The following is a 57,671-nucleotide window of genomic DNA, read 5'->3' as shown; positions in this document are numbered from 1 at the left end:
GGTCGCCGCTCAGAGCATGGTCGTCTGCGCAGCCGAGATATGGGGCGTGGACGGCACTGACCTCGCAGTGGGAATCTTCGCTGCCCTGGCCGCAGCTCTCGGCATAGCCGCAGTGATCGCCACAGCCATTGCCAGCGGCCGGCGCGAAGAGTTCTGGCTCATGTCAGGAAGCGCTCGAGAACGTTCCGAGTGACTTGGGAGACAGTGTTGTCGTTGTTGTTGTAGGACAGGCAGCCGCACCAGGCGATTGAGCCGGTTGAGAAGACTGCGCCGTCGTTGGGGTAGTCCAGCAGGACCATGTCCGCCCGGACGGCGTCGTTGACCGAGCCGCCCTGCGCCGAATCTGACACCATGATCTCTTCGCTGCAGTGCTGGTAGGAGTCGGGGAAGCCGGTGGCGGACGCCAGCAGTGCCGTTCGCCAGGGTGTGCCCAGGGCGTGGTCGGCGCGGTCGATCTCGAAGCCCGCGGCGCCGTGGCTGCAGATCAGGCCTGGGTGGTCGCCGATGAGTTCGTCTTCGCCGATGCCTTCGAATACCCACTTCACTTGTGGGGTGTAGGAATCGGGGCAACGGGTGTAAGGGCGGCCTGGGCCTAGGCCCTGGGCGGTGAAGCCGACGCCCACCAGGCGCTGGGGTGGGCGGTCTCGGTAACGCCACAGCCCGCCTTGTTCTCCGGTGAAGCTCAGGTTTCCTTCGCCGGGTGCGGATTCCCAGATGCGGGTCGACGGGGGACGGCGACGGATCTCGATTGTCCGGCCGTGCTCGGGATCGAGTTCGGTCACCCAGTAGAAACCGTTGCCGGACAGGTTCATCAGTCGCCCGCCACCGTTGAGATAGTCGCGTACGGCGTCCAGCATTGAACGCGACCAGTACTCGTGGTGCGTTCCCGTGAGGACCACCTTGTATGGCGAGAGGAGCTCTGTGCCTTCTCGGTAGAGGTCCTCGTCGGTGACGACGTCGACGTCGTAGCCGAAGTCGTGGAGCCATTTCACCAGGCACAGATCGGCCGCGAGCTGGTGCAGGGCTCCGCTTCCGCTGTCCAGAGCGGGTTCGACGTAGCCGGGTCGCATGGTCAGTACCGGAAGTGCCCGTGATGAGTAGCAGACACCGGAACCGTCGGAATGGTGGTCGTAGAGGCTGTTGAGCCGATTGTCCACAATGAACTTGTCGGCGGGTGTAGTGGGGTAGCCGCGTGCCATGGCTGCGCCGTCTGGTCCGGCGGCTGCTTCGAGCATGCCTTTCAGCCCGCCTGCGGTGAGCATGTGCTGGTTGGCGTAGGCGAGGTAGCTGAAGGTGGGCAACACAAGCAGGATCCTGGCCGACGGTGCTCCGGTATGTGGCCGGACGACAAAGGGGATGTCGTCGGATTCCACGTGCAGTGTGTACACGCCGCTGGGCATGTCGTCTGGTACGCGCCATTCGACGGACGGTTCCCAGCCTGCGTCGTCGAGATCGTCGTCATGGAAGTGGATGGCACCGTACTGTTCTGGCGCGTGCCGCCAGTCGCTTTCGATGCCGTCCCAGTTGTGCCCGGTCATGGCCCTGGTCGGACGCTGCACTGTCACGCCGTGCAGACCCCACACTGAGCGGTCGACGACACGCGTGGAGCTGATCCCCTCGGCGAAGTCCCATGCGGCGAGGAGTCCGGGAACACCGGTCGGGTCGCCGCCTGCCTGGAGATACGCGATCTCCTCGTCGTCGAGATGACGCTCGAACAACCGGGGCGACTCGAGCTTCCCGTTGTACAACGCACATGCCGCAGGCCCGTCGGCATCGCGGAGACGGGCGGCGAGGGTGATCATGTTCGCGGGCAGGTTCGTCCCGTCAACGGCGCTCAACCGGCCGGTGACTCCCTCGGCGAGGTCCGGTGCGTTGCTGCTCACGGGCTCAAGGACAATCGTCGCCATTCCCGAAGCAGCATCATACGACGCGACCACGAAGTACCAAGTGTGCAACGCAACGGGCCGAGCGAGCCGGATTCCACGAGTCAGACCGTTCGGTTCCCTGACGATCAACGAGAGACACCCCTTGCGGAGCAGCAATTCGAACGACGATCCGTCGTCGGCGCCCAGCGCCACCACGGTCTGCTCGTCCTTGTCCGGTGTGGTCGGCCGCATCCACAGCTGAACCGTGAAGCTGCAGACCTGTGCCACTCTGGCCGGCTGGACCTTCACGTACGAGCCGGTGTGCAGCCGCTGCTCGACTCCGCGGAATTCCGCGTCCACCGAGCTGGGCACGGGCAGCCTGGAGTCGTTGTGCAGCAGACGGACCAGAGACGCCCGGAAGGCAGGCGACCGGGAGCTGACCATGAACTTGATCGTCTGGCCCGGTGCCACGCTGAAACGGTCGGGGTAACCCACGATGTCCATGGGAAGTCCTCTGTTTCTCAGTGTCGTTCGCCAGTAGTGGTCCCAGTAGTGCTCGCTGTGAGCCGCACGGTGTGCCTGCGAAGAGCCGCCACAACCGCCGCGACGAACGCGACAATGGGGATGAGCAGGGGAAGAAGCGCTGACGCGGGACCCGTGATGCCGGTGAGGACGCCGAAATTCACGACGGCGAGCACGATTCCGGCCGCAAGGCCCAGCGCGCCGAGCAGTGGCGCCACCAAAGTCCGCCAGAGCGAGGATCCGGCACGGTGGCGGAAGAACGCGATGACAGCCAAGGATGCCGCGGCCTGCAGCACGAGGATGCCCAACGTGCCCAACCCCATGAGCCACGCGAAGAGCTGCTTGAACGGGTCGACGCCAGCGATCACGAAGGCACTCAAGGCAACCAGGGTGAGCACACTCTGCACCACACTCGCGCGGTGAGGGCTTTGGAAGCGGTGGTGGGTACGGCCGAGCTGTGCCGGCAGCAGACCTCCGCGGCCGAGGGAGAACATGTACCGGGTCAACGTGTTGTGAACTGCCAGCATCACCGCGAAAACGCTGGTGACAACCAGGATCTGCATCAGATCAGTGGAGAACTGACCGACGACGGCGGTGTTGATGCCGGTGACAAAGGTGACCGGGTCCGCGGCCGCACGGGCCATGACCACATCCGGGCCGTAGGCTTGGCCGATCGCCCATGTCGTGACCGTGTAGAAGATTCCGATCAGGACGACGGCGACGTAGGTCGCACGCGCAACCGTGCGGCGCGGGTCGCGGGCCTCTTCGCCGTAGATGGTCGTGGCCTCGAATCCGACGAAACACGTGAAGGCGAACAGCAATGCGATGCCCGGGGCACCGGAGAACGTGTTCGCGGGGTCGAAAGCTGTCGTGTCGATGCCACGGCCGACGATCACAAGGTCGAAGACGACCAGGATCAGCACCTCGGCGATCATGAGAACGCCGAGTACCTTCGCGGAGAGGGTGATCTCCAGATAGCCCAGTGCCCCGGTCAGTGCCAGTGCGATCACCGCCGGCACCTGCCAGTCGGCATCCCAGCCCCAGCGGCTCAGCAGGTCTCGTGCGAACACGCCGAACTGGCCCAACAGTCCCAGCAGCAGGCAGTTGTAGGCGAGCAGTGCGATTCCCGCGGAGGCATGACCGGCGCGGGAGCCGAGTCCCAGCGAGATGTAGGCGGTGAAGCCGCCCGCGCTTGTGACGTGACGGCTCATGGTGGCGTAGCCGACTGCGAAGAGCAGGAGAACCACGCTGGCCACCAGGTACATGCCAGGTGCGCCAACGCCGTTCGAGGCGAAGACGACCGGGCCTGCGCCCAATGTGGCGCCGAGCGGTGCCGCAGCGGCCACGACGAAGAAGACGATGCCGGACGTACCAATCGCCGATTTCCTGAGCTGTCCCGAGGTGCTCATCGAAATCCCGCCTCACGCCGCGACGGGCACGCGCAGTTCGCCGCGTACCGCCCGGGAGTAGATACGGCTTGTCGTGGCGGTGGGTGCCACATCGAGGTCGTCCTGCAACCGCCGGACACACAGCTTGTGCCAGTTGCGGACCTGGCCCAGCTCACCTCGCCGGCCGTGCGCGAGCATGAGCGTCTGGTAGGTCTCCTCGTGGTACGGGTCGATCTCGATGATCCGGCGGCACAACGTGATCACCGCGGGATGGTCTCCCCGGCGCAGCGCGTCCGCGCGCAACCAGCTCAACGCGTACAGGACAAGCGCCCGATCGCATTCACGTTGTGCGGTAACCCAATCCGCTGTCTCGGATGCCAGCAGGTCACCGCGGTACAGCTCGACCGCTTGCCGGTAGCACCGTGCTGCGCGGGCGAAATCGCCCGCGTCCTCGGCGATCCGGCCGGCGTCCAGGCACACGTCGAATTCGTCCACGTCGAGCCAGAGGTCGTCGGCCCGCAGGACGTAACCGTTGGTGTGGCCGGCGATTTCGGCACCGGGACCGGCCCGTTTCAGGACCTGCCGCAGGGTGTGGACAGCCACCTTCAACGAGCTGTCCGTCGTGGACGGTTCGCGGCCGGGCCACAACACCTCGTAGAGTTTCTCGCGGCCGACGGTGTGTCCGCGGTTGAGCAGCAGGTATTGGAAAAGGCCTGCGATCTTGCCGCGCGGCTGATCAACCGGCTCGTCGCCGATGTGCACCGAGAAATCTCCGAAGAACCGCACTCGCATCGTCATGACGCCATCCAGTCCGTGGGCCGGGATCAGTGATTTGTCCCGACGCTAGAAGGGATTCGGCGCTCATATCAAGACAACTGCCCGGCTCGGTGGAAGTGATCGGCGCCGAAGGTGGTATGCGAATGTCACGAAAGTAGTAGTGACCGGCGAGAGGTCGTAGCCAACAGGTGCTTATCGATGCTGCATGAGCGCGGGCCCGAAGGGTAGTAGTTCACTATGAAATTCCTTACACACCCTGATCATCGGACGGCTCCCCTGTGGATTCGAATGCCCCGGTTCGGATATCTGGCCTGGGTGGAGGCGCGTCCGGTCGTGCAACTCATCTTCCAGCTCCGATTCGCCACCGGCGTGGTGTTCGGCACCGGATCGGCCATCGGGCACAACTTCCGTCCGGGAATAGCCGTGGCCGCACTGGGGTGGCTGGCGGCCACCTGGGCGATCTATCTGATCAACGGTGTCACCGACATAGCCGAAGATCGCGAGAACGGCTCGCAGCGGCCCATCGCACAGGGGCGCCTGCCGTTGTCCGCGGCGACGACGATCTGCTGGATTCTCGTGGCGCTGGCTGTCGCGTGTTGTCTCTTCGTGTCCGTCCACATGGCGGTGCTGGTCGCGATCATGCTCGCGGTCGGCTGGGCGTATTCGATGGGGCCGTGTCCGTTCAAGATGTCAATGCCTGGTTTTCTGGCTTCGGTGACCACTCTTGGGCTAGTGACCTATCTGGCAGGCTGGTGCGCGGCGGGTGGCGAATGGAGCAATCCGTTGCTCATCTTCGGCATCGTCATGTCGCTGTGGATGGGTCTGGTCGGATCGACCAAGGATCTTCCGGACACCGAGGGTGATCGTCTGGCCGGCCGCAGGACGCCGCCGATCGTGTTCGGCCAGCAGCGCGCCCGTGCCCTGATCGCGATCCTGGCCAGCGTGGTGGGCTGGACGTTCCTGATCGCGTCGGCGACCGCGCGCTGGGCGGGTGGTCTGCTACCCGCGGCTGTGGTCGTCTGTACCGGTTCGATCGCCGTGTCGGTGGTGTTGCTCTCCGCGATCAGCCGCGGCGATCGGCGCGTCCGGCGCAGGCCCTATAGGGTTTTCATGACCACGCAGTACGCGACACACACAACCCTTCTTTCTGCGAATGTCGTGCCTTAGCATTTCTGGTGCCGCCCGCAGTTGTTTTGGTGTGGCCGAAAACGTCGGGTGGTTGCGAGTTGGCAGGCGGACAAGACAAGATCACCATCGAGTTCACCTCGTCCGTACGGCAAAGGGCGATGGATACGCTGTCCCGGCGTTTGCGGGAACTGCGCAGTCCGCTCATCGAGAGCGGGCAGGCCGCCGACCAGCTTCGTTATCAGCTCGGCTCGGTACTCGACGACGTGGAGAGCATCGGCGATGCCACTGCGGCCGGTGATCTGCGCGCGGCACGGCTGAGCGAGGAGATCGGTGTCGCCCGCGCGATGCGTGGTGTCCATCCACTCGAGTCGGTCCAGGCGGCGATTGAGATGTTCCAGGTGCTGCTTCCCGTGGTGACCCGGGAGTTACGCGATCGTGGTGGCGGTGCGGCGGCGATAACCGCGGCCACCGAAGTGTTAAACCTGGCAATCATGCGCCGAGTCGGCTTCGGTGCGGTGTCGTATGCCAGTTATCTGCTGAAGAAAGTGAACAACTCCCACCGGGACGAACGGACTCGCATCGGGCGGGAACTGCACGACCGCGCCGCGCACTCGATCGGTGTGGCACTGCAGAATCTCGAACTGCACGATGTCTACCAGTCCCAGGATCCCGACCGGGCCCGCGAGAAGATCGAGGCCGCCCGCGGCATGATGCTGGACGCGCTGGACGCTGTTCGCGAGACCGCACAGGAACTTCGCGACTCGACCACCGAGCACGGCGGGCTCTACCAGGCCGTGGCCAACTACGCCGAATCGCACATACCGGCGGGCATCGAAGTGGACGTGGCGGTCGCAGGCGATCTCGCCGCGCTGCCACTCGAAGTGTCCGAAGAGCTGTACATCGTCATCCGGGAAGCCGTCCGCAACGCGGTGCTGCACGCGAGTCCCCACACGATCCGGATCGATGTCGAAGTGCGGGAAGGCAAGACCTTGGCCAAGGTGGAGGATGACGGCAGCGGTTTCGACGTGGCGCTGACGCCCGCGGGAATCGGCCTGCTGTCGATGAGCGAACGGATCGAGCTGCTGGGCGGAGCACTCATGATCACCAGTACTCCTGGCGACGGAACGACTGTCTCGATGACCGTCCCGGTGACGGCCGAGCCATGACGGATCCGGCCTGGCAGATTACAGTCGCGATCGCCGACGACCACACGCTGTTCCGGCTGGGCCTGCGGGAACTGCTGACCACGGACCCGGACGTGCGGATCGCCGGCGAGGCGTCCACGGGTGATCAGGCCATCACCGTGGTCCGCCAACGGGATCCCGACGTCCTGCTGCTCGACGTGCAGATGCCGGGGCCGGGCGCGAAAGCGGTGATCAGCCGGTTGCGGCAGCTGTGCCCGCGGACCGCGGTCGTCGTGCTGACCATGCACGAATCCCCTGCGGTCGTCAGCGAGCTGCTGGAGGCGGGCGCGGCCGCCTACATGGTCAAGAGCATCGGCCGGGAGGAGCTGTTGGCCACCGTTCGCTCGGTGAGCCGTGGACAGCACAATGTCCTGCTTTCCGTCCCGCGCGCCACAATGAAGTCGCTCGAGCACGCGCAGGAGCCGCAAACCCTGCTGTCCAAGCGTGAACTCGAGGTGCTCGAGCTGGTCGCCACGGCACTGAGCAACGCCCAGGTCGCCGCCAGGCTGTTCATCAGCGAGGGCACCGTGAAACGGCACCTCACCAACACCTATGCGAAGCTGCACGCCACATCCCGGGTCGACGCGATCAACCGGGCGATCCAGCTCGGCCTGATCAGGGGCGTCGACCAGGACGGCTAACCAGGGCCTAACCGGGCGCGCATACCTTGCGGGGGACCGAAAAACAATCGGACCCGAGCAGGACTACGCATGAAACCCGCGGCCACTCCGGCGTTCTACCGAGTCGTGGTCAACCACGAAGGTTGCTACTGCATCTGGCCCAACGACATCGCCCTGCCCACGGGGTGGCGGCCGATCGGCTTCTCCAGCACCGCCGAGGTCGCCCTCAACCAGGTCGGCGAGTTGTGGCACCAGAGGATCAGTCAACCGGGTGCGGACAACGGCGACCGGTAGGTGGTCTCATGCCAAGCCATGCCACCGACTTCCGGTTCTGCACCGAGCGGCTGGGCTGCCCGGTACGGCACGACGACCAGACCGGCGAGGCGTTCGCCTCGGCCGGTGCCGGCCTGGACGCGATCGTCATGCCCGCCGGATTCGGCGGCCTGGTCCAGAAGTCCCTTCGGATGTCCATGTTGGACGGACCGGTGATCGCCAGTCCGGACCGGCGTGGGCTGGTCTTTCTCACCCAGCCCGCCAACACGTCGTGCCCACGCGTACCACCGGACCTGAGGCCGTTCGGCGTGTGGCTGGTACCCGCGGGTCACCAGGTGCTGCTGCCACAGCATCTGAACGGTCATCCGGACTGGTCCTGGTGGGTGCCACCGTCGCCGCGCCGATCGCTGATCATCTGGTCCACCGTGATCGGCACTGCCCGGCGGGTCGCCGCCATGTACATGGCCGAGCAGGCATTGGAGACACATCGTGACTGACGTGAAAGTGCTTGTGCGTGCGGTCGACCCGTTGGTCAGCACGGCTGTCAGCAGTCATCTCGACTCGCGGCCGGACGTCGAGGTCGCGGTCGGATCGGATTCGCCGGTGGACGTCGTCGTGCTCATCACCGAGCGGATGACCGCCGAAGTGATCTCGACCTTGCGCCGTGGCAAGGCATTCCTGGACGCGGCAGTGGTACTGATCATCGACGAGATCAGTCGTACCGATCTGCTTACTGCTGTGGAATGCGGTGTCGTCGCTGTGCTTCCGCGCGAGGCGGCCACATGCGAACGCATCGAGGACGCGGTGACCACCGCTGCCACGGGCGGCGGCATGCTACCTACCAATATTTTGGGCCATCTGCTCAAGCACATCGAACACATCCAACGCGATGTCCTGCTGCCACACGGCCTGCACACATCCGGCCTGATCCCGCGCGAGATCGACGTGCTGCGGCTGCTGTCGGAAGGCCTGACCACCGCGGAGATCGCCACCAGGCTGTGCTTCTCCGAGCGGGCCGTGAAAAGGATCATCTCCGATCTGACCAGTCGGCTCGGGCTACGCAACCGGCCACACGCGGTTGCGTACGCGTTGCGTAAAGGCGTCATCTGACCAACAGAAAGGCAAACACATGGATACGACTACCTCCCCGGGACGTCCACTGCGCCGGGCGCTCACTGTCCTGCAGGTACTGGCCGACGCGACGGAGCCGCTCACCCTTTCCGAACTCGGCCAGGTGACCGGTGAACCCAAGTCGACGCTGCACCGGATCACGCGTGTGCTGACCGACCTCGGTCTGGTGGCCCGCATGGAGTCCAAGTCCTACGTTCTGGGGGACTACTTCTTCCAGCTGGCGGCCGGCCGCGGCCAGGCCAGGGTGCAGGACCTCAGCGCGCAGATCACCCCGTTCCTGCTGGAGTTGTTCCACCGCACCCGCAAGATGGTCGGCGTCGGGATGCTGTCGGGCCCGAACGTCCACCATGCCGGGGTCCTGCACGACCACCGCCACAGCCGGCTCGCGGCCGCCTGGCAGCGCCCGGTACCGGCGCACTGCTCGGCGGCCGGCAAGCTCCTGATGGCCAAGACCCCGCGCGGTGCGGCGAGCCTGAACACCCAGGTCGCCTACACACCCTGGACCATCACCAGGCCCGAGCGGATGCGCCGGGAGTTCAGCCAGATCCGGAAATTCGGCCTGTCCTACGCCAGAAGCGAGTACATCACCGGCATGGTGGACGTCGCGGCGCCCGTGTATCTGGGAAACCCACAGCCGGTCGCGGCCATCGTGGTGGCCGGTGCGGTCGACCACACCGATCTGCGGAGTCTCGGGCCGCTTCTGCTGGCTGTCGCCGGTTCCATCGAGGAGAACCTCGCCCAGGCGTGCTGACACCGTCAGCCGCGCAGCATTTCGGCGACGAGGAACGCGAGTTCCAGCGACTGCTGGGTGTTCAGGCGCGGGTCGCACGCGGTCTCGTAGCGGCCCGACAGGTCGGTGTCGCAGATGTCCTGGGCGCCGCCGAGGCACTCGGTGACGTCCTCACCGGTCAGTTCGACGTGGATGCCGCCGGGATGGGTGCCCAGCTTGCGGTGTACTTCGAAGAAGCCCTGGACCTCGTCGATGATCCGGTCGAAGTGCCGGGTCTTGTAGCCGGTCGGGGACTTCTGCGTGTTGCCGTGCATCGGGTCGCACTGCCAGATCACCTTGTGGCCGGACGCCTCGACTTTCTCGATGACATCCGGCAGGACGTCACGCACTTTGTGATTGCCCATCCGGGTGATCAGGGTCAGCCGGCCCGGTTTGTTGCCCGGGTCGAGCCGTTCGGCGTATTCCACGGCCAGTTCAGGCGTCACATCGGGACCGATCTTCAATCCGATGGGGTTGGCCAGCAGTTCGGCGAACGCCAGGTGCGCGCCGTCGATCTGCCGGGTCCGTTCGCCGATCCAGAGGAAGTGCGCGGACAGGTCGTAGAGTTTCGGTTCGTCGCCTGAGGTGTCCATCCTTAACAACGCGCTTTCGTAATCCAGCAACAGTGCCTCATGGCTGGCGAAAACATCGGTCTGGTCGATGGCCGTGTCGGTTACGCCGCACGCCTCCATGAATCGCAGACTGCGTTCGATTTCGGCAGCCAACTCCTCATAGCGTTCGCCCGCGGGCGACATACGCACGAAGTCCTTGTTCCAGTCGTGCACCATCGACAGGCCCGTCATCCCGGCGCCGGTCAACGCCCGCAGCACATTCATGGCCGCGCCCGCGTTGGCGTGTGCCTGCATCATCCGTGACGGGTCTGGCACGCGCGCTTCGGGCGAGGCTTCCTGCGAGTTGACGATGTCACCGCGATAGACGGGCAAACCTTGTGCGTCGGTGGTGTTGGAGCGAGGTTTGGCGTACTGGCCGGCGATCCGGCCGACCTTGACCACCGGCAGACTTGCGCCGTACGTGAGCACCACGGCCATCTGCAGCAACGTCCGGATGTTGCCGCGGATGTGCGGCTCGGTGTTGCCCGCGAACGTCTCCGCACAGTCCCCGCCTTGCAGCAGAACGGCTTCTCCGTTGGCGACCTGGGCAAGGTGTTCGCCCAGTCGGTCCACCTCAGCGGGTACGCTGATCGGAGGCGCTTTCCGCAGCAACGCGCAAACAGCACGCACGTTGTCCTGATCCGGCCACTCGGGCTGCTGCGCGGCCGGCCTGGCCAACGCTTCCGCTACGGCCTCGTTTACGTTTGACGGCAACAGAGGCGGCTCGTCGGCAGTGTGTGCGTGTGCCTTTCCATTGCCCGGGTCGCCGCCTGGCCTCAGTGGTCGTCGCTCCAGTATGGACAGGTGGCCCTGTCCGAAGTTGTGGAATTCCATCGGAATCACCTGCGTCATTGACGTTGGTCACGTGAGCCGCGAGGACGACCTCGCGGCTCACGTGCGGGGGAGCGTTGTCAGAGGTCACGGCTTGCGGCCGATGACCACTCCGTTCGCGGCCGGTGCGGTGAAGGGACGGACCTGCACGTCGACGAATCCGGCTTCGGTCAGCCAGGACGAATACTCGTCGCCGGTGTAGTTGCGCCCGAACGTCTCCACGAGCATGGCCAGGCTCATCAGGGCCGCGTCCACCGGTCCGTCCTTGGTGTCGGCGACCAGCAGTTCGCTGATCAGCAGGCACCCGCCCGGTGCGAGGGCGTCGAAACACGACCTCAGCAGGCGCTTGCAGTCGGGCACATCCCAGTCGTGCAGGATCATCGACAGCAGGATGGCGTCCTGGCCGCCGGGCAGTTCGTCGGTGAAGAAGTCGCCTGGTGCCAGGGAGATCCGGTCGTCGAGCCCGGCGTCCAGCACCTTCTCGTGGGTCAGCTTGCACACGAATGGAAGGTCGAAGATCGTCGTCTGCAACTGTGGATACGCACGGCACAGTTCGATGGCGTACGCGGCGCCGCCACCGCCGACGTCCATCAGCTTGCCGGTGGCCGACAGATCGACGGCCTCGGCGAGAGCACGGGCGGTGGGACGGGAGATCGCGCTCATCCCTTCCCAGAAGCTCTCCAGCATCACCTCGTCGTCCTCATCGAACAACGAGCTCTGCCGCTCGCTGTCCCACGCGGTCGGGCGGTTGGAACCCAGTGCCTCGTCCAGCCGCAGCCAGCCTGGATAGTCGTGCCTGGACACGATCTCCACCCAGCCGCCGACGTAGTCCGGGCGGCCACGGACCAGGTACTGCTCGGTCATGGGCGTGTTGCGGTACCCCTCGCCGTGGCGTTCCAGCAGGCCCAGTGCCGCGCATCCGGTGACCAGTTGTTCCACCGGCCGCTCGTGCAGGCCGAGCAGGAGTGCGAGTTCCCGCGGCGTCATGCCGGGAGCCTTGGCGTACCGCCCGAACACGTCACGTTCGTGCGCGGTCACCAGTGTCTGTGACATCCACAGTCCGGAGACCATGTCCATGATCGGCAGGACCGATGCGGATTTCTTGGCAGTAGTCATGGTCTACCCCTGAACGGTTCGGGAAGCGACGGATTTGCTCCACTGCTGTGCGGTGTTGTTGGCGGCCTTGCCGGCTGCCTGCGACGGCACGATCGGTGTGTCCGCCTTGCGGCCGAACAGCACGTCCATCGGCTCCTCGATATCGCCCGCGTAGCCCATGGCGAAACAGCCCTGCTGGTAACCGATCACCTTGAGCAGGTCCTCCGGGAAGGTGCGGGCCAATTCCGGCGGGGCCACCAGATACTGGTTCTCCTCCTGGCGGACCCAGCCCGCGCAATAGCTCAGAATCAGACCCCGCCGGACCTCGTCGGTCAGGTTGGTGCCGCCGCCGTGCACCACCTTGCCGGTGAAGATCAGTACCGATCCCTTTGTCATCTCGATGGCGATGGTGTCGTCGTCGCTGGCCTCTTCGGCGTCCAGCGCGTCACTTCCCGGAATGAACCGGGTTCCGCCGTTCTCCTCGGTGAAATCGGTCAGTGCCCAGAAGAACTGGCACATGACGTGGTGGTCGGTGGCGAACGGGAAGAAATCCCAGATCAGCTCGTCCTTGTGCAGCTTCTGGGCCACCGAGCCCGGATAGGCGCTGATCAGCTGGGTCTGCGAAAGCTGGAATTCGGTCGACGACTTGAGCAGCTCACCCGCGGCGCCGAGGCACAACGGGTGCACGACCAGGTCGCGTATCTCGGCCGACCGTGCGACACCGCTGCCGGTCCGTTTGGTGGTCTGGCCCGCGAACGCGTCGGGCCCGAAAGGCGTGGCGTCGATGTACGGCATCATCTCGCTCAACAGCTTGTCCACGGTTTCGGGCGTCAGCACGTTCTCGACGATGACATATCCGTTCGAGCGAAGGCTGCTTGTTATCTCGTCAAGAGGCGCGTCCTTGCTGAATCGGTCGTTGGTAATAGTTGTCATGCCTCATGGTTACCGGGTGGCATAGGTGTGTCCGAAGGCGAGAACGGGCTGTTGTCCCATGGGGCCTCTCGTCCGGGCACTTTCCGACCGCCGATCTGCCTGTGGGTTCCGGAAACCGGAAACCGCCGTTGAGTCGGCCGGTCTGTTCTCTTAGCTTCGTCAATGGAAATGCGAATCCGAATCCGACACCTATCAGGTTCGTGATCTTCCCGGCCGTCATCCCTGATCTTGGAGGTATACAACCGTGACCACAGTCAATACAGCAGTGGCGACGCCTGTCGCTTTCGACGGGCGGAACCTGGGCATCGGCGATGTGCGGCGGGTCGCGGAGGAGCGCGTGCAGTGCACCGTGGCGCCCGAGGTGCTGGCCAAGGCGGCCGAGAGCCGCAAGCAGTTCGAGGACATCGTCCGCACCGGCGTGCCCATCTACGGCGTGACCACCGGTTACGGCGAGATGATCTACATGCAGGTGGCCACCTCGAAGGAGGTGGAGCTGCAGACCAACCTGATCCGCAGCCACAGCGCGGGCGTCGGCCCGGTGTTCGCCGAACACGAGGCCCGCGCCATCCTGGCCGCCCGGCTCAACGCCCTGGCCAGGGGGTACTCCGCGGTGCGCCCGGAGGTGCTGGAGCGCCTGGCGTTGTACCTCAACCTGGGGATCACCCCGGCGATCCCGGAGATCGGCTCGCTCGGCGCCAGCGGTGACCTCGCGACCCTCGCGCACATCGCCGCGACGGTGATCGGCGAGGGCTACGTGTTGCGGGACGGCCAGCGGGTCAAGACCGACATTGTGTTGCGTGAGCTGGGAATTGAGCCGTTGGATGTGCGCTTCAAGGAAGGCCTCGCGCTGATCAACGGCACCTCCGGGATGACCGGGCTGGGGTCGCTTGTGGTCGGTCGCGCGTTCGACCAGCTGCGCCAGGCGGAGATCGTCGCCGGGCTGGTGCTGGAGGCCCTGCGGTGCTCCACGAGCCCGTTCCTGGCCGAGGGCCACGATCTGGCCCGCCCGCACCCCGGTCAGATCGACGCCGCGGCCAACCTGCGCACGCTGCTCAGCGACAGCAAGCTGGCTGTCTCGCACGCCGATCTCACCGATGAGGTGCGCGACAAGCGTTCGCACAACGGCAACGGAGTCTCCCGTACCGAGGTCTACCTGCAGAAGGCATACTCGCTGCGGGCGATTCCCCAGGTGCTCGGCGCGGTCCGGGCCACATTGGACCACGCCGCGGGCACGTTGACCACCGAGCTCAACTCGGCCACCGACAACCCGTTGTTCTTCCAGGGCAAGGAAGTCTTCCACGGCGGGAACTACCACGGTCAGCCGATCGCGTTCGTGATGGACTTCGTCACGATCGCGCTCACCCAGCTCGGCGTGCTCTCCGAGCGCAGGAGCAACCGCTTGCTCAACCGTCATCTCAGCTATGGGCTGCCCGAGTTCCTCGTGGCCAACGAGCCCGGCCTCAACAGTGGCTTCGCCGGCGCGCAGTACCCGGCGACCGCGCTGATCGCGGAGAATCGGACCATCGGCCCGGCCAGCACGCAGAGTGTTCCGTCCAATGGGGACAACCAGGACATCGTCAGCATGGGCCTGATCTCCGCCCGCAACGCGCGCCGGGTGCTGGACAACAACGCCAGGATCCTTGCGCTGGAATTCCTTGCCGCGGCACAGGCGGTTGACGTGTCCGGCCGTCGTGACGGACTGAGCACTGCGGGCCGGGCGACGTACGACAAGGTTCGGTCACTGGTCCCGAAGCTCGAGTACGACCGGTACATGTCCGACGACCTGGAAGTCATGGCCGCGGCGATCGCGCGTGGCGAGTTCCTCGATGCCGTCGAGTCCGCCGGCGTCCATCTGCGCTGAAGGAGACTGTGATGAGGACAGCGGACGCCCTGGCCGTTCTGGACGCTCCGCCCGGGGCCGAAGTGGACCCGGACGACCTGGTCCGGGCCGCCATGCACTGGCACTTCTGCCCGCGGACGGGTTCGCCGTTCTGGCTGGACCGCTTGGACCGGCTGGGTTTCGACCCGCGCACGGACGTGCGCACCATAGCGGACCTGCGGCTGTTCCCACAGACAGTGGACGATCTGCGGGAAACCGCGATCGAGGACCTTGTGCCTCGCGGGTACGACGGAACCGCTGAGGTGGTCGGTGTGTGCGAGAGCGGTGGCACCACGGGCAGTCCGAAGCGCGTGCTGTATCTCGCGGACTGGCTGGATCGCGAGATGACGACAGCCATGCGGGCCATGGACGAACGGGGTTATCCGCGTGGGGTCAACTGGCTTTCGATGGGTCCCAGTGGTCCTCATGACTACTTCGAGCTGACCGGGCAGCACGCCCGTCGCCGGTCGGGCGTGCGGTTCGCGATCGACTTCGACCCACGCTGGGTGCGTCTGTGCCTGCGGCAGGGGTGTGCCGACGAGGTCGACCGGTACCTCGAGCACGTCCTGGCCCAGGTCGAGGACATCCTGCGCACTCAGCGGGTCGGGGCGATCCAGGCCCCGCCGCCGTTGCTGGAACAGCTGGCCCGCAACGACAAGCTCGTGAAACTGGTGCGCGATCAGGTCCAGGTGATCACGTGGTGCGGGACCAGCATGGACCCCAACACCCGGGACCTGCTCAAGGACGAGATCTTCCCGGGAATCGGGCTGTGGGGCCTGTACGGCAGCACAATGGCGCTCGGTGCGGTGTTCGAGCGGCCCGAACTGGATGACGGTGACTGCGTGTTCGATCCGCCGTCGGCGTTCGTCACCTTCGAGGTGGTCGACCCCGGCACACGGGATCCGGTCGCGGTGGGTGAGACCGGCCAGGTCGTCATGCACCACCTCAGCAAGTCGGCGTTGCTGCCCAACAATCTCGAACGCGACATGGCGCGCCGGGTGGCCGCACCACCGGGCCAGGTGGGCCACTCGGTCGCCGGCGTCCAGCCGGTCGAGGCGTTCTCCGGAGTATCGGTGATCACGGGAGCGTACTGATGACTGCCATATGTACTCGGACCCGGCCGATCGACGCCCTCGGCCCGGAAAAGCCATACCGTGCAACGAAACGGCAAGCAGTTCTGGACGTCACAGGGCAGGCTGTCGCCGAGTTGACCCTCGCACCGGCGCTGTACGTGGCGCGAGTGTTGGACCGGCTGCGATCACGGCCTGCCGTGTCGGCGTCGTGGACGACGACTGAGCGCTACGAGAAGCTCCTTGCGGCTGCGAAGAACTTCGAAAGCGCGTCGCTGGGCGGGTTCGACCCGGACGAACACCATCGGCTGGTGGCCCGTACGACCGGCTTGCCGTTGTCCGTGGTCCGAGCCGCGACCGAGACCATCGCGGACGCGGCCAGGAACGCCGTTGGTACCGCTGAACGCGCCCGTCCGCGAGGTGTTCTGCTGCCAGGTCAGCATGTTGCGCCCGGGTCGGCGGCCGCGGTGTGGCGTCGCCGGGGGCACCTGCTCAGTGTGCTCGCGTCCGGCAATCATCCTGCCGTCCATTCGCTGTGGGTCGAGGCAGTGGCGCTCGGGTACCGGGTCGCGATCCGGCCGTCACGTCGTGACCCGTTCACGGCCTATCGGCTCGTACTGGCATTGCGGGAAGCCGGATTCGCTGACGAAGACGTGCTTTTCCTGCCGTGTGATCACGGCACCGCGGACGAGCTTGTCCATAGTGCGGACCTCGCCATGGTCTTCGGCGGGGACGACGTCGTGGGCCGCTACACAGGCGGGTGGTCTCGCACACCGGTTCTGCCGCAGGGTCCTGGGCGGGTGAAGGTGCTCATCACCGGGCCCTGGGAGCAGTTTCTCGACGTTCTGGTCGAATCGGTGAGCGGGTTGGGCGGTGTTTCCTGTCTCAACACCACCGCGGTATTGGTGGAACAGGACGCGGCGGGCTTCAGCAAGGCACTGGCGGAACGGCTCGCCGCGTTGCGGCCGTTGCCACCGGAATCTGAGGAGGCCGGGTTGCCGTGCCGTCCGCTCGCCGAAGCCCACGCGGTTGAGGAATTCGTCAGGCAGCAGGCAGCAGGTGCCGTAGCCGTGCTTGGCAAGGAGGGCATCGCGCATGACCTCGGGGACGGCAGTGCCGCGTTGCGGCCGGCTGTGCACCTGGTCGACGATGCCACGGCTGAGCAGATCGGCCTTGAGATGCCGTTCCCTTGCGTCTGGGTTGCTCCTTGGTCGAAGGAACATGGCGTGGCGCCTCTGCGTAACTCGCTGGTGGTGGGTGTCGCCTCGGAGGATGAGGCGTTGGTCAACGCCCTGCTGGACGAGTCGTCGATCCGCAACGTCTACGGCCTGGACCGGCCGACGTGGTGGCTGCCGCCCGGTATCCCGCATGACGGCTTTCTGGCCGAGTTCCTCATGCGCAGTACCGGTTTGGCGAGGAGGGCGTAATGCGTGCCGTTGTCATACACGACAAGGGGGACGTCCGCGTCGAGGACGTTGCCGAGCCTCGTGTCGTTCAGCCCACGGACGCGCTGGTGCGGGTGGTGGCGGCAGCCGTGTGCGGATCGGACATCGCTGTCCTGCGCGGTTTGTCGCCACTGCCTCGGCCGGTCCAAAGTGGTCACGAGTTCGTCGGGATCGTCGAGGACGTCGGTTCGGACGTGACCACGGTGCGGCCAGGACAGTTCGTGATCGCGCCGTTCAACACCTCCGACGGCGACTGTGCCAATTGTCGCCGTGGCCTTCCGATCGCGTGCGAGAACGGCCGGCTGTTCGGCGAGTTCGGGCCGGACGGCTCGGCTCTGGAAGGCGGTCAGGCCGAGTTCGTACGAGTCCCGTTGGCGGACACGACCTTGGTCGTGGCACCGGCTCCGTCCGAGGCCCTTCTTCCAGCGGTGCTGACCCTCACTGACGTCATGGCAACCGGACATGAGGCAACCATGCACGCGGACGTGCGGCCGGGTGTTGCTGTCGTGATTGTCGGTGATGGCGCTGTCGGGCAGTGCGCCATCCTGGCTTGCCGTCGACTCGGCGCGGAACGGATTGTTGTCATGTCACGGGATCCGCGGCGGCAACTCCTCGCGCGCCGGCACGGAGCGACAGATGTCGTAACGGCCCGAGGTGATGAAGGCGTGGCCGAGATCGTGGATCTGCTCGACGGAGGCAGCGGCCACGTGATCGAAGCAGTCGGCTCGCTCGACTCCATGCGACAGGCGATCGGTTGTGCCCGGCCAGGCGGCCGGATCGGCTACATGGGACTGCCGTGGGGCGTCGAGCTTCCTCTGTGGGAACTGTTCGGCAAGAACCTCTCGCTCAGCGGCGGCGGCGCGAATGTACGCGCTGTAGTGCCAGAGTTGCTGCCCGAGGTTCTCGATGGACGACTCGACCCAAGTGGCGTGCTCGACGCTTCTTTCTCTCTCGAGAGTGCGCCCCAGGCGTTTCAGGCCATGGACACGCGGCAATGCGTCAAGGCAGTACTGCGGCCGTGAAGTGCCCGGCCCGTCGAGAGTGACGGGCCGGGCCTGCTGTCAGCCAGGTACCAGGGCACCGAGGAAGGCGGTGTTCGTACTGGTGGCGGAGACCGGAGTTCCTGCTGGGTCGACGCACTGCACCCGGATTCCGGTGTTGTTCCAGAACGCGACCGAGCACGAGACCGGCCCGGCGCCGAACGCGGTCACCTGGACGTCACCGTTGTCCAGGGGCGGCATGGGCGCGGTGAGCGTGGCGGGTACGCCGGGGATTACTCCCCAGGCGAGGCCGGTTGGCCTGCCGTTGGCGAACCGCCATGTGGTGCTTACTCCCGGGCCGCGCAAGTCGAACCACGCATACAACGACTCGAGGTCGTACCAGGCGCCGACGATGTTGCCTTTGGCCACGTAGGTGACGGTGAAGGTGGTGTTGGCGGGGACTCCGGCAGGGGAGTAACACTGGACGCCGATCTTGTGGTCCGGGCCCGCAAGCCAGGAGCCGGCGACCTTGCACCAGTTGGCGTCCTGGCCCTGAGCGGTCACTTGCTCGGTGCCGTTGCTCACGTTGATTCCCGGCAAGGTCACTTCGTAGGAACCCGGGGGACCGACAGACGTCACGGTGTTGACCCCGCCGGTCGAATTGTGCTGTCCGGCAGGCGAAATGTACGCGAATGGGTAGTAGGTGCTCGTCAGGCTCGTGTAGGACGCGGTGAACTGGCTGTCCTTCAGCGCTCCGGCGAGGTCGTAACAGCGCACGATCAGTATTTGGCCCTCCGGCCAGGTTTGGGTGCTGATCAGTTTGCACCTGGTCTTGGCGTCCCACCCGTACGCGGTCACGTGTGCGACGCCACCGCCGGCGTTGAGTTCTTTGAGCAGGACGGCGTACGTTCCGGTGCCCATGTGGGTCACGAGGTTGTTCGGGCCGGCCACCGAGTTGAACTGGTAGGCCGGGCTTGGCGTGTACCAGGTGTCCAGCGGGCTGGCCGCCAAGTCCGCCCATACCCAGCCGTATCCACGTACTGCTGCGGGGCGTGCCGGTGTTGTCACAGGGATGCAGATCCGCTTCATGACTCCTTCCGGGATGTAGCACCTCTCTGCCTCCGCGGACGCCGGACCGGCGGGTAACAGCGCCGCCAGCAGGACGGCGACCAGTGCCGCCCACCATCGTGCGGGATGTCTTGCCTGTTCGGGCAATTCTTGGTGTGTCACGAATGTCCTCCCCGTGCCTGCTTCGGTGCCGTGCTCGGCCTGCGGTCTAGCCTGCGAAGGGGTGTCAGGGTTGAATCAGGGTTCGCTCAAAGCCCTGGCGGAGGCCGACGTGTCCAGTGCTGCCGAACTCCTTGAGCAGGACGGCGACCGGATGCTCGCCGCAGCCGGTGCGTCGCATGTGCTCGAACTTCTCGGCACCGTGGCACCCGCGGACATGACCAAGCGGCTGCATTTGTTGCGTGGCGAAGCACTTGCGCTCTGCGGGCACATCGAAAGCGCGCGAGCCGTCTACGACATGTATGACGATGGCGGTGTACTCGACCCCTCATTGGCCCGGTTGGTCGGCCATCTGGAGTACAAGCAGGGCCGCCCGGCAGCGGCGCTGGCGGCGTACGAACGCGGCAGGTTCGACCGCGGCACGACCGCGCCGGAGGCGTTGCTGCTGGCTTGGATGTCCACCGCGCACTGGGCGCTTGGCAATCAGGACGAATGCCGGCAACTGGCGTCCTCGGCGTGGCGGGTGGCCGGGATCTGCCAGGACAGCCGGGCGCTGGCCGCGGCTCATGTCGCCTTGGGCTTTGCGGCTGAGATGCGTGGCGAGGCGGCGGCCGAGCAGAGTCATTACGAGCGGGCGCTGGAGATCGCCGAGACAGCGGGCGATTTGGTCGAATGTGCCCGGATCAGGACGAATCTGTCGTCACGACTGCTCGGCGAGGGCAGGTTCGCCGACGCGCTGGCGGTGGGTGAGATCGCGGTCCGGCAAGCCGAGACCGTGGACTACCGGACAGTGCTGGGCCTCGCGTTGTGCAACAGCGGAGACGCGCTGAAACGCCTTGGCCGCCTGGATGAGGCGTTCTCTCGGTTTGAGCAAGCGCTTGCTGTGGAACATCGCAACTCCTCGCAGCGCCTGGCCTACCCACTGTCCCGGCTCGGCGACGTGTATCGCCTGCGAGGCAGGACAAATCTGGCACTCGCGGCCTACGAGGAGGCCGTCCGGATGGCCGTCGAACGCCAGGGCCTGGTACCTGCCTTGACCGGTCTGGCTGTGTTGCTGACGCCGTCTGATCCCGTTGCGGCCAAACAGTTCGCGCTCCGCGCCCGGGCGCTCGCGGTCGGCCCGGCGGTGATCAGGACTGTGCTCGCACTCGGCTGGGCCGAGCACACCGCGGGCCAGGACGCCACGAACCTGGCTGCCGAGGCGGCCGAACTGGCCCGGCTGCACCGGGACAAAGCTCGTCTCGCCGAAGCGCTCGAACTGGTGGCTGCGACCAGCCCTCGCCCGGCCGCAGCTCGCCGGGCGCTCATGGAGGCTCGAGATATCTGGCGCGACACCGGAGCACGGCTGGACGAATTGCGTGTGTCGGCCGTGCTCGGCACCTTGCCAGACGCCCACGACACCGAACGCGCCTTGGCCCGTGTCGCCCGCGCATGCCTTGCCAGCCAAGGGATTCGGCTGCCCGGTTCGGGCGAGGCCGTGACGGTTCGGACACTCGGCCGATTCGAAGTGCGTGTCGCGGGCGAGCCGGTCGCAGCCTGGCAGTCCCGCAAGGCCCGTGACCTGTTGCGGATCCTGATCGTCCGGCGTGGCCGTGGAATAGCCCGTGAGGAACTCGGCCGGCTGCTCTGGGGCGAGGACTCCGGCAAGGTCGCCCACCGGCTCTCGGTCGCCCTGTCGACCCTGCGCACCACCTTGGATCCCCAGCTCATCGTCGCCGACCAGGCCACAGTCGCCCTGGACAGAACGAAACTCACCCTCGACATCGAAGACTTCTTCCTCGACGCCGAAGAAGGCCTCCGCCGCACCGACCGCACAATGCTGACCGCCGCCGAGTCCGCCTACACAGGCGACTTGTTCGAAGACGAACCTTACGACGACTGGGCAGTCTCACTGCGCGAGCAAGCGCGTGCGACCTATCTCCGTGTGGCCCGGACACTGGTTCGGCTCGCACCGGACGTGGACGAGGCCGTGCACTACCTACATCGTCTGCTCGCCAAGGATCCCTACGACGAACAGGCCCACGCCGACCTCGTCGACACCCTGACCAAAGCCGGACGCCACGGCGAAGCGGCCCGCGCTCGTACCCGCTTCACCCAGGCCATGCACCAACTCATGACCGGTTGAGCAGGTGCAGCAGACTGTTGACGGTGTCCCGGTACTTCTGGGGATCAAGGTCAGGCTCCCAGGAGCGCTGAAGCAGGAAGCCCTGGATGACGGCGAGCAGGACCCGCGCGAACATGTCCGGGTCGACGCCTGCCGGCAATGGGGCGTCGGCGAGGACACTGGCGACGTCTTTGAGTGGGGCCAGTCCTTCGGTCACTATCTGCCGCAGCCGTTCGTCATGTTGAGCACGGGCCCAGATGTGCACGGCCACGCGACGACGTTGCGCCTCCGCGGGGTCGGCCACCCAGTCGAAGTACGCGTTCATGAACTGCCGCAGTCCGTCGGGGAAGCCGACCGTCATCGCGTCGGCCAGCAAGGCCTTTTCGTGCTCGTGCCGTTCGGTGGCGACCGCCTCGATGATCGCTTCCTTGCTGTCGAAGTAGCGGTAGATGGCACCGGCGCTCATCCCGGACTCGGCGATGATGTCCTGCATGGACGCCCCGTCCGGGCCAGCCTTCTCGAAAGAGGCCATTGCCGCGTCCAGGATCCGTTGGCGCTGCGCGGCCCGGCGTTGCTCAGAGATGCGTGGCATCGGTGCTCCGGATGACGTCGGCGATCGCGATTCGGTAGAGCTGTGAACCTTGCTCGCGGCGGTGCTGCGCGGCGAACCAGGTTTGCCCGGCGTCGAAGGCCGAGACATCCGCACGCAGTCTGAAACCGCGCTCGGCCAGGAACTCGCCCACCTGTGTGGGCAACAACCCGAAGGTCCACGGCTCGCCCGCCCGGGCGACGGCCCGTACCCACCGTCGTGCCTCCGGGAACGGGCTCGGCTCATGCAGCGCACGAGCGTCGACGTAGGTGAGCACAAGTGACCCGCCGAGTTTTCTCAGCACAGCAAGGGTGGCATCGACCGCGTCGGCAGTGAGGTAGTTCGTGACGCCCTCCCACACGAACACCGCCGCAGCCGCCGGATCGAACCCGTTGCCGGCCAAGGCCATCGCCAGGTCGTCCACCTCGAAATCGACCGGCACATAGCTGACGTGGCCGGACCGCAGCCCGAGCCGGTCGACCGCGTCGCGTTTCGCCGACTGGGTGGCGGGATGATCGACTTCGAACACCCGGCATCCGGCCAGCGCCGGAAGGCGGTGAGCGCGTGTGTCGAAGCCCGCGCCCAGCAGAACGCACTGCGTTGCGCCGCTCATCGCCGCCACGACCGCATCATCGATCACCTTGGTGCGTGCCACGGCAGACGACCGTGGCCCCGGCCCAGCCACCAGGTCGTACAGACCCGTCACCAGCCCTCGTAGTACAGGCACCCGGCTGGCCTCCGCCAACACCCGCAACCACAGCCTCAGAAACCCTGCGGCATAAGGATCACAGAACAGCCGCCGCCCAGGCGGGCGGTAGGACTCGAATGCCCGCAGCAGGGCCACGGTCTCAGCGGTGAAACTCGAACGGGACTCCATAGCGAATGAATGTTCGCTTAAACCGTCGCCGCGCGCAACCCCGCGATCGAGGAAACGTCATCCACGCAGGTCAGGCTGTGTTCGGTCCAGTCTTGGTCGGTTGGCGCCGGTACAGGAGCTGTCTGGTGCGCAGGGCGATTTCGAGGTTGAGGCGTTCAGCTGGGTCGTTGAGGCGGTCGCCGAGCAGTTCGGTGAGCTGGTGGATGCGGTAGCGGACGGTTTGGGGGTGGATGCCGAGGCGGTTGGCTATTTCGTTGATTCCGCCGCCGCTGCCGAGCCAGACATGCAATGTGGACATCAGTCTGTCGCGTTGCTTTTCGGTCAGGTCGGCGAAGGGGCTGAGGGCGCGGCGGACGAGGCGGCCGGCCAGGAATTCGTCCGACAACAGGAGCAGGGTCGAGAGGTGGTCCCGGCACCAGGTGATCGGTTGCTGGGGCAGGGCACGGCGCTGGACGAGGGTCAGGGCTGTGCGGGCGCAACGCAGGGAGTGGCGTGCGTTCTCCAGGGGCGCTGCCGGGCCGATGGCGGCGCGGCGTCCGCGTAGTTCGCTGGCAAGGCGGCTGAGGTGCAGTTCGGGCTCGGCCACCACCAGGCATGGCTCGGCGCTTTCCAGGTCGACGAGTACCTGGGGGCCGAGCGCGGTCGCGGGGAGCTGGTGCTGGTCCTCGCGGTATTCCAGGGCGATCACGGCGAGCTGGTCGGGCAGTGTCCAGCCGGTCATGGCGGCCAGTTCGGCGATGCTTTCCCTGGACGCCTGGGGTTTGGCGAGAATCATCTTGAGCAGTTGCTGGCGTCTGCGCTCCCGTGCGCCGCCTGCGCGTGCCTGTGCTTCGGTATAGCCCTCGACGGCGACGGCGGACAGCTCGTCGACATAGGCGAAGATGGCGTCGGCCGCGGCGAAGAGAGTGTCGGGTTCTATGCCGAGGGCTCGGCCTTCGGTGGACAGGTGCCGCCAGGCGACGCGGCCGCCGATGCGGACGGCGGTCTGTAACGCGTCCATCGTGCGGCCCTGCAGGAACTCCACTTTGCCGGTGTAACGGAAGAACTTCAGCCAGTCGCTACGACATGACGGGCTGGTGCCGATGGTGTCGTAGCACTCCTCGATGGCCGTCTGGACACCGCCGACGAGCATCTCGCCGAACTTGCCTTCCAGCGGCTGGCGGTAGGCCGGGACCGCGCGCTGGATCTCCACGATCATGTCGCGGACCATCTGGCCCAGGTGCGGCCGCATCCGCTCGGCGAGCTCTCTCGGCACGGCCGTGAGCGCCTGCTGGCTGGGCGTGCCCACGGCACGGTCGAGCTCAGTCGTCATGTCGGCACTCCTGTGGCAGGAAGTGGATACGTTCTCCCGACCATAAATTCGCCCCCCAATTGTGTCAACGAGAGGCAATTATCCAGTCGTGACAGTCTGTTCGGTGACAACTTGTCAAAACGTGCTAAAGACCCCCCGTTTGGCCTGGTGGAAGGCCTGTTTCGGGGCTACGAATACGGCCGTTGGAATTGTTTGTCCGTGACAGTTTGCATGAATTGTTACTCGCGAGTAAGTTTCATTTTATCGCCCCCTTTTCTGGAGACTTCAGATGCGAAACCGAGAACGTGTGGCGGCCGTGATCCTTGCCATGATCGCGTCAGTCACCATCGCCCCCGCCATGGCTGCCGATCCTGGCCCTGCCGACGACAGTTTCTATGTCCCGCCAACGCCTTTGCCGCCTGGCGCGCCCGGAGACATCATCCGCTGGCGCCTCTCACAGGCAGGCCCGGTCAAGTCCACAGTGAACGCCTGGCAAGTGATGTACCGGTCGACCAACGCGTTGGGGCAGCCCAACGCGGTGACCGGAACAGTGCTGATCGCCAAGCGTGTCAACCCGTCGACCGCCCCCATCGTCGGACTCGCCCCAGGCACCCACGGCCCTGCCTTCAGGTGCGCCCCCTCGCGGATGATCGATGTCGGCGCGTTCTACGAGCAACCCGCCCTCAACGACATGCTGAACGCCGGATACGCGGTCGCGATCACCGACTACGAGGGCTACATGCCCAATCCCAGAACGACTTACGTGGTCGGACAGTCCATGGGACACGCGATGATCGACGCCATCCGTGCGGCCCAACGGCTGCCCGAGGCCGGGCTGTCCGCCAGTGCCAAAGTCGCCTTCCGCGGGTACTCGCAGGGCGGCGGCGCCGCGATGTGGGCAGGTGAGCAGCAACCCGGCTATGCGCCGGAACTCAACCTCGTCGGCGTGGTCGGCGGCGGTGTGCCTGCGGACCTGACGCAGGTCGCGTTGCCGTTGGACGGCAAGCCGGGGTTCGGCCTGCTCATGTACTCGCTGATCGGGCTCGACGCGGCGTACCCCGATCTGAGGCTCGATTCCTACCTCAACGACGCGGGCCGCGCACTGGTCACGCAGATGCAGAATGACGCCTGTACGCTGGAGCTTCTGGTGCGGTACAAGGGGAAACGGTTGATCGACTACACCACCGGCAGCCCGGTGCTCACGCCGTCATGGCTGGCCCGGGTCGCCGAGAACAAGCTCGGCACAAACCCGATCAATGTCCCGGTCCTGCAGTACCACGCCACCAACGATGAACTCGTCGACTACTCGCAGGCGCAGGCCCTGCGCAACGCCTACTGTGCCAAAGGCGTGAAGCTGACCTGGAAAACGCAGGCCACCGACCACATAACCCTGGTGTACTACGGAAACGAGGACGCCAAGGCCTTCATCGCCGACCGCTTCGCCGGCCGGCCTCCCATCACAACCTGCTGACCTGCTGAACATGGAAGTGGGGCCCGGGCACGACGTGCCCGGGCCCCACGGCCTTTGGGTTACCGCTTCTTGGGTTTCATGAGGTGCCTGGCGGCGTTCTTGGGGGTGAGGGTGATCTGGATGGTGTTGCCGGGGCCTGCGGTCAGGGCACTGATGATGTCGTTGAGGAAACCGCAGCCCTTGAGCGCCGCCAGCGTGTACTCACCGGTCAGCTTCCCGCCTGCCAGCGGGTCGAAGTTCGGGCCGGACGTCAGGTTGATGTCCGACGGGGTGGCCGTCTTGCAGTCGGCCGACTGGCTGATGGGGAAGCCGAACACGCTGATCTGCGGCAGTTTCACGGTCACCTTGGAGCTCGCGGTGAGCACGCCGCCGGTCAGGCTGCCGGTGGTCTTGCCCGCCTGCTCGAACTCGATCTTGGCGGTGGCCGGGAGGAAACCGAGGATCTTGAACTCGCCGGTGGTCGGGTTCAGGGTCAGATCCGCGGTGTAGTTGCCGGTCGCCAGGTCGAGCTCGGCGTCGATGGCACCGGCGAGGTTCGCGGTTCCGTTGGCTGCCTTGATGAACGACGAACCGGCCGCGGTGTAGCCGTACTTGATGGTGTTGCCACTGCCGGGCGCGGTGCGGGCGGTGACCGGAGCGCTGGCCGCGGACACGTTGCCGGCTGCGTCCTTGGCCTTGATCGTGAAGGTGTAGCTGGTGTTCGCGGTGAGGTTGCTGATTGTGGCTGACGTGCCGGTGACGCTGGTGGCGAGGGTGGTGCCGTTGTAGACGTCGTAGCCGGTGACGGCCACGTTGTCACGCGCGGCATCCCACGCCAGTGACACGCTGCTGGCAGTCGTACCGCTGGCACGGGGGTTGGCTGGCGCGCTGGGTGCTTCGGTGTCAGCGGCCGGCTGGGTCTTCGCGGTTACCGCAGCACTGGCTGGAGAAACGTTGCCGGCTGCGTCTTTGGCTTTCACCGTGAAGGTGTAGCTGGTGTTCGCGGTGAGGTTGCTGATTGTGGCTGACGTGCCGGTGACGCTGGTGGCGAGGGTGGTGCCGTTGTAGACGTCGTAGCCGGTGACGGCCACGTTGTCACGCGCGGCATCCCACGCCAGTGACACGCTGCTGGCAGTCGTACCGCTGGCACGGGGGTTGGCTGGCGCGCTGGGTGCTTCGGTGTCAGCGGCCGGCTGGGTCTTCGCGGTTACCGCAGCACTGGCTGGAGAAACGTTGCCGGCTGCGTCTTTGGCTTTCACCGTGAAGGTGTAGCTGGTGTTCGCGGTGAGGTTGCTGATCGTGGCCGACGTGCCGGTGACGCTGGTGGCGAGGGTGGTGCCGTTGTAGACGTCGTAACCAGTGACGCCCTTGTTGTCGCTGGCAGCGTCCCACGCGAGCGAGACACTGTTGGTGGTCGTGCCGGTGGCACGCGGGTTGCCTGGCGCGGTTGGTGCTTCGGTGTCGCCGGCCTCCGTGATCGTGATGCTGGCCAGTTCGTTGTTCTGGCCCGGATCCTGGGTGCACTGCGAGTCGAACTCACCCAGGCCGGTCAGTGTCCCGTCCGCCTTGCGGGGGATCAGGTGCAACTGCAGGCCGTTGACGGTGATCTTGGCGGTGCCCGCCTTGCTGAACGTCAGCGACGGTGCCTTGCCGTCGGCCGGGGCCTGGAACTCGCCCTGTGCCGGGATGTCGGTCTTGGCGATCGTGACCGGCACCTTCACCGGCAGGGTTCCCTCGGGCGCCGCCACGGTCGTGTCCGACACCGCGGAACCCTCGAGTGTCTTGGCCTGGACCAGGTTCAGGCCTTGGGTGGCGGTGGCGCTGACCGTGGAGACCGTCTTGATGACCAGTTCCGGGGTCGGCGCGCCGACCGGGATGGTCTTCGGGAGGTCCGTGTCGATCTTCACCTTCACCGGCTGGACGCCGATCAGGGGGAAGGGGCACTGGTAGTTCAGGGTCAGTGAGGCGGGGTCGGCCGTTGCGCTGCTTGTCCCCAGCACCACTGTGCCGGACACCACGGCTGCCGCGGCGGTGAGCGCCACACCCAGCCGGGTGAACCCTCTTCGATTGTTCACAATCTTCCTCCGTGTATCAACGATGATACGAAAACCGCGGGGTAAAAAGCCGCGGCCCGGCAGAGGGCTGGTTCAATCGCCGATTTGCCGGATGGAAGTAGCCTCGCCGTCGCGAGGCTACTGGCGAGTAAAGTAACTGCCATGAGTGAGCGTCGCAAGGGCTTCGCCCGTTCGCCTGCCGATTTGTCAGCCGGTGATATTCACGAGCGTGTGATTTTGGCTCTGATGGATAGACTGCCTGGTCACAGCCTTCTGCTTGGCTGTGGACAATCGCGTCGCCCGGCGTGCTCACGTTGTGACAAAAATCCGGCTTGGGATTGGCGACGTGATTATTCGCCGGTATCGTCCCGGCGGGCAGGGGTTCATTGTTCGGAAGGTGTCGATGCTGCTGGGAAATGTATTACCGGTCCGGGGGTGTACCTGAACGGCGTTACTGGTCGTCGAGGGGGACGCGTTCGGCTCGCAGGGCTACTTCCAGGTCGAAGCGGGCGTCGATGTCGTTGAGGCTGTCACCGAACAGGCGGGTCAGCTGACGCATCCGGTATCGCACGGTTTGCGGGTGCACGCTGAGTATTTCTGCCATCTCCACGGCCGTGCGCTGGGTCTGCAGCCAGATCAGCAGGGTTTCGCTGAGTGTCGCGCGCTGTGTGGGACTGAGGCCGTTCAACGGCGCCAGCACCCGGGTGGAGATCTGCTGGACCAGGAACCGGTCGTGCAGCAGCCACAGTGTCGGCAGGTGGTCGTCGAACCACGTCACCGTGGCGTCCGGCAGTGTGCCCCGGCGGACCAGGTGGGTGACACGCCTGGCCCACCGCAGGGAGATTCTGGCGTCGTCGAGGTCGGTGACCGGGCCGGCCGCGGCCCGCCAGCCGGGCAGGAACACCGGCAGCCGCTCCACCAGTTCCCGGTGTTCCTCGCCGACCAGCAGGCATGGGGCCGCGCCCTCCAGATCGACCAGGATGCGGCTGTCCAGCGACGGTTCCTCTGGGTCCGGCCACGCGTCACGGATGTCGAGCGAGACCGCGAGCACACGTTGCGGCAACGGCCAGCGAGCCGCTTCCGACAATTGCGAGAGTGCTTCTCTTGTGGCCCCCGCCAGCAGCAGTTCCAGCAACTGCCTTCGCCGGCGTTCCAAAGCTCCGGCCTCGCGGATTCGCGCGGATGCCTGCCCTTCGACGGCCAGTGCGGACAACTCGTCGATATACATGAAGATCGCTTCGGCGAGCAGGCACAGAGCGTCGGTCGGGATTCCGATTCTGGTGCCCTCGTCGACAACTCTTCGCCATGCGACCCGGGCGCCGACCCGGTACGCGGTCTGCAGGATGTCCAGAATCGGGCGGCCGGAGACGTCGTCGCGCAACGCGAGCTGACGAAACCGTTCGGCGGCATAGTCCTGCGGTGCCGTCGGGTCGGCCAGACGGTCGACGAACTGCGTGAGTGCCTGCTGGATGTAGCCGGCGATCCTTATGCCGCAGGCGTCGTCCAGTTGGTGGCCGAAAGCCGGGACGGCCCGCTGCAGCTCCTGCCAGATCTCGTCGGTCAGGTCCATGACCTGGGGCCGGAACAGCACGGCGAGCTCGGCCGGCAGCCGGGACCACAGATCGCCCGCGGCCCGGCCGCCGGGTGCGGGAGACCGGGCGGCAAAGGCGATCGGCAGATCGGGGTCGGGTGGTCCAGTCACCGTCGGCCTTTCTCCGGAACGGCTTTCCTTGAACCTAAAATTGATGTGCGTGGTTGTCAATTAGATGTATCTGCGTAATCTGGATGTCATTTTTGTTGCCTGGTGATGGTTTTGGGGGCCGACATTGTCCGGCCAGGCACGATGTCGCTAACTTCGCTATCACGTTCGCTTTCTCGCTCGAGGATAAAACATGAATCGTCTTGCAGTTGTCGGGACAGCTGTCGTCGTCGCCCTGACCGCCGGGTGTGGTTCGAGCCGTGACGAACCCAATGAGGCTGCGATCTCCTGGGCCGAGCAGATCTGTCAGACCATGGAATCCGGTGGCGCCAAGCTGTCCCGGTTGCCGCAGATCGATCCGGCGAACCCACGGCAGGCCACAGCGAGCCTGCAGGCGTATCTCGGTTCCCTGGCCGATTCGATCGAATCGGTGTCCATCAGGCTTGAGCAGGCCGGGCCGCCGCCCGTGACGGACGGTCAGGCCGCGGTCGACCGGGCCAGGACAACCCTGGGCACGATCCGCACCGCCCTGGGCTCCGCCCGCGACAAGCTCCAGCAAATGGCGGCCGGAGACCCGGAGTCGTTCCGCAAGGGGATGCAGGACGTGAGCACAGGGCTCGCTCCGCTGGGCGGCGCGGCCAACCCCATAGCGGACTTGCGGGCGAACAAGGAGCTGGACGCTGCCTTCGCCCACGCACCTGCCTGTCAGCGGGTGCCTGGCCGCAGGGAAGGGTAGGGCCAGGCCTACTTCAGGGCCGACCCGGCGGGCAATCGGCTTCACGTGTTGCACAGTGGACATATGAAGTCCTGGGTGGTGAGCGCTTGCGTGGGATTCGTGCGAGCGTGTGTCGTGGTGGTTGTGAGCATGCTGGTCCCGGCGGTGTGGGCTGCTGCCGTGGTGCTCGGGACCTGGTGGGCGGGCGACCCGTGGTCGTGGATACCGATTGTGTTCTGGGTGTGTTTCGGCACTTTCGCCCTGTCCCGCCCGGTTTGCCGGATGTTCCGTGCGCTGGTTGCAAAGTGGACAGACACCGTCATTCCGGACGGATACCGGCAAGAGGGCCCGGTGACACGGATGTCCACCGGGTACTGGTGGAACGGCATCTCGTACTCGCGCAGCAGTCGCGACGCCCGCCGGGAGTTGCAGTGGCGGACGCGATGGACTGATCCCGCCAACTGGCGTGACATACGGTTTGTGGCGATCGCACCGTTCACAGTGGGGCTGGTCGCGGCCATTCCGCCGGCCGGAATCGTGGCCGCCGTCCTTGGGTTCAGCCAACCGCTGGTCGCGGTGTTCGGCTTGGTCGTGGCCATTGCCAGCGCCCCATATGCCTGGAGATTCGTCGAGCCGGTGGCTGTTCGCTTGCTGCGTGCATCGCCGTCGATGATGCTGCAGGAGTTGACGGCCCAGCACGCCGATACGACAGTCGCGCAGGCCGCCGAGATTCGCCGGATCGAGCGGGATCTGCACGATGGCGCACAGGCTCGCCTGGTCGCGCTCGGGCTCTCGCTGGTGACCGCGGAGAAGCTGATGGAAACCAACCCGGCCAAGGCCAAGGCGCTGCTTCAGGAAGCTCGGGCGGGTGCCGCCACATCGCTGACCGAACTTCGCGAACTGGTCAGGGGAATCAGTCCACCGGTGCTCAACGAGCGAGGACTTGTCGACGCCGTTCGCGCTCTGGCTTTGGACAGCCCGCTCGAAACGAGAGTCACCGCCGATGGTGAGCTTCGCCTGGACCCGCCGATCGAGGCCGCGGTGTACTTCGGAATCGCGGAACTGCTGACCAATGCGGTCAAACACGCCCGTGCCACCCAGGCGCAGATCTCCATTGTCTCCGGCGTGAACGAGATCGTCGTCGATGTCGAAGACAACGGCCGGGGCGGGGCCGGCGTGCACCCGGGCGGTGGAATCGCAGGGCTACGCCGTCGGCTCGCTGCCTTCGACGGCACGTGTGAGATCACAAGCCCGGTCGGCGGACCAACCCGCGCGAGAATGGTGGTGCCATGCGAGTCGTTGTAGCCGAAGACCTTTACCTCCTGCGCGATGGGATGATCCGCTTCCTTGAGGCGTACGGGCACGAGGTGGTGGCGGTGGCGACCACCGGGCCCGAGACGCTCGACGCGATGCTGACGTGGCGGCCGGATGTCTCCATCGTCGACGTGCGCATGCCGCCGACCCAGTCCGACGAGGGCCTGCGGGCCGCGCTCGCCGCCCGCCGTGAACTACCCGGACTGCCCGTCCTGATCCTTTCCCAGCATGTCGAACAGTTGTATGCCCGCGAACTGCTGGCCGACGGCGCCGACGGCATCGGCTATTTCCTCAAGGAAAGCGTGTTCGACGCCGATCAGTTCATCGACGCACTGGAACGTGTCGCCGGCGGCGGGACCGCCATGGATCCGGTCGTCATCACCAAGCTGATGTCCAGCGGCTCCTCGAACAGGCTGTTGGAACGTCTCACCGAACGCGAACACGCCGTGCTCAGCCTGATGGCCGAAGGACTGTCCAATCAGGCCATCGGTCAACGGCTCTTCCTCAGCGAGAGCGCGATCAGCAAATACACCACCTCTATGTTCGGCAAACTCGGCATCACCGACGACGACAGCAGCAACCGCCGCGTCCTGGCCGTGCTGACCTACCTGAACAATCCCTGACGGGACCGTATTTGTGTCGTCGCCGTTCAGCGGCTGACTTCTGGTGCAGCAAATTGAGAAAGTGTCAGCGCTCGACGGAGAACGAAGGGAGACACCGTGAGACGCGCGCTGGCCGCAGTGTTGCTGACCCTTGGCATGATCGTGATCCCGGCAGGCACCGCGACCGCGGCCGCCGGTTGCAGCGCATCATCCTCGAAACAAGTGTCCGGCGGCTACCGAGTGACACTTTTCTGCTCAGGCAAGGGCTATGTCGACGGCTACGGCAGCACACTGACCGACGCCAACCGGGAAGCCCTGCTGTTGTACCAGATCTACACCGACCACGGCATCGACTGCACGGGAAGTTCAATCAAAGGAGTGACCGGCGGCCACCGAACCACCCTATGGTGTTCGCGCGGCGGTTACATCGACGGCTACGGAAGCACATTGACCGATGCCGCAAGCGAAGCCCGCGAACTGGTGCTACTCATGGCAATCACGGGCAAGAACTGCACGGGCTCCTCGACCAGAGGCGTTTCCGGAGGCTATGAGGTCACCTTGTGGTGCTCACGCGGCGGCTACATCGATGGCGTCGGCACGTTTCTGACCGACGCCGCCCGCAACGCCCGCTTCGCCGCAACAATCTCCTGACGCGCATACGCGAGGGCCTACATCGCTGCCCGGGATGACCGCGACCGGAAATCCCGGTCCCGGCTATCCCGGGTGGATGATGGACACCCTGTGCGAGCTTCCGGGAGTTTCCGTGACTGAGCCGACTTGGTATGAGGAAGGATTGCTCGACGAAGTAAGGGAGACCCACAAGCAGCCGTGGTACACAGCCTATGTTTCGAAGGGCTTGGGCTACGTCGATGTGGAGACAGCAGCCGCACAGGTTCTCCAGTTTCTGCCGCTCGAGATTCCGGGCCTGCTGCAGACTGAGGCCTACATTCGGGCCCTCTTCAGCACTACTCACAGCCGAAACGAGCAAGAGACCACAAGCGAGGTGCGCACCGTGGATCACCCTGCACTGGCTTGGCGGAAGAGCACCTATAGCAGCCATGGCACGAGCGGCGACTGTGTTGAGCTTGCCTGCTCACCACTCGCCACGGCTGTCCGGGATGCTCACCGTCCCGGCTGACTCCTGGAGCGTGTTTCTTACCGTAGTTCGGTAGGCGGCCTGGTCAAGGTTGGTTGGTGAGCAGGAGTTTGACCATGTTGTCGACGTGGGCGATGAGGGTTTCGCGGTCGGCGGCGAGTATTGCGGGTGTGCCGATTTTTCTGTGCAGGAAGCCGATGCCGGTGATCAGTGCGGCGAAGAGTTCGGCGCGCAGGGCGGCGTCGGGGCCGTCGAGGCGGGGGGCCAGTTCGTCGTCGAAGCCGCTGATGATCCTGTCGCGGATTATGTCGCGGATTGTGTCGTCGTTGGCGGCGGCGACGAGGGTGGAGATGCTGGTGTTGTCGGAGCCGGTCATGTCGAGGACGCGGGCGACCAGGATGGCGGGCAGGTCGGCCAGCGGTGTTTCGGTCATGAGGGTGTCCGGGGTGGTCGTGGCGTCGCTCGCTGCCTCGGCGAAGAGCTTTTCCTTGGAGCCGAAGTAGCGGTAGACCAGTGCCTGGTTGACGCCCGCGGCGGTGGCGACGTCCCGGGTGCTGGTGCCTTCCACGCCGTGCTGGGCCATCAATGTCCGCGCCGCCGTCAGCAGGGCCTCGCGGGTGGCGGCCGCGTCGCGGCGCCTTGGCCTGGGGTCACTGTCTGTGTTCATCGAGGCTTCCTGGGCGAATTAGTCGTTTGATGACTTTAGTGTAGACCAGCTGAAACGTGTCGTGACGACGATCACTCAAAGAGATGTAGTCAAGCGACGACTTGATGGCTTACCGTGTAAGTCGTCAGTTGACTACAAGTGAGAAGGTCGCCATGTCCGCAGTTGTCACGTCGCCACGGCGCAGCGCCGGTGAGGCCGCGTCCCAGGGGCCGGGGAGCCGGTCCCACACGCCGCCGGGGGCGGTATTGCTTGTGCTTGCGCTCTCGACGTTCGCCGTCGTGGTGATGCAGAGCATGGTGATGCCGATCATGCCGGGCCTGGCGCAGTCGCTGAACGTCTCCATGTCCGATGTGTCCTGGGTGGTCACGGTCAACCTGCTCGCCGCGGCGGTCTTCACGCCGTTGCTGGGATCTCTCGGTGACTCGTTGGGCCGCAAACGTGTCCTGATGCTCACACTGGTGTTCACGACAGCAGGCTCCGTACTCGTGGCCTTGTCGCCGTCACTGCCGCTTGTGCTGGTGGGCCGGGTGCTGCAGGGCATGGGCTTCGCGGCGATGCCGCTGGCGATCGGGATTGTGCGGTCGATCTTCCCGCCTGAGCGGGTTCCGTCCAGCCTGGCCATCCTGAGCGCGCTGACCGGGATCGGCGCCGGGGCCGGCCTGCTGATCTCCGGCGGTTTGGTGAAGGCGGGCGTCACCGCCCAGGGCATGTTCTGGATCTCCGCTGCGGCCACCGCGATCGGCCTGCTCGGCGTCGCGCTGCTGATCAAGCTGCCGGAGCGGGCTACGGGCCTGCACATCGACATCTGGGGCCTGCTGACGCTCGGTGGCGGCCTGGTGTGCCTCGTGCTCGGCATCAACCGGGGCCCGAGCTGGGGCTGGGACTCCGCGACCGTGCTCAGCCTGTTCGCGGGCGGTCTGGTGCTGCTGGTGGCGTGCTTCTTCGTCGAGCAACGCGTGCACAAGCCGTTGCTGGACATGCGGATGATGCGTAAGCCGGTCGTGCTGGGCACCAACCTGACGGCGTTCCTCACCGGCGTCGGCATGTACGGGGCGTTCGTGCTGGTGATCCAGTTCGTGCAGACCCCGAGCCGGTTCGGCTACGGCTTCGGCTCCGACGCGCTCGGTGCCGGACTGACCCTGTTGCCGCTGACCGCGGGCACCCTCGTGGCGGCCGGGGCCGTGTCACTGCTGATCCGCCACATCGGCCCGAAGTGGCCGATGGTGATCGGCACGATCGTGGCGACCTCGACGTTCGTCTTCCTGCTGATCTTCCACACCGACCACTGGCACTTCTACGTGGCCACCGGCCTGCTCGGCCTCGGGCTCGGCCTGGCGATGGGAGCGATGCCGACGCTGCTCAACAGCGGGGTGACCCCCGAGCAGACCAGTGTCGCCAACAGCGTCAACCAGACCCTGCGATCAGTCGGCGGCTCCATCGGCACCGCCGTCGCCACGGCGATTCTGGCCGCCAACACCATGCCCGGCACCCCACTGCCCACAGTGGACGCATACACGACATCGTTCGCGGTCTCCGGTGCCATCTGCGTGGTCGCGATCATCGCCGCACTGATCGTTCCCTACCGTCACAAGGACGCACTGAACTGAACGTGCAATCCCAACGCGACCAACATCAAGAAATCCCTGTTGGGCTCGCGTTGGCGGGAGGTTGGCGGGTTCTGACACCGTCCGGGGGTGACGTCGGCGGTTGAGGAGAGTTCGTGAGCAACCCGTTGGTCGCTGAACGCAAGGACTCCACCCAGGGTTTCAGTGGTGTGCCGTTGCTGGAGTCGGTGAATGACACCAGCAAGGCCATCGAGAGTGGTGACTGGGCTGCTGGTGTGCTGGGGGCGGCCGGGACCGCGCTGGACGCGTTGGGGATGGCGCTGGATCCGTTCGGGGCGATCTTCTCGGCTGGTGTGGGCTGGTTGATCGAGCATGTGGGGCCGTTGTCGGATGCGTTGGATGAGTTGACCGGGGATCCGGATCAGATCAAGGCGCATGCGCAGACGTGGACCAACATCGCCGGTGAGCTGGGGTCGATCAGCACCGAGATGGCCAACCTGATCGCCAGCGACACTGCGTCCTGGACCGGCGAGTCCGCGGACGCCTACCGCGCCCGCAGCACCGACACGGCGAATCTGATCGGGGCGGCGAAGGCGGCCGCGGAGGGCGCGGCCAGCGGGATCGGGACCGCGGGTGAGGTCGTGGCCGCGGTCCGGACACTGGTGCGTGACATCATCGCTGAGCTGGTCGGGCATTTGATCAGCTGGGCGTTGCAGGTGTTGTTCACGCTGGGGATCGGGATGGTGTGGGTGGTGCCGCAGGTGATCGGGGCGGTGGCCAAGACCGCGACCAAGATCGCCGGGCTGACCACCAAACTCGTCCAGGCGCTGGGCAAGCTCGCCCCGATGCTCAAGAAACTCGGCGGCGCCTTCGGCGATGTGAGCAAATCACTCAAGAACGTCAAGCCGGGCAAGGCGGCGCCGCCGTCGCCCAAGCCGGGTGATCCGACGCCGACTCCCAAGGGCCTTGACCTGCCCAAGAGCGGTGACGGCACCTCGCCGTCGAGCACGGGGCCCACGCCCAAACCGGATACGTCGCCGCCGCCGAGGCCCGACACCAACGGTTCGCCGAACCCGCCTGGCTCGAACAACGACATCCCGACGCCGACGCCCAAAGGAAACGGCCCGAACGGATCTACGACACCGTCCGGCTCGCCGCCGACCAACAAGCCGGACAAGCCGAGGGACACGGCCGTCGGCCCCGACACCCGGGTCTGCAAGTCCGACCCGGTGGACGTGGCCACCGGCGAGATGATCCTCACCCAGCGCGACCTGGAACTGCCCGGCGCGTTGCGGCTGGTGCTGGACCGCACGCACGTGTCCTCGTACCGGGCCGGGCACTGGTTCGGCCCGTCCTGGTCGTCCACTGTGGACCAGCGGCTCGAGGTCGACGATCAGAACGTCTGCTACTTCGGCGATGACGGGATGATTCTGGTCTATCCCATTCCCGCGGCCGGTGCTTCCGTGCTTCCGCTGGAAGGGCCCCGCTGGCCGTTGCGGGCCGAGCCGACCGGCACCTACGCCATCGCCGCGGGAAAGCGCGACCTCCGGTTTGCCGCGCCGTCAGGCCCACGGCGGCGCGTGCATCCGTTGTCTGTCACGGAAAGCTCTGACGGCGATCGGGTCGAGATCGAGTACGACGGCGTCGGCGCACCAGTGCTGATGCGGCACTCGAGTGGTTACCAGGTCAGCGTGCGGACCGAGTCCGGCCGGGTGGCCGGGATCGCGGTTTCCGGTGACGGCACAGGCGAAGTAGTAGTCATGCGTTACCGGTACGACGACCGTGGCCGGCTGACCGAGGTGATCAACTCCTCCGGGGCGCCGCTCCGGTTCGACTACGACGACTCGGGCCGGATCACCGGATGGCAGGACCGTAACAGTGTTTGGTACCGCTATGTCTTCGACGCCGAGGGCAGGTGCGTCCGTACCGTGGGAGACGGCGGTTTCCTGGACGGCACGTTCGTCTACGACCGCCAGCGCATGGTCACCATCCATACCGACTCGCTCGGCCACAGCACGGAGTTCCATCTCAACGGGGAAAACCAGGTGCTGCAGGAGATCGACCCGCTGCACAACGTCACCACGTTCGAGTGGGACCGTTACGACCGGCTGCTGTCCCGCGCCGATCCGCTCGGCCGGGTCACCCGGCACGAATACAGTGCTGACGGCACGCTGAGCGCGATAGTTCGCCCCGATGGCAGCCGCGTCCGTGTCGACCAGCACGACGACGACGCGCTTGCTGTGTCGGTGCACGACAAGGACCAGACGTGGCGGCACAGCTATGCGGGAACCGAAGCTCCCGACCCGATGGCCGCGCAGGTCGGGGTCGCAATGCCGTTGCGCTACGACAGCATTCAGGCGAAGGACCCCGCAGCAGAGCCGGGTACCCGCTTCGAGCGGGATATGTTCGGCCGTCCAAGCAGGATGACCACCGCCGCTGGTGGCCAGACTCATCTCAGCTGGACCGTCGAAGGGCGCCTGGCTTCAAGGATCAGTCCGTCCGGTGGCCGTGAGCAGTGGCGATACGACAACGAAGGCAACGAGATCGAGCACCTGGATGCTCTTGGGCAGCGGACTCGCACCGAGTACGGCCCGTTTGACCGGCCAATCGCCACCACGGATGCGGTTGGTGCGCGGACGACCTACAGCTACGACACGGAACTGCGGCTCATCGCGGTCACCAACCCGCACGGTCTGGTGTGGCGCTTTACTTACGACGCGGCCGGGCGCCTCATCGAGGAAACGGACTTCGACGGACGGATCCTGCGCTTCACCTACGACGCCGCGGGACAGTTGCGGACCTCGGCCAACATGCTCGGTGAAATCACTGAATTCACCTATGACCTGCTGGGGCAGGTGATCGAGCGGCGCAGTCCGTCGGGTACCACCAGCTATCGCTACGACCCGCTGGGCAGGCTGGCGTCGGCGGTCGGCCCGGACGCCGAACTGGTCTTCCAACGTGACGAAGACGGTCGTGTGATCACCGAATCCGTGAATGGCCGCACAGTCACCTTCAGCTACTCCGATGACGGCAGGGAAAAGCGTCGCCGCACACCGTCTGGAGTGGACAGTCTGTGGACGTTCGACGGTGCGGGTACTCCGCAGACCCTGAGCACGGCGGGGCATGTCCTGCAGTTCACGCACGACCAGGGCGGCCGGGAGACTCAGCGCGTGGTCGATGGCACGGTCGTGCTCACGCAGTCGTTCGACTCGGAGTACAGGCTGGCGTCCCAGATGGTGGCCGACGTGCAACGACGCTTCGACTATCGCCAGGACGGGAAGCTCATCGGCCTGCAGGACAAGGTCAGCGGGTCGGTCCGGCTTGTCCTCGACCCAAGCGGCCGGATCACCGAGGTCATCGCGCCCGATCGGCGCGAGAACTATCGCTACGACGCCACGGGCAACATCACCGCGTCACGGCTGGGTCCTCACCAGTACCAGGGGAACACGTTGACCGCGGCCGGTGGCGTGACGTTCGGGCATGACCCGCACGGCCGGATGGTGTTGCGCAGGCAAGGCCCGGCGGGCAGCACCGAGCAGACCTGGCTGTACACCTGGGATACCCACGACCGCATGACCGGGGTGATCACGCCCGACGGCCAGCGGTGGCGCTACCTGTACGACCCGCTCGGGCGCCGGATCGCCAAGCAACGACTCGTCCCCGGCGCGGAACCGGCTGTGGCCGAGCAGATCGAGTTCACCTGGGACGGTCCGCTCCTGATCGAGCAGGTACATACCGACGCGGCAGGCCGCCGCCTGGTGACCACCTGGGACTACCACCCGACCGACGACCGCCCGTTGACGCAGACCAGCAGCGATGGCCGGTTCGTCTCGATCGTCACCGATCAGGTGGGCACACCGACCGGCCTGGTCGACACGGCTGGAAAACTGGTCTGGCACAACCGGTCCAGCCTGTGGGGCGAGGTGCTGGGCACGCCGGGAACGCCCCTGCGGTTCCCCGGGCAGTACGCGGATCCGGAGACACGGCTGTACTACAACGTGTACCGCTACTACGACCCGGCCGTCGGCCGTTACATCAGCCAGGACCCGTACGGCCTCGGGCCCGCGCCCAACCCGTTCGCGTACGTGGGCAATCCGCACCTCAGCGCCGATCCGCTCGGTCTGATGGACTGTGGTGGCGGCAATTCCGGCAATACCCCGGGCCGGCCCGGAGCGGGCAACGACCCTGCGAATGTCAAGAAGACGCCTCCGCCTCCGCCCAAGAAGCCGGGCGGGCTCAAGACGTGGCCGCCGGTGCCGGACAAGGCGCCGAACCGCAACGGCGCCAAGACCTTCGGCAAGGACACCGCGGGCAACGAGAAGTACGAGCTGAGCGAAGACGGCACCAAGGTGAAGATCTACCGCTTCGGCGACCAGTCCAAACCGTACGACTGGGAATCGAAGTCCCGCTGGAACAACGATCACAACGACTTCACCCAGCCGGACGACCTCAACAGCTGGGCGATCAAGCAGTCCTCGTTCGGCAGCGGGTCGGAGGGCGCCAACAAGAACCCGTTCATCTCGATCGCGACCGATCCGGGCAGCCTCGCCAAGAGCAACGACCCCTGGGTGCAGAAAATCGTCAAGGAATCGCCGGACGTGCGAGTCATGGAGGTTCCGGCGGAACTGCTGGTCCGGCCGAGACCGACCAAACCGATCTCCAAGGAAGAGACCGAGTGGCTTTTCTACGACGGTGACTACAAGATGAGTGATTTCCATAAAGAATGGCAGCCGAACCCTTTCAAGGGGAAATAGCAGGGTCGTCACCGCACGTCAGGCCGCCTGCTCGCGGTTTCGGGCGGTCAAAGCTGACAGGATGTCGCCTATTTGTGGCGGGGTGTTCGGCGTCGGGAATCATGCAATGTGAGATTGTCGCAATGATCGACCCCGCCTGTCACGTCGTGAATCCCGCAAACGCCGGGCAAAGTGGCTCGTCATGGCGTTCTCTTCGTCAACCCCGCTCCGGCGGGGGCAGGGCAGAGCGGTTCGGTCTCGTCGGCAAGGTCGGGGAACTGGGCGTCCGGGCGGTCGTGCTCCAGCCCGGCGACGACCTGCGTGTGGCCGTGGCTCCGGGCGTTGCGCGTGGTGGATCCCAGACGATGACGCGGCGCGGATTGCCCGGGCCGGCAACGTGAAACGTATTCCTCTTCGGGCAATTCAGCCTTTCCCCGGCCGGTGGCATGGCGATCCGTCCGGATGGTGAGCCGATTCGGCCATCCGGACCCATGGGAAAATGTGTCCGATGTTCACCGCACATGATCACTTGACCCGTACTGGTGATCATCGATTAGGTCTTCGGCGAGGCCAGCGGGAGGAGCGTCGATGCAGCGCAGAGTCAGCAGATCGGTGGTGGGCACATTAGGCGTGCTCGCCGCCGCTGTCGGGATCATGGCCATCAGCCAGTTGGAGGACCAGACAAGGCCGGGGATAGTGGTACCGGCGGTCGAACAGGTGTCGGCGCCGACGCCACAGGTGCCCACTCTGGACGAAGTATCGGTGGAGCCGCTGGGGGTCGTTGTGACAGTCACAACGCCACCGGCACCGCCACCTGCCGAAGCCGCTCCGCCGGCGCCGAAAGCGCCGGACACGACAAAGGCGGCCAGGAAACCGGCCGCCACGACGAAAACCACGCCGAAGAAGGCCCCTGCGCCGAAGGCCGCTCCGGTGGTCCCGCCTCAGGCCGGCACCACGCCGGTCGCGGCACCGCCGCCGGAGGTGCCGGGTCCGCGGGAACCTGATCCGGTAGAACCCCCTCCGCAAAAGCCCGCTCCGCAAAAGCCAGGCGTTCCGACCTGGCCAGGGTGGGACTGGGGCTGGGGTTGGGACTGGGGCTGGGGTTACGGCGGCTGGCCGCAGTGGTGAGCGAGCCAGGCCACCTGGGGTGACCACTGTCCACTTATCGGCTGGGATGGCCGAAGAGAGCAACTGCTGAGTGTGTCCCCAATGTGGCGTTGGTGGCATGCGATGCCACCAACGCCACATTGGGGGCAAAAAAGTGCCTACTGTTGCTGGCTGATGCGGATCATGTTGCCTGAGGGGTCGCGGAAGGCGCAGTCGCGGACGCCGTACGGCTGGTCGATCGGTTCCTGGACGATCTCGGCGCCGGCGGCCTGCAGCCGCGCGAAGGTCTCGTCGACGTCCTTGGTGGACAGATTGACGCCGCCGTATGTGCCCTTCGCCATCATCTCGACGATGGTTCTGCGCTCGTCCTCGGTGATGCCGGGGTCGGCCGCCGGTGGGTGCAGGACGATGGATGTGTCGGGCTGGCCCGGGGGACCGACGGTGATCCAGTGCATCCCGTTGTATCCCACGTCGTTGCGGATTTCGAAGCCGAGGACATCGCGGTAGAAGGCCACTGTGGCCTGCGGGTCGTCCTGAGGGAGAAAGCTGGCGTGAATCTTGAGGTCCATGCCGGTCACGCTACGACTGGGCCGACGAGGGTGCTTCTCGATTCCTGATCGGTCTGGTGACCTGTTTCGCCACGCACGACGGCATGCCCTCGGTGGCAGCCGCGTCCTCACGCCGGTAGACGCTGGGCGGCACACCGACCAGCTCGGTGAATCGGGTACTGAAGGTGCCCAGCGACGAGCAGCCGACTTCGAAGCAGACCTCTGTGACACTCAGGTCGCCACGACGCAACAGCGCCATCGCGCGCTCGATACGACGCGTCATCAGGTAGCCATACGGTGACTCCCCGTAGGCGCGTCGGAACTCGCGGCTGAGGTGCCCGGCGGACATGTTCACCCCGCGGGCCAGCGCCTCGACGTCCAGCGGCTGCGCGTAGTCCCGGTCGATCCGGTCGCGGACACGGCGCAGCCGTGCCAGATCGCTCAGGCGATGCGCGTCGGCTGGTTTGCTGGTCACGTGTGTGATGGTGCCACATACGACTCCGCTAACCGAGCCGTCGACCGTGGCTGTTCAGGCGGGCCCCGACCTCGCTGGGCACGTTCGGGGGATCGCGGTAGAGCTCGGTGACGAGCGTGGCCTCGAGCAGCATGGGCCATTCGACGGGGACGGTCCAGTTGCTCTCGTAACCGCCGGCGAGTATGCGGGTGACAGTCGTCTCGACGACTTCTCCCCGGGTGAGGGGCTGGATCGGGGTGCGTACCGGGTTGAACACGTCGAGGTCGATGGTGGGTTGTTCGCCGAGCAGCAGTGCGGTCATCTCGCGGGCGAGTAATGGGGAGAGTGTCAGGCCGTCCTGGTGGGTCCCGGTCATCATCCACAAGCCACGCAGTTCGGTTTCGCCGAGCAGTGGCATGCCGTCGAGCGTGACGGGCCGGTTGCCGGCCTGGACGTGACGCAGGCTGCTTTCACCCAGGCTGCGGCGGATCTGACGGTTGCCGTTGTTGAGCAAGGACCACGCATCGGTGATGAGCGCGGTCTCGCGGGGTTCAGGGGAGATGACGGTGGTGGCGCCGAGGTAAACCTGGCCGTCACCGCGTGGCAGGACGTGCAAGGCACTCCCGAAATCTCGGCTCGGTGTGCGGATGACGGTGGGCGGGCATGTGCCGTCCTCGGTGTCGACCAGTGCCGCGACGCCGTAACCACTGACCAGGCGAGGAATGCGGGCAGCCTGTTCGGGAACGGAGTCCAGCAGCGACTGGGAAGCCACTCCGGCGGCCAGCACCACGTGCTCGGCGCTCAGCACAGTCCCGGACTCCAACTCGACACCGCGCACCTGGCCCCTGCGATGGTCGACACGCGTGGCATGTTCGGCGATCAGCGTTCCGCCAGCCGCGATGAACGCATTTTCCAAGCGTGCCAACAACTCGGGAGCGTTCACCGCGTGCTCGTGCGGAAGGAACATCGCTTGGAGGGGGCGTGCGGTGGGTTCGGGGTCGAGCCAGTCGATGTCTTCAGGATCGACGTCCTCGAATTCTTCGCTGTAGTCGACGAGCGCGCCACGAATGGCCTTGTAGTTCTGGGTGTCGACCTCCGGCAGGCCGACGGTGTTCAGGATGACCACAGTGCCGTCCGCCGTCAGCAGATCACTGCCATCCGGCAGTCCGGCCAGCCACTCGGGCCACAGTTTGCCTGCCTGGTAAGCCCAATCCAGCTTTGTGCGGCCGTATTTGTCCTTCAGCGACGTCGTGGTCACGTCACCAAAGGCCCCGATCATCGCTCCCGCAGCGCAAGAAGCCCCGCCAGGCCGGTGCGGACGCCCCAGCACAGCCACGCGCACACCACGCCGAGCCAGGACGAGACCAAGCGAGAGACCCAGAGAACCGTTGCCCACCACGACAACGTCATGCACATGGCTGTCGGCAAAGGAAGTCACAGACGATCCCTTCAGAGTCGTGGGCCGTCAGCCGGCGACCGCTACGGCGGTGCGGCTGGCTGCGTAGTAGTCGCGCAGGGACTGGGCCAGGGAGAGGTGAATACGCGAGGAGGCCAGGAGTTCCGGCGGCGGGGTGAACGCCGGGTCGAGCTCGTCGGCGATCCGGGTGTAGGCCCGGCGAAGGTAGTGCTCGATAGTGAAAGGCAAGTCCACCGGCAAGGTCCAGTTGGTCTCGTAGCCGGTGGCCATCATGTGGATGACCGTGTTCTCCACGATCTCCGCGCGAGTGAACGGCTGGATCGGGGGCCGGACCGGGCGGAACACGTCGAGGTCGATGGTCGGCTGTTCACCGAGCAGCAGCGAGGTCATCTCCCGGGCGAGTAATGGGGAGAGTGTCAGGCCGTCCCGGTAGGTGCCGGTCATCATCCACAAGCCACCCAGCTCGGTTTCGCCGAGCAGTGGCATGCCGTCGAGTGCGACGGGCCGGTTGCCGACCTGGATCCGGCGCAGACCGCTTTCACCCAGATTGCGGCGGACCTGACGCAGTCCGCAGTCGAGCAGGAACAACACGTCGGAGATGAGTGCCGTCTCGCGGGGCTCGGGGGAGATGACGTTGGTGGCTCCGATGTAAACCTGGCCGGTACCACGGGGAACAACGTGCAGGCCACACGCGAAGGCACGGTTGGGCGTGCGGATGACGCTGCGTGGTGCGGTGCCGTCTGCGGTGTCGGCAAGGACCGAGACGCCGTAACCGCTGACCAGGCCGGGAATCCGGGCAGCCTGTTCGGGGACAGTGTCAAGCAAGGTCTGGGAAGCGGCTCCGGCGGCCAGTACCACGTGCTCGGCGCTCAGCACGGTCCCGGATTCCAGCTTGACGCCACGTACCCGGTCGCCGGAGTGGTCGACGCGTGTGGCTTGTTCGGTGATCAGTGTTCCGCCGGCGGCGGTGAAGGCTTTTTCCAAGCGTGCCAACAACTCGGGAGCGTTCACGGCGTGTTCGTGGGGAAGGAACATTGCCTGGAGGGGGCGTGCGGTGGGTTCGGGGTCGAGCCAGTCGATGTCCTCGGGGTCGATGTCCTCGAACTTCTCGCCGTATTCAGTCAGTGCGGCGCGGATGGCTTTGTAGTTCTGGGTGTCGATCTCCGGCAGGCCGACGGTGTTCAGCATGACGATGGTGCCTTCCGCCGTCAGCAGATCACTGCCATCCGACAGCTCGGCCAGCCATTCGGGCCACAGTTTGCTTGCCTGGTAAGCCCAATCCAGCTTTGTGCGGCCGTAATCGCTCTTCAGCAAGGTAGTGGTGACCTCGCCGAAAGTGCCGATCATCGCGCCTGCGGCCGACGAGGCGGCGGCGGGCCGGTGCGGACGGCCGAGCACGGCGACGCGGACGCCGCGCCAGGCCAGGGTGAGGCCGAGCGAGAGACCCAGTGCGCCGTTCCCGGCCACGACAACGTCAAAGCGGCGATCGTCCTCAGTGGAGGTTGCGGACACCAGGATTTCCTTCCGTTTTCGGGGATGGCGACAGGCCTGTCCCGGCGAGGCACAGCGTCAGGCCCGCCACCGTCGGGTTCTCCATGATCAGCCGGACGGGCACGCGCAGTCCCAGGTCGTCCCGCAGCCGGGACGCCATCCGTACCGCGAGCATCGAGTGCCCGCCGAGGGCGAAGAAGTCGTCGTCCGGTCCGACCGCCGCCACCCCGAAGAGTTCGCACCACGTCGCGGCGACAGTCGCTTCGATCTCGGTGTGCGCGTCCAGGGAGGTCACGACATCGCTGGTCAGACAGGCCGGCTCCGCGTCGGCGAGCCATCGGTCCCCGACGCGTCCGGCCACGTCATCTGCCGTCGGCGTGAGTTCGGCGGTGAGTTCGCACCAGAGGCCGTCCAGGCGTCGGCGGGCGGCTGAGCACGCGGCGTCGGCGAGATCCATGGTGCCGTGCGAGGCGGAGCGGGCCAGCACGATCGCCATCCCGAGCAGTTCGCCGCCGATCCGCCCGATCAACGCGGTCGTGCGCTGCCGGGAGAAAAGCTCGGCGGACGTCATGTCCCGGGTGAGGGTGTGGCAGATCTGGCCAAGCCGGGCGGCATTGGCCTCGACATACTCCCGGTGGCTGTCGCTGCGTACCTCCGACCAGGGCGGATTGCCGGTGGCCGGTTCGCTGGAGTAGTAGCACTTCGTCAGGTTGGTCTCGGCCGACCAGCGATCGATCATCACATCGACGCCGCCCGCCACCCGCAACGACCGTGCATCCCGTAGGCAGCGCTCGACCGGTAGCGGCTGTGCGCCGCGCGCGGCCTTGCTGCGAGCCGTCTCGTAGCCCTCGCCGCCGAGCAACGACATGGTCCGGTCGATGGCCCGCCAGGCCGCGAGTGAAGTGAGGTTCTTGGCTGCCGTGAGTTCCGGACTGGTGTTGGCGCCGAGCAGACACCACAGCTGGATGCTCTCGATCGCGTAGACCTCTGCCGCTGTTTCCCCGACCGAGCGCCGGATTTCCTCATATTCACCGAGGCCACGTCCGTCGATGCTGCGTCGGGTGACGAACTCCCGTGCCCATCGCAGCGCCGAACGCGCGACCGCCAGCGATGGCGGGGCGATCACCAGGTGCCGCCCGAGCAGGGCGAGGCGGCCCAGATCGATGTCGGGGGCGGCAGAGCCGCTGCCATCCGGACGCATCCGCCAGTCCTGGTCGACCGACTCAGGCATCAGTCGCTCAGCGGCCACACGGACCCCGTCGAGACGCAGCATGCCGATCGGCGCCCCGCGCAAACCCATGAACTCGTGCGTGTGCACCACTTCGAAGCCTGGGCTGTGGGTGTCGACGAAGAACAGCCGGACAGCTGAGCTGCCGTCGTCGTTGACGAGAGTGGCCGAAACGTCGACGAAGTCGGCCACCGCGCCATTGCCGATGAACAGTTTCTCGCCCGTGAGCAGGTACGCCCTGCCGTCCTCCACTGGCACCGCAACGGTTGTACGGGCTTGGTTCGCCGCGCCCGTCACCTCGGCATCGGCGGCCGCGGAGACGATTCCCGCCACCACTCGCTCCGCGATGAGGCTGCGCAGTGGTCCGGGTGGGAGCACCTGCAGGTACGAGCCAGAGCCGAAACCGTTGTGGATCGACAGGGTGAACGCGACTGGCATCGACCAGCTCGCGGCGGCCTCGACCACACGGCAGGCGTTCGGCCAGGACAGCCCCAGACCGCCCAGGGCCGGCTCGATCATCAGCCGGAGCAGCCCGCAATCCTGCAGTTCGGCGAGTAATCCGCCGGGGAGTCGGCCAGCCGCCTCGACCTGCTCAGGGTCGACTCTGCGGTGCAGCAGGCCGGTCAGGAGCGCCACGGCATTGTCCCCGACGAGCCGGTCGGCGGGGTCCTGCTCAGGGAACGGGGTCAGCAGATCCCAGCGTGCCCGGCCCATGTACAGCTCCTGGAGCACGCTCGGCGAGGTATCGGAGGAGGTCATGCTTCTGCTCCCGGAAGTAGAAGTGATCGCCTTGCAGGACCCTCATCTCGAACGGCCCGGTCGTGTAGTCACGCCAGGCGGACAGCAGTTCACCGCGTTCCCCGTCATCGCTGCCACCGAGCACTGTGATGGCGCACGACAGCGGCGGTACGGGCCGGGCGCGATAGCCCGCCAGGATCGTGAGGTCGGCTCGCAGCACCGGCAGCATCAGATCGAGCATCTCCTGGTTCGCCGTGAGCTCGGGCGGAAGCGGTCCGTGCTCTGCCTCGATGGCGGCGACGAGTTCCGTGCCTTCGAGCCGGTGCAGATCCCCGCTGGGGCGGTGCAGGTGTGGCGCACGGTACGCCGACAGGTAAAGCCGTTGCGGGCCGGGCTTTCCTGCGTCCCGGAGCGCGCAAGCGATTTCGTACGCCATCAGTGCGCCAAGGCTGTGCCCGAAGAACACGAAGGGTTCAACCAGTTCGACCTCGGCGACGAAGGCCTCGACCAGTGCTGCCATCGAGGTGCAGGGCGGCTCGTCCACTCTCGTACCCCGGCCGGGGAGTTGTGCGACCCACAACTCGATGTCGGACATGCAGTCGGCCCAAGCCAAATACTCCCCGGGCGAGCCGCCGCTGTGCGGGAAGCAGTACATCCTCGATGCCGCGTGGGGGCGAGGTCTGCGCCGCAGCAACCACTCTTGGCCGTCTTGTGGGGGAGTGACGTCGGCGAGTGCTGCCAGTCCGGCCACCGTGGGAGCACGAAAGAAAGCCCGTGCTGTGAGGCCGTCGCCGAGTTCGGCGCGTACCGAGGCGAGTATTCGGGCGGCGATCAACGAGTCGCCCCCGAGGTCGAAGAAGTTGTCGTGTACCCCGACATCCGGCATGCCCAGTGCTTGCGCGAAAGCGGTCGCCAGGATCTTCTCGGTACGGGTCGACGCCGCAGCGCCCGGTATCACGACGCTCGGGCTCGCGTCGGCGATGATCTCCTCGTCGAGTCGGAATCTGGTGCGCTGGAACGGATACGTCGGCAGTTCCACCTTGCGCGGTTGACCGCGATGCAAGGCAGACCAGTCGATCGTCACGCCGGAAGTCCACAGTCGACCTGCGGCACGCAGCATCGTGACCGCTCCGTCATCGCGGTCGGGCGCCCCGCCTGCTGGGAGGCTTTGCGCGATAGGGCGGGTTGGTTCATAGGCAGGGTGCCGACGGGCAAGCGTGCTGAGCGTGTGTCCGGGCCCGATCTCCAGCAACGCGTCGTCACCTGCACTCAGCAATGTTTGTAACGCGTCGGAGAAGCGGACGGTCTGCCGTAGGTGGGCCGTCCAGTACGCCGGGTCGCAGGCATCCTCTGCCGTCATCACCAAGCCGGTACGGTCGGAAACCCAGGGGATCTGCGGAGGCTGCAATGAGACGCCCGCGACTGCCTTCGCGTACTCAGGAAGTACAGCGTCGACGAAAGTCGAATGTGCGGCAGCGGAAATCCGCAGCGGGCGGACGTCCACATCGCGGTCCTCCAGCAGACGCCGCAGGTGCTGCACCTGGTCGACCGGTCCGGTGACCACGCACTGATCGGGACTGTTCACCGCCGCGACAACCAGATCATCGGTGAGCAGCGGCTCGAGTTCGTCGGCAACGAGGGCGACCGCGAGCATTGAGCCGGCCGGAAGTTCGTCGAGTAAACGCCCCCGGGCGAGTACCAACGTCATCGAGTCGGCCAGATTGAGCACGCCGGCAGTGGTGGCCGCGGCGTAGGCACCGAGGCTGTGACCGAGCACGGCGGACGGGACAACGCCACGACTGCGCCACAATTCCGCCAGGGCATGCTGGACGGCGAACAACACGGGCTGGCAGACCTGCATAGTGCCGAGTTTCTCCTGCGCCCAAGTGGCCGCATCTGCTGCTGGGTAAAGCACTGTGTGCAGGTCGATGCCCAGGTCCTCGGCGGCCAACTCCGCCGAGGCGTCGATGGCGGACCGGAACACCGGCTCGTCGCGATACAGATCAGCGCCCATTTCGAGGTACTGACCACCCTGCCCAGGGAACAGGAATGCGACACCTCGTCCATCCAAAGTGGAATGACCTGTGGCGGGTTCCGACAGCGCCAGTGCTGCCTCGGCACGATCCGACGCGACGACGAAGGCCCGCTCTGCGAAACCCCGGCGTCCGGTCTGCAGCGTCCAGGCCACATCGCCGAGTGGCTCTCCTGGCTGGCGCAGGTGCTCTGCGAGCCCGCGCACCGCCGCCTCCAAGGCCTGAGGCGTGCGCGCAGACACCGGCAGCAGATGGTATCTACCGTCCAGCGCCTGTGGTTCCAGGCGCGGGGCCTCCTCTACGACGACGTGCGCGTTGGTACCGCCGAGACCTAGGGAATTCACTCCGGCCCGGCGTGGTGTCTGTCGTCGCGGCCATGCGGCAGGTTCCGCGCTGACCACGAACGGGCCTTCTGGCAGCCGTAAATCGGGATGGGGACGGCGGAAGTGCAGTGTGCCGGGGATGACATCGTGCTGCAGCGCGAGGACCACCGTGATCAGCCCGATTACTCCCGCTGCGGCGTCGGTGTGCCCGGTCGACGACTTCACCGAGTTCAACCGGCAGAAGCCGGTGGCGTCTGTGCCGAGCGCGAAGGCCTTGGTCAACGCGCGAACCTCGATCGGGTCGCCGACTTCGGTCCCGGTGCCGTGCGCCTCGACGTACTCGATGGTGGACGGGTCGATGCCCGCGATGAGATGCGCGGCGCGTACCGCGTCGGCCTGGCCTGCCACGCCTGGTGCGAAGAAGCCGACCTTGCCTGCGCCGTCATTGGTCACCGTCGAGCCGCGGATCACTGCCAGCACACGGTCGCCGTTGGCGAGCGCGTCATCGAGTCGTCGCAGCACAACGACACCAGCGCCGTCTCCTGCCACGGTCCCATTCGCGTCGGCGTCGAACGATCGGCATCGTGCGTCTGCGGACAGCACGCCCTCGTCGCCCTCATTCTCGGCGGGCTGCGGAATGTGGATCGTCACTCCGCCCGCGAGCGCCAGGTCGCAGTCGCCTGCGAGCAGTGCCTGACCTGCCATGTGGACAGCGACGAGCGACGTGGAGCACGCCGTCTGAACTGAAATGGCGGGTCCGCGAAGGTCGAGCTTGTAGGCGACGCGGCTGGTGAGGAAGTCGGAGCCGGACGCGTTGCGGAACTCCCATGGTGTGCTGTCCGGGAAGCGGTGGCGGTGAGCGCGCAACTCGGCCGTGTGTTCGGTTATGCCGCAGCCGCCGTACACGCCGATCGCGCCCGGGTAGGTGGCGGGCTCGCAACCGGCGTTCTCCAAGGCCTCCCAGGCACATTCAAGGAACACCCGGTGCTGCGGATCGAGCATCAACGCCTCACGCGGGGAGTAACCGAAGAACCCCGCGTCGAACAGGTCGGTGTCAGGTACCACGCCATATCCGGAGACATGTCCGTCCACTGTGGTACGAGTAATCGGGTCGGTTCCGGCGCAGAGGTTGGCCCAGAAGTGGTTCACATCACGTGCTCCGGGAAACCGGCCCGCCATCCCGATGACGGCCAGGGATGCCGCTGGATCGGCGTGGTCCGCAGCTGTCTCGGTCACTGGGTCTCCCTGCGGCGGACGACCCGGCGCCGCTGCCTGAGCCTGTCGCGGCCGGCGAGTAACCGGTCGGGTTCCGGTGCGGTGTCAACGGACGCACCGGTCAAGTGCTCGGCGAGCGTGGCCACGGTCGGGAACTCGAGCAACGCGACCAGCGGTGGTGCCGTACCGGTCAGTTCACGAATCCGGCCCTGCACTGTGGCCAGGGCGAACGAAGTGCCGCCGAGGTCGAAGAAATTGTCGTGGCGGCCGATCTCGGCGAGTCCGAGCACGTCTTGCCAGATTCGGCTCAGGCCACGCTCCAGATCCGTGTGCGCTGGTACGTGTGCCTGCGGTTGTGCTGGGGCCGGTATCGCAGGCGTGACAATACCGGCGAACGCGGGACTTTCGGAGAGTGGTGTGCGCAGGTCAGCCGTGGCGAGTAACTGCTCGAACCGCTCGGCGAACCGCTCGATGGCGGTGATGCCGAACAGATCTTTGCGGTAGGTGAGCGTCATCCGGAAGTCGTCGCTGTCCGGCGCGGCACGAAAGATCGTCATGTCGATGTCGACTTTGGCCTCGTCGGGCGGGCATTCGATCGTTGTGGCGCTGGTACCGGCCAGGCTCGGCTCCGCGATCGGCGCCGCCTCGAACGAGAAGAACGCCTGCACGAGTGGGGGATGGGCGGGGTCGCGTTCCGGTGCCAGCTCGGTCACGAGCCGGTCGAACGTCACTTCCTGGTGCCCGAGGACGTCCAGCAGTTCGTCCTGCACGCGCTGGACCAGCTCGCCGAAGCCGGGATCGCCGGACGTGTCGACCCGCACCGGCAGTGTGGTGACGAAGAACCCGATCACGGTTTCGAGCTCGACCCGGTCCCTTGTGCTCACAGGAATGCCGACGAGCACGTCCGTTGCGCCGGACAGTCGTGCCAGCAGAGCCGCGTATGCCGTCAGCATCAGGACGAACGGTGTCACCCGTAGCTGCCGGGCCAGCCCGAGCGAAGGTGTCATGACCGCTGCCGGGAGAGTATGGAAATGGTTGGCGCCCTTGGTGCTTGCCACTTGTGGGCGCGGCCCGTCGGTCGGCAACCGCAGTACCGTGGGCACTCCGGTGAGCCGGTCCCGCCACCACTGGAGATCTTCGGCTGCTGGTGGCCGCCCGAGCTGCCAGGACGCGTGGTCGGCGAGCCGGACCGACAGTGGGGCTCGGTCGTCCTTTCCAGCGTAGGCGTCCGCGAGTTCGTCGAAGAACAACTGGATCGACGGGCCGTCGGTGATGAGCTGGTGCATCACCACGACCAGCACGTGCCGCTCCGGCCCGAGCCGGATCAGCCGGGTACGGGTCAACGGGCCGTCGGCAAGGTCGAACGGCTCGTTCGCCCAGTCCTGGATCTGTTGCCGCGCAGGCACCTCGTCGAGCTCAGTGACTGGCAGATCCACTACCGGCGGCATGATCTGCTGATGGGACTCCGGTTCTGGCGGGAAGGTCGTGCGCAGTGCCTCATGACGTTCCAGGACCCGGCCGATCGAGGTCTCGAGCCGCGGCACGTCCAACGGTCCGTCGAACTGGACGGCGACCGGGACGTTGTGCATCGACGTGCCCGGATACAGCTGCTCCACCAGGTAAAGCGCTCGCTGTGCCGGTGAGACGGGCAACGGGGCGCCGGTCCGGGGCAGCACCGGGATGCGGTCCGGAGCCGAGCGAGTGATTTTTCCCGTCATGCCGCGCCTCCGGCGGTGGTGAGCGCGAGCCGGTCGATCTTGCCGCTGGCCGTGCGGGGGAGTGATGGCACGACTTCAATCCCGGTGGGCACCATGTAGGCGGGAACGCTGTGGCGCAACGTTGTGAGCAACCGGTCCGGCAGCTGGCCGTTGTCCTGTCCGGCATCCTTCGGCACGACGAACGCACGCAGGTGCCGTTCCTCAGCCGCCGTGCCAGCCACTGCGACAACCGCTTGTGCGACGGCCGGATCCGAGTTCAGCACGCTCTCGATCTCCCCGAGCTCGATCCGGAAACCACGCACCTTCACCTGGGTGTCCTGCCGGCCAAGGAACTCCAGCAGACCATCAGGCCGGACGCGCCCCAGGTCACCGGTGCGGTACGCGGGTGAGTCCGGGTCGAGCGGGTCTGTCCGGTAGCTCCGCGCGGTGCGCTCGGGCAGCTCGAGATATCCGGGTCCGACTGCCGAACCGGTGATCCAGAGTTCCCCGGTCGTCCCGTCCGGTACAGGCCGGCCATCCTCGTCGCACACCCGCACCTGGGTACCGCGAATCGGCGTGCCGATCGGTGGGAGATCGACCCAGGACGACACGTCGGCCGGCAGTCGATACCAGGTGGCGACATGTGTTTCGGTCGTTCCCCACTGGTTGATCAGCCGGCAGCCGGGCATCCGGGCGAACATCGCCCGGATGGGGCCGGTGCACTGCACTTGCTCGCCTGAGGTGAGGATCTCGCGCAGTGGGTGCCGGGCCAGGGTCACCGCGTCGGCGAACAGGGCGAGCGACTGGATCATCACGAACGGCACGAAGATCCGGTTGATCCGCTCCCGTTCGATCAGATCCCAGAGCAGCTGCGGGTCGAGCCGTTCGTCCTCGGTGCAGCAGACCACCGTGCCGCCTTCGCGGAGAGTGGTGAGCACTTCCTGGTAGATGACGTCGAACGACGCGGGGGAGAATTGCAGCGTACGGTCACCGGCGCCGCAACTGCTCGACTCGCTCTGCCAGGTGATCAGATTCGTAAGGTTCCGGTGCGCGTACCGCACTCCCTTGGGGCGGCCGGTCGAACCGGATGTGTAGACGAGATACGCTAGATCGTCCTCTGTAGACGTTGAGGGCACCGATTCGTTCACCGCGTAGACGAGCTTGCCGTCGTGTGTCACGGGAGTAAAACCGCCCAGCCGTTCCAGCGGCTGATGGTGGCCGATGACCAGTCGCACGCCAGCATCGGCGCACATGAATCGCAGCCGTTCAGCCGGGTACGCGACATCGAGCGGGACCGCGACGCAGTCGGCCCTCAGCAAACCGACGATTGCGACGATCAGGTCGATCGAGCGTTCCAGGTGTACCCCGATAGTCGTCGCACGGGACGCCCCAAGGGTTTCGAGCTGGTGCACGACGCGCCCTGCCCGTTCCCACAGTTCCCCATAGCTGATCGTCTCGTCCTGGGCGCGGACAGCCTCGTCGTCCGGGGCGATGCGTACCCGATCCGCGACCGCTGAAAGTTCCGGAACCGTACTGGTCATTTGTGCCACACCCCGTCCATGGCCGGGCGCACCGTGATGCGGTGCGGTCGTTCGCTGCGCAGCAGCAGCCGGTTCAGTGCTCGTTGGATCTCGGCGGCCTGTCGCGGGCCTGGGTCGTCCACCGCCACCTCCAGGTCGTATCGGAGCTCGTCACTGTCGTCGCGGTAGACGGTGGTGGCGCAGTGCCGCACACCCGGCACACCGGCCGCGATCCGCCGGACCGAAGGCAGCCACACCTTTTCGCCACCGACGACCACGGAATCGCTGAGGCGGCCACGGAAGTAGTGGTAGCCGTCGTCATCGATCTCGAACCGGTCGCCCGTGGCGACGGCTCCGGTGGACGTCAGCGGGTCAGGGGAGCCCTCGGGCAAACGGCGGCGTAGCACCGTGTCGGACTCGACGAGCAACTCCTCGCCATCACGCAGCCGGGTCTTCACTCCCGGCAGCGGTACGCCGACCGAGGACCAGCGGTGTTCTGGCTCGATGTGGGCAGCGAGCGTGGCGACGCGGGGACCTGCCTCGGTGAGGCCGTAGGTCAGGTAGAGCTCGCGGTCTGCCAGCAATGCCTTGACGTGCCGCGGTTCGAGCGTATCCCCGCCGACGGTGAGGACACGCAGCGAGGCGGGCAGGTCTGGTGGGTCTTCGACGAGCCTGGTCGCGGTGCTCGGTGTGAGCGACGAGACGGTGACTTCGTGCGTCCACACGGTGTTCGCGTAGGCCCGTGGGGTGAACGGCGGACCGGATACCACCAGGCGGGAACCGCGGACCAAAGCCGCGAGGGCCTGTGCGACCAAGGCGTACGAGTAGTGCAAGGGAAGGCTGACCAGGATTGTGTCGTCTTCCCGCTGCCTGATCGCATCGGCGTGCCGGGATGCGTTACGCAGCAACGCGTCGATGCCATGCAGGCAGCCGCTGGCGATCCCGGCGGTGCCCGACGTCATGAGTACGACATCGCCGCGCCGATATCGGACAGGGTTGCCCGGGAACAGTACTGCCTCGGCCACCCCGAGCGGATGAGTACGCGTGGCAAGGTACCGGCGCGGCTCTATCCGGGGTGCGATGAGGCCCGCCGCGCCGAGCCGCTCGGCGATCGCGGTGATCCGGGCGGCGCCGGACGCCGGTGGCATGGGCACAGGCACCGCCCCGGCCAGCAGCACGGCGAAAAAGGTGGAGAGTAATGCCCTGCCGTTCGGCATGGCGATGAGTACTGGCGCGCCGGGTGCCAGATCAAGGGCCGCGAACGCGTCGATGGTCTCCTCAGGCCGTTCCATGGCCGCTCTGTCAGCGTCCACCGTCCTGGACAGGAAGGCGAGTATGGCGTCGTGCTCGAGCGTGCCGTTCATCGGTTCGCTCCAAGTACGACAGTCCGCACCCGGTGCCCGTGATCGCTCGCCGTGTGCGCGCTGAGGACTACGCTCGTCGCGGCACCCGTGCGCAGCCAGAACCTGGCCATGGTGAGAGCCGCAGGCCACCCTTCGTCGGGGGTTGTCGTCATCATGAGGCTAGGCCCGCGGAACTTGTGCACAAGGCAGGTGAGACTGGCGGCGCCGCCGGGGCTGGCCCCTGCGAAGCGCAACGGCGATAACCGTCCACTGGGGATCGCTTTGGCGATCTCCGTCATTGTGTGGAGCGTCGCGTGTGTGCTGACAAGCATGACGGCGACTTCGTCGGGTGACTGCCGGACGGTGTCGGGACAATCGGCGAGTGCTTCGTCGACCGCCTCAAGTACGAGCCAGGACACTGGGTCGACGTACATCGACGGGATTCGTCGACGGCCGTCAGGCTCGGCTCGGTCGGTCCCGCCGTGGCCCAGCACCACGAGGTCATCGGGGACGGCCGCCAACTCGTCGAGTGCGGGCATCACGCGGCCTCCAGTACGAGGCACGTGTTGAACCCACCGAACCCGAGCGTGACGCTGAGACCGACATCGCCTGTGAAAGACATCGCCTCGCTGGTCGGCAGCCGCAACGGGAAGTCCGCCATCGGGGTGGTCAGACCCGGCACAGGCGGTACGCGGTGGTCGCGTAGGGCCATGAGCACGGCGACGGCCTCCAATGCGCCCGTCGCACCCAGTGTGTGGCCGAACGCTCCCTTGGTCGCGAATACGACCGGGCCGTCCGTGCCTGGCCGGAACGTGCGCTGGAAGCTGCGGCATTCGACATCGTCGTTCACGGGCGTGCCCGAGCCATGGGCGTTCAGCACTGCGACTTCGTCGGTGCTGCGACTGGCCGCACGTAACGCGGCGTTGATCGCGCGGACCACAGTGTCCCCGGACGTGTCCGGGGCGGTCGAGCCCGCTGCGTCGTTGGCCGATCCAGTGCCGGTCAGCCGACCGTACACGCGAGCGCCGCGCGCCTCTGCCGAGCGCGTCGACTCCAGGACGAGGAAGGCGGCACCTTCGCCGAGGATCGTCCCGTCGCGAGCGGTGTCGAAGGACCGCAACCGGGTTGGGGACATCGTGCCGAGCGCGGAGTGGCCGAGCCGCTTGGCCGGGGTGAGGACATCGACCCCGCCCACGACACAGATTTCTTCGGCGCCCTCGGCTATCAGCGCCGCACCGAGCAGGACGGCGTCCGAACCGGCAGAGCACGCTGTGCTCACTGTCAGCGGGCTGCGGGGCATCCCGAGTGCGGTGGCGATCTCGCGACCCCACCGGCCGAGCGAGTCGGCTGGAGCGTCCAGGTGGGGCCCGTAGCTGGTCCCTGCCACCAGACGCAGGCGGGGATCGGTGATCCCAAGTCCGGCGTTTCCGATCGCTGCCAGCAGGGTTCGGCGGCCGAGCAGGTGTTGCCGCTCGGTGTGATCGTCGTTCGCCGGCAGGTCAGGCACGACAGCCGCCAAGTCGTTGCGCACCGGGTGAGCGCTGGGGACCGGCCGCACGCCAGACGCACCGGATAACAGCGCCTGCCACACCTCGTCCAGACCGGTGCCGAGAGCGGTGTGCCACGCCATGCCGGTGACCCGAATGTCGTTGGTCACCACCATTGCTCCCCCATGTCGGCGACCTTGCGCCGGACGAGGTTGGCTCGAAAGGCGGCTACTGCTTTGTTCTCGACGACTGCACGGCCGGAGAAGAAGAACGTGTCGTCCATTACGCGGTCGGCTGTCACCGTGATGACAACGTTGTCGCCAGGTACGACGATTCGCAGGAACCGTGAGTTCATCGTGCCGACAAGAGTCAGTTCGTCTTCGGCCAGACGCGACGTGCTGAGCTGGAACAGGATGATGCCCGCCTGGGCAAAGGCCTGGCTGAGATGGCTGGCGGGGAAGATCGCGCGTTCGGGGAAGTGCCCGGCGATCGCGTCCATCTGGGCCGAGACGGCGAGGGCGGCCACCAGCCGGGTGCCGGGCTCATAATCCAGGACCCGATCGAGATACAGCATCGGGTGCCGGTG

The 57,671-nt window shown here is 66.2% G+C and carries 47 protein-coding genes (2 of these 47 running past the window's edge); 22 read left to right on the top strand and 25 right to left on the bottom strand.

Annotated elements, in window-relative coordinates; all coding sequences use genetic code 11:
* Positions 1–193 carry the 3' portion of a hypothetical protein gene (locus JOF56_RS53965; RefSeq protein WP_209647176.1) on the top strand. Its footprint begins 1,847 nt before the window's first position, so only the last 193 of its 2,040 coding nucleotides appear in the window; its start codon lies off the left edge, out of view; its stop codon occupies positions 191–193.
* Here the strand turns inward: JOF56_RS53965 and JOF56_RS53960 are convergent.
* The 3 genes from JOF56_RS53960 to JOF56_RS53950 are packed head-to-tail and all read right to left on the bottom strand — an operon-like array spanning position 159 to position 4,573.
* Positions 159–2,369, bottom strand: a complete 2,211-nt coding sequence (locus JOF56_RS53960; RefSeq protein WP_209647175.1) for a N,N-dimethylformamidase beta subunit family domain-containing protein — start codon at positions 2,367–2,369, stop codon at positions 159–161. The genes JOF56_RS53965 and JOF56_RS53960 overlap by 35 nt on opposite strands.
* A gap of 17 nt (positions 2,370–2,386) precedes the next feature.
* The gene (locus tag JOF56_RS53955) at positions 2,387–3,796 is read right to left on the bottom strand and encodes an APC family permease (RefSeq protein WP_209647174.1); all 1,410 of its coding nucleotides are present in this window, start codon (positions 3,794–3,796) and stop codon (positions 2,387–2,389) included.
* A 12-nt stretch (positions 3,797–3,808) separates the two neighbouring features.
* Positions 3,809–4,573 carry an AfsR/SARP family transcriptional regulator gene (locus JOF56_RS53950; RefSeq protein WP_245378794.1) on the bottom strand — a complete coding sequence of 255 codons (765 nt, stop codon included), beginning with the start codon at positions 4,571–4,573 and terminating at the stop codon, positions 3,809–3,811.
* A gap of 267 nt (positions 4,574–4,840) precedes the next feature.
* On the opposite strand from JOF56_RS53950, the gene JOF56_RS53945 reads away from it, so the two are divergent.
* From JOF56_RS53945 to JOF56_RS53915, 7 genes are all read left to right on the top strand, one after another.
* Complete coding sequence (locus JOF56_RS53945) at positions 4,841–5,719, top strand: UbiA family prenyltransferase (protein WP_209647173.1); 879 nt, start codon at positions 4,841–4,843, stop codon at positions 5,717–5,719.
* A 59-nt stretch (positions 5,720–5,778) separates the two neighbouring features.
* Positions 5,779–6,846, top strand: a complete 1,068-nt coding sequence (locus JOF56_RS53940) for a sensor histidine kinase (protein ID WP_209647172.1) — start codon at positions 5,779–5,781, stop codon at positions 6,844–6,846.
* The gene (locus JOF56_RS53935; RefSeq protein ID WP_209647171.1) at positions 6,843–7,505 is read left to right on the top strand and encodes a response regulator transcription factor; all 663 of its coding nucleotides are present in this window, start codon (positions 6,843–6,845) and stop codon (positions 7,503–7,505) included. The genes JOF56_RS53940 and JOF56_RS53935 overlap by 4 nt, the downstream gene beginning before the upstream one ends.
* Positions 7,506–7,574: 69 nt before the next feature.
* A complete protein-coding gene (locus JOF56_RS53930; RefSeq protein ID WP_209647170.1) occupies positions 7,575–7,778 on the top strand; it encodes an MbtH family NRPS accessory protein in 204 nt (67 codons plus the stop codon).
* An 8-nt stretch (positions 7,779–7,786) separates the two neighbouring features.
* Positions 7,787–8,254: a hypothetical protein gene (locus tag JOF56_RS53925; protein ID WP_209647169.1), complete on the top strand. Its 468-nt coding sequence runs from the start codon at positions 7,787–7,789 to the stop codon at positions 8,252–8,254.
* Positions 8,247–8,867, top strand: coding sequence for a helix-turn-helix transcriptional regulator (locus JOF56_RS53920; protein WP_307855699.1), 621 nt, complete (start codon positions 8,247–8,249; stop codon positions 8,865–8,867). Before JOF56_RS53925 ends, JOF56_RS53920 begins: the two co-directional genes overlap by 8 nt.
* A gap of 19 nt (positions 8,868–8,886) precedes the next feature.
* Positions 8,887–9,639 carry an IclR family transcriptional regulator gene (locus tag JOF56_RS53915; RefSeq protein ID WP_209647168.1) on the top strand — a complete coding sequence of 251 codons (753 nt, stop codon included), beginning with the start codon at positions 8,887–8,889 and terminating at the stop codon, positions 9,637–9,639.
* Positions 9,640–9,644: 5 nt separating this feature from the next.
* Here JOF56_RS53915 and JOF56_RS53910 read toward each other — a convergent pair whose 3' ends face one another.
* The 3 genes from JOF56_RS53910 to JOF56_RS53900 all read right to left on the bottom strand — a co-directional run bounded on the left by JOF56_RS53910 (position 9,645) and on the right by JOF56_RS53900 (position 13,127).
* Positions 9,645–10,985: a class II 3-deoxy-7-phosphoheptulonate synthase gene (locus tag JOF56_RS53910; protein ID WP_245381152.1), complete on the bottom strand. Its 1,341-nt coding sequence runs from the start codon at positions 10,983–10,985 to the stop codon at positions 9,645–9,647.
* A 201-nt stretch (positions 10,986–11,186) separates the two neighbouring features.
* The gene (locus tag JOF56_RS53905) at positions 11,187–12,215 is read right to left on the bottom strand and encodes a methyltransferase (RefSeq protein WP_209647166.1); all 1,029 of its coding nucleotides are present in this window, start codon (positions 12,213–12,215) and stop codon (positions 11,187–11,189) included.
* Positions 12,216–12,218: 3 nt separating this feature from the next.
* Positions 12,219–13,127, bottom strand: coding sequence for a phytanoyl-CoA dioxygenase family protein (locus JOF56_RS53900; RefSeq protein ID WP_209647165.1), 909 nt, complete (start codon positions 13,125–13,127; stop codon positions 12,219–12,221).
* Between the two features lie 244 nt (positions 13,128–13,371).
* On the opposite strand from JOF56_RS53900, the gene cmdF reads away from it, so the two are divergent.
* The 4 genes from cmdF to JOF56_RS53880 are packed head-to-tail and all read left to right on the top strand — an operon-like array spanning position 13,372 to position 18,543.
* Positions 13,372–14,988 carry a tyrosine 2,3-aminomutase gene (gene cmdF / locus JOF56_RS53895; protein WP_307855698.1) on the top strand — a complete coding sequence of 539 codons (1,617 nt, stop codon included), beginning with the start codon at positions 13,372–13,374 and terminating at the stop codon, positions 14,986–14,988.
* Positions 14,989–14,999: 11 nt separating this feature from the next.
* Entirely contained in the window at positions 15,000–16,100 is a 1,101-nt protein-coding gene (locus JOF56_RS53890) for an acyl-CoA synthetase family protein (RefSeq protein ID WP_245378793.1), read from the top strand.
* Complete coding sequence (locus tag JOF56_RS53885) at positions 16,100–17,503, top strand: aldehyde dehydrogenase family protein (RefSeq protein ID WP_209647164.1); 1,404 nt, start codon at positions 16,100–16,102, stop codon at positions 17,501–17,503. The genes JOF56_RS53890 and JOF56_RS53885 overlap by 1 nt, the downstream gene beginning before the upstream one ends.
* Positions 17,503–18,543 carry an alcohol dehydrogenase catalytic domain-containing protein gene (locus JOF56_RS53880; protein WP_209647163.1) on the top strand — a complete coding sequence of 347 codons (1,041 nt, stop codon included), beginning with the start codon at positions 17,503–17,505 and terminating at the stop codon, positions 18,541–18,543. Before JOF56_RS53885 ends, JOF56_RS53880 begins: the two co-directional genes overlap by 1 nt.
* Before the next feature lie 39 nt (positions 18,544–18,582).
* Here JOF56_RS53880 and JOF56_RS53875 read toward each other — a convergent pair whose 3' ends face one another.
* Positions 18,583–19,731 carry a hypothetical protein gene (locus JOF56_RS53875; protein ID WP_209647162.1) on the bottom strand — a complete coding sequence of 383 codons (1,149 nt, stop codon included), beginning with the start codon at positions 19,729–19,731 and terminating at the stop codon, positions 18,583–18,585.
* 61 nt (positions 19,732–19,792) lie between these two features.
* On the opposite strand from JOF56_RS53875, the gene JOF56_RS53870 reads away from it, so the two are divergent.
* Positions 19,793–21,853 (top strand): tetratricopeptide repeat protein, encoded by a 2,061-nt coding sequence (locus tag JOF56_RS53870; RefSeq protein WP_209647161.1) that lies wholly within the window; start codon positions 19,793–19,795, stop codon positions 21,851–21,853.
* On the opposite strand, the gene JOF56_RS53865 is transcribed toward JOF56_RS53870, so the two are convergent.
* The 3 genes from JOF56_RS53865 to JOF56_RS53855 form a co-directional block, all read right to left on the bottom strand.
* Positions 21,840–22,424 carry a TetR/AcrR family transcriptional regulator gene (locus JOF56_RS53865; protein WP_209647160.1) on the bottom strand — a complete coding sequence of 195 codons (585 nt, stop codon included), beginning with the start codon at positions 22,422–22,424 and terminating at the stop codon, positions 21,840–21,842. The two genes, JOF56_RS53870 and JOF56_RS53865, sit on opposite strands and share 14 nt — an antisense overlap.
* On the bottom strand, positions 22,408–23,298 hold the full coding sequence (locus JOF56_RS53860) for a class I SAM-dependent methyltransferase (RefSeq protein ID WP_209647159.1): 891 nt from the start codon (positions 23,296–23,298) through the stop codon (positions 22,408–22,410). Before JOF56_RS53860 ends, JOF56_RS53865 begins: the two co-directional genes overlap by 17 nt.
* Before the next feature lie 70 nt (positions 23,299–23,368).
* Positions 23,369–24,610, bottom strand: a complete 1,242-nt coding sequence (locus JOF56_RS53855) for a PucR family transcriptional regulator (protein WP_209647158.1) — start codon at positions 24,608–24,610, stop codon at positions 23,369–23,371.
* Positions 24,611–24,878: 268 nt separating this feature from the next.
* Between JOF56_RS53855 and JOF56_RS53850 the strand changes: the two genes are divergently transcribed.
* Complete coding sequence (locus JOF56_RS53850; RefSeq protein WP_209647157.1) at positions 24,879–26,060, top strand: lipase family protein; 1,182 nt, start codon at positions 24,879–24,881, stop codon at positions 26,058–26,060.
* 59 nt (positions 26,061–26,119) lie between these two features.
* Here JOF56_RS53850 and JOF56_RS53845 read toward each other — a convergent pair whose 3' ends face one another.
* Both JOF56_RS53845 and JOF56_RS53840 read right to left on the bottom strand, forming a co-directional pair.
* Positions 26,120–28,114 carry a fibronectin type III domain-containing protein gene (locus tag JOF56_RS53845; protein ID WP_209647156.1) on the bottom strand — a complete coding sequence of 665 codons (1,995 nt, stop codon included), beginning with the start codon at positions 28,112–28,114 and terminating at the stop codon, positions 26,120–26,122.
* Positions 28,115–28,544: 430 nt separating this feature from the next.
* Entirely contained in the window at positions 28,545–29,795 is a 1,251-nt protein-coding gene (locus JOF56_RS53840) for a PucR family transcriptional regulator (RefSeq protein ID WP_307855697.1), read from the bottom strand.
* A gap of 190 nt (positions 29,796–29,985) precedes the next feature.
* Between JOF56_RS53840 and JOF56_RS53835 the strand changes: the two genes are divergently transcribed.
* From JOF56_RS53835 to JOF56_RS59260, 5 genes are all read left to right on the top strand, one after another.
* Positions 29,986–30,528 carry a hypothetical protein gene (locus tag JOF56_RS53835; protein ID WP_209647155.1) on the top strand — a complete coding sequence of 181 codons (543 nt, stop codon included), beginning with the start codon at positions 29,986–29,988 and terminating at the stop codon, positions 30,526–30,528.
* 63 nt (positions 30,529–30,591) lie between these two features.
* The gene (locus JOF56_RS53830; protein ID WP_209647154.1) at positions 30,592–31,812 is read left to right on the top strand and encodes a sensor histidine kinase; all 1,221 of its coding nucleotides are present in this window, start codon (positions 30,592–30,594) and stop codon (positions 31,810–31,812) included.
* Entirely contained in the window at positions 31,797–32,444 is a 648-nt protein-coding gene (locus JOF56_RS53825; protein WP_209647153.1) for a response regulator transcription factor, read from the top strand. The genes JOF56_RS53830 and JOF56_RS53825 overlap by 16 nt, the downstream gene beginning before the upstream one ends.
* A 96-nt stretch (positions 32,445–32,540) precedes the next feature.
* Positions 32,541–33,074, top strand: coding sequence for a hypothetical protein (locus JOF56_RS53820; RefSeq protein WP_209647152.1), 534 nt, complete (start codon positions 32,541–32,543; stop codon positions 33,072–33,074).
* A 112-nt stretch (positions 33,075–33,186) separates the two neighbouring features.
* Positions 33,187–33,561: a DUF397 domain-containing protein gene (locus JOF56_RS59260; RefSeq protein ID WP_307855696.1), complete on the top strand. Its 375-nt coding sequence runs from the start codon at positions 33,187–33,189 to the stop codon at positions 33,559–33,561.
* A gap of 43 nt (positions 33,562–33,604) precedes the next feature.
* On the opposite strand, the gene JOF56_RS53810 is transcribed toward JOF56_RS59260, so the two are convergent.
* Positions 33,605–34,186, bottom strand: coding sequence for a TetR/AcrR family transcriptional regulator (locus tag JOF56_RS53810; RefSeq protein ID WP_209647151.1), 582 nt, complete (start codon positions 34,184–34,186; stop codon positions 33,605–33,607).
* A gap of 152 nt (positions 34,187–34,338) precedes the next feature.
* On the opposite strand from JOF56_RS53810, the gene JOF56_RS53805 reads away from it, so the two are divergent.
* From JOF56_RS53805 to JOF56_RS53795, 3 genes are all read left to right on the top strand, one after another.
* Positions 34,339–35,793 (top strand): MFS transporter, encoded by a 1,455-nt coding sequence (locus JOF56_RS53805; protein WP_209647150.1) that lies wholly within the window; start codon positions 34,339–34,341, stop codon positions 35,791–35,793.
* A 113-nt stretch (positions 35,794–35,906) separates the two neighbouring features.
* Positions 35,907–40,505, top strand: a complete 4,599-nt coding sequence (locus tag JOF56_RS53800; protein ID WP_209647149.1) for a DUF6531 domain-containing protein — start codon at positions 35,907–35,909, stop codon at positions 40,503–40,505.
* A 567-nt stretch (positions 40,506–41,072) separates the two neighbouring features.
* A complete protein-coding gene (locus tag JOF56_RS53795; protein ID WP_209647148.1) occupies positions 41,073–41,612 on the top strand; it encodes a hypothetical protein in 540 nt (179 codons plus the stop codon).
* A 137-nt stretch (positions 41,613–41,749) separates the two neighbouring features.
* Here JOF56_RS53795 and JOF56_RS53790 read toward each other — a convergent pair whose 3' ends face one another.
* The 12 genes in view from JOF56_RS53790 to amcE are tightly spaced (at most 28 nt apart) and all read right to left on the bottom strand, a layout consistent with a single transcriptional unit that may run on beyond the window.
* Positions 41,750–42,160 carry a VOC family protein gene (locus JOF56_RS53790; protein ID WP_209647147.1) on the bottom strand — a complete coding sequence of 137 codons (411 nt, stop codon included), beginning with the start codon at positions 42,158–42,160 and terminating at the stop codon, positions 41,750–41,752.
* Positions 42,161–42,170: 10 nt separating this feature from the next.
* Positions 42,171–42,614, bottom strand: coding sequence for a helix-turn-helix transcriptional regulator (locus JOF56_RS53785; RefSeq protein WP_209647146.1), 444 nt, complete (start codon positions 42,612–42,614; stop codon positions 42,171–42,173).
* A gap of 28 nt (positions 42,615–42,642) precedes the next feature.
* Entirely contained in the window at positions 42,643–44,031 is a 1,389-nt protein-coding gene (locus tag JOF56_RS53780; protein WP_209647145.1) for an NAD(P)/FAD-dependent oxidoreductase, read from the bottom strand.
* 27 nt (positions 44,032–44,058) lie between these two features.
* Positions 44,059–45,522 carry an NAD(P)/FAD-dependent oxidoreductase gene (locus tag JOF56_RS53775; RefSeq protein WP_209647144.1) on the bottom strand — a complete coding sequence of 488 codons (1,464 nt, stop codon included), beginning with the start codon at positions 45,520–45,522 and terminating at the stop codon, positions 44,059–44,061.
* Positions 45,503–47,488, bottom strand: a complete 1,986-nt coding sequence (locus JOF56_RS53770; RefSeq protein WP_209647143.1) for an acyl-CoA dehydrogenase family protein — start codon at positions 47,486–47,488, stop codon at positions 45,503–45,505. Before JOF56_RS53770 ends, JOF56_RS53775 begins: the two co-directional genes overlap by 20 nt.
* Positions 47,403–51,059 carry a type I polyketide synthase gene (locus JOF56_RS53765; RefSeq protein WP_209647142.1) on the bottom strand — a complete coding sequence of 1,219 codons (3,657 nt, stop codon included), beginning with the start codon at positions 51,057–51,059 and terminating at the stop codon, positions 47,403–47,405. The genes JOF56_RS53770 and JOF56_RS53765 overlap by 86 nt, the downstream gene beginning before the upstream one ends.
* Positions 51,056–52,756 (bottom strand): condensation domain-containing protein, encoded by a 1,701-nt coding sequence (locus JOF56_RS53760; RefSeq protein ID WP_209647141.1) that lies wholly within the window; start codon positions 52,754–52,756, stop codon positions 51,056–51,058. Before JOF56_RS53760 ends, JOF56_RS53765 begins: the two co-directional genes overlap by 4 nt.
* Positions 52,753–54,276 carry an amino acid adenylation domain-containing protein gene (locus JOF56_RS53755; RefSeq protein WP_209647140.1) on the bottom strand — a complete coding sequence of 508 codons (1,524 nt, stop codon included), beginning with the start codon at positions 54,274–54,276 and terminating at the stop codon, positions 52,753–52,755. Before JOF56_RS53755 ends, JOF56_RS53760 begins: the two co-directional genes overlap by 4 nt.
* Complete coding sequence (gene amcH / locus JOF56_RS53750) at positions 54,273–55,619, bottom strand: adenylate-forming 2-oxoglutaryl-ACP ligase AmcH (protein ID WP_209647139.1); 1,347 nt, start codon at positions 55,617–55,619, stop codon at positions 54,273–54,275. Before amcH ends, JOF56_RS53755 begins: the two co-directional genes overlap by 4 nt.
* Positions 55,616–56,137: a cispentacin moiety biosynthesis protein AmcG gene (gene amcG, locus JOF56_RS53745; protein WP_209647138.1), complete on the bottom strand. Its 522-nt coding sequence runs from the start codon at positions 56,135–56,137 to the stop codon at positions 55,616–55,618. The genes amcH and amcG overlap by 4 nt, the downstream gene beginning before the upstream one ends.
* Positions 56,137–57,255, bottom strand: a complete 1,119-nt coding sequence (gene amcF, locus JOF56_RS53740) for a cispentacin biosynthesis acyltransferase subunit AmcF (protein WP_209647137.1) — start codon at positions 57,253–57,255, stop codon at positions 56,137–56,139. The genes amcG and amcF overlap by 1 nt, the downstream gene beginning before the upstream one ends.
* Positions 57,252–57,671, bottom strand: partial view of a cispentacin biosynthesis cyclizing decarboxylase AmcE gene (gene amcE, locus JOF56_RS53735; protein WP_209647136.1) — the 3' portion only. Its footprint extends 90 nt past the window's final position; 420 of the gene's 510 nt are visible here — the last part of the coding sequence; its start codon lies beyond the right edge, outside the window; its stop codon occupies positions 57,252–57,254. Before amcE ends, amcF begins: the two co-directional genes overlap by 4 nt.

This window comes from Kibdelosporangium banguiense, from assembly GCF_017876405.1.
GTDB classification, from domain to species: domain Bacteria; phylum Actinomycetota; class Actinomycetes; order Mycobacteriales; family Pseudonocardiaceae; genus Kibdelosporangium; species Kibdelosporangium banguiense.
Note: the sequence above shows the minus strand (reverse complement) of the source record. Positions and strands in the feature narration are given on the sequence as shown.

Bases quoted from the DNA above. Each gene is read 5' to 3' on its own strand.
- JOF56_RS53960 (WP_209647175.1), bottom strand. From the start codon at position 2,369: ATGGACATCGTGGGTTACCCCGACCGTTTCAGCGTGGCACCGGGCCAG.
- JOF56_RS53955 (WP_209647174.1), bottom strand. From the start codon at position 3,796: ATGAGCACCTCGGGACAGCTCAGGAAATCGGCGATTGGTACGTCCGGC.
- JOF56_RS53950 (WP_245378794.1), bottom strand. From the start codon at position 4,573: ATGACGATGCGAGTGCGGTTCTTCGGAGATTTCTCGGTGCACATCGGC.
- JOF56_RS53945 (WP_209647173.1), top strand. From the start codon at position 4,841: ATGCCCCGGTTCGGATATCTGGCCTGGGTGGAGGCGCGTCCGGTCGTG.
- JOF56_RS53935 (WP_209647171.1), top strand. From the start codon at position 6,843: ATGACGGATCCGGCCTGGCAGATTACAGTCGCGATCGCCGACGACCAC.
- JOF56_RS53930 (WP_209647170.1), top strand. From the start codon at position 7,575: ATGAAACCCGCGGCCACTCCGGCGTTCTACCGAGTCGTGGTCAACCAC.
- JOF56_RS53925 (WP_209647169.1), top strand. From the start codon at position 7,787: ATGCCAAGCCATGCCACCGACTTCCGGTTCTGCACCGAGCGGCTGGGC.
- JOF56_RS53915 (WP_209647168.1), top strand. From the start codon at position 8,887: ATGGATACGACTACCTCCCCGGGACGTCCACTGCGCCGGGCGCTCACT.
- JOF56_RS53905 (WP_209647166.1), bottom strand. From the start codon at position 12,215: ATGACTACTGCCAAGAAATCCGCATCGGTCCTGCCGATCATGGACATG.
- JOF56_RS53900 (WP_209647165.1), bottom strand. From the start codon at position 13,127: ATGACAACTATTACCAACGACCGATTCAGCAAGGACGCGCCTCTTGAC.
- JOF56_RS53890 (WP_245378793.1), top strand. From the start codon at position 15,000: ATGAGGACAGCGGACGCCCTGGCCGTTCTGGACGCTCCGCCCGGGGCC.
- JOF56_RS53885 (WP_209647164.1), top strand. From the start codon at position 16,100: ATGACTGCCATATGTACTCGGACCCGGCCGATCGACGCCCTCGGCCCG.
- JOF56_RS53880 (WP_209647163.1), top strand. From the start codon at position 17,503: ATGCGTGCCGTTGTCATACACGACAAGGGGGACGTCCGCGTCGAGGAC.
- JOF56_RS53865 (WP_209647160.1), bottom strand. From the start codon at position 22,424: ATGCCACGCATCTCTGAGCAACGCCGGGCCGCGCAGCGCCAACGGATC.
- JOF56_RS53860 (WP_209647159.1), bottom strand. From the start codon at position 23,298: ATGGAGTCCCGTTCGAGTTTCACCGCTGAGACCGTGGCCCTGCTGCGG.
- JOF56_RS53855 (WP_209647158.1), bottom strand. From the start codon at position 24,610: ATGACGACTGAGCTCGACCGTGCCGTGGGCACGCCCAGCCAGCAGGCG.
- JOF56_RS53850 (WP_209647157.1), top strand. From the start codon at position 24,879: ATGCGAAACCGAGAACGTGTGGCGGCCGTGATCCTTGCCATGATCGCG.
- JOF56_RS53835 (WP_209647155.1), top strand. From the start codon at position 29,986: ATGAATCGTCTTGCAGTTGTCGGGACAGCTGTCGTCGTCGCCCTGACC.
- JOF56_RS53830 (WP_209647154.1), top strand. From the start codon at position 30,592: ATGAAGTCCTGGGTGGTGAGCGCTTGCGTGGGATTCGTGCGAGCGTGT.
- JOF56_RS53825 (WP_209647153.1), top strand. From the start codon at position 31,797: ATGCGAGTCGTTGTAGCCGAAGACCTTTACCTCCTGCGCGATGGGATG.
- JOF56_RS53810 (WP_209647151.1), bottom strand. From the start codon at position 34,186: ATGAACACAGACAGTGACCCCAGGCCAAGGCGCCGCGACGCGGCCGCC.
- JOF56_RS53805 (WP_209647150.1), top strand. From the start codon at position 34,339: ATGTCCGCAGTTGTCACGTCGCCACGGCGCAGCGCCGGTGAGGCCGCG.
- JOF56_RS53795 (WP_209647148.1), top strand. From the start codon at position 41,073: ATGCAGCGCAGAGTCAGCAGATCGGTGGTGGGCACATTAGGCGTGCTC.
- JOF56_RS53790 (WP_209647147.1), bottom strand. From the start codon at position 42,160: ATGGACCTCAAGATTCACGCCAGCTTTCTCCCTCAGGACGACCCGCAG.
- JOF56_RS53770 (WP_209647143.1), bottom strand. From the start codon at position 47,488: ATGACCTCCTCCGATACCTCGCCGAGCGTGCTCCAGGAGCTGTACATG.
- JOF56_RS53760 (WP_209647141.1), bottom strand. From the start codon at position 52,756: ATGACGGGAAAAATCACTCGCTCGGCTCCGGACCGCATCCCGGTGCTG.
- JOF56_RS53755 (WP_209647140.1), bottom strand. From the start codon at position 54,276: ATGACCAGTACGGTTCCGGAACTTTCAGCGGTCGCGGATCGGGTACGC.
- amcH (WP_209647139.1), bottom strand. From the start codon at position 55,619: ATGAACGGCACGCTCGAGCACGACGCCATACTCGCCTTCCTGTCCAGG.
- amcG (WP_209647138.1), bottom strand. From the start codon at position 56,137: ATGCCCGCACTCGACGAGTTGGCGGCCGTCCCCGATGACCTCGTGGTG.